The sequence below is a fragment of the Photobacterium proteolyticum genome (genome assembly GCF_001939735.1).
Classification (GTDB): domain Bacteria; phylum Pseudomonadota; class Gammaproteobacteria; order Enterobacterales; family Vibrionaceae; genus Photobacterium; species Photobacterium proteolyticum.
Map to the genome: position 1 here is coordinate 1 of NZ_MJIL01000051.1, position 57,671 is coordinate 57,671.

Sequence of the window (57,671 nt, forward strand, 5' to 3'; positions counted from 1 at the left end):
GGAATCGGTGATCGGTTTAAACCGGAATGAGCGATCGGATAATCCCGGAATCAGGGGTCGCAATACTCCGGAATATGCACTTGATGTGTTGGATTCTGCGGTCTGTCGGTTTGTCGATGTTTTCTCCGGTTACTGCCCCTTTCACATTGTATTCACATTTTATGGAATAGACTTCTTGCTATAAAAATATCATTAATGTACACAAATGTAACAAGAGGCAGAAAATGACATTAAAAAACAGTGCATTACTTTTAGGTGCACTTGTTAGCATCTCTCTACTTGGTACGACTTATATCGTCAATAGCAATAAGGCCAGTTATAGCCCATCGACGAACAAGCTTATGATCCCAGAGTTGATTGACACGAAACAGAATCGAGCCACTGAACTGGTTATACAAGAAGGTCGTCATGAGTTTTTTTCTGGAGTACCTAGTGAGACTAAGGGGGTGAATGGTGACTATTTAGGTCCGACAATCAAACTTTACCAAGGAAAGTCAACGCAAGTCACTTTTACCAATGACCTGAATGAAGCTACAACCATTCATGGGCATGGTTTGCATGTTGATGGACGATGGGATGGTGGTCCTCAGAATGTTATTATGCCTGGAAAATCAATAACATATAGTTACGAAATTATTCAGCAAGCAGGTACTAGTTGGTATCACCCCCATCTAATGGGTAAAACAGCAGAACAAGTACATGCTGGAGTCGCAGGTTTTATTATTATCGAAGATGACAACTCTGATTCGCTTGATGTTCCTTCCAGATATGGTGTTGATGATATTCCTATCGTTGTCCAAGACCGAAGTTTTGTTAATGGTGTTATGCGAAATTATTCTGTCTCTATGGAGCAGATTATGGAAGGTTTGAAAGAAGAAACATTAGTCGTTAACGGTCAGATTTCTCCATATTATGATGTGCCATCTGGTTGGATACGATTAAGGCTCTTAAATGGTTCTAATGCGAGGTATCACAGTTACACTTTAGAAAATGGTGATTCATTTTGGAAAATTGCAACAGATGGTGGTTTTCTAGAGTCGCCAGTAGAAATGACAAGTCTTGTGATGGCACCCGGAGAAAGAAATGAAATTTTGGTCAATATGGTTAATACTGCGAGCAATAGGGTGTTGGTTGAGTTTTTAGAAGACGAACAGAGCTTACTCTCATTTTTTAAAAACGATCATCAGGTAGCCCTTGAGCTACGTGTTGACGATTCGATTGAACCGCACCTTACTGTAGCGGATGTACTAAACGTTATTGAAGACATCGACCGAAATCAAGTATCCGTGGAGCGAAATTTCGTTCTTGAAATGGGTGAGGTGGAGGTAGAAGGCCTTGTATCGAGTCATAATCACCACTCCATGTTTTCTATCAATGGGCGGTCAATGGACATGAATACCATTAACCATTCTAGTAAGAAAGGGCAATACGAGCTGTGGCGAATTTCTGGGCAAGAGATGCGTCACCCATTCCACATGCATGGCACCTCATTTTTAATTGTATCTCAAAATGGTGCACCTCCTAATGAAGCAGACCGTGGTTGGAAAGACACGGTTGACGTTAATGAGGGGATCACCGAAGTGGTATTAAAATTCGATGTGACCGCATCTAAAGAGTATCCCTTTATGTACCATTGCCACATTCTGGAGCATGAAGATGCCGGAATGATGGGACAGTTTACCGTTGAATAACTTTATGTATGAACAGGTGATTCGTTGGATATCACGTTAGGAAAAATATGAAAACATCAAGACTAGAAGCGTTTAGCGATGGGGTTCTTGCCATCATCATTACCATTATGGTCCTAGAGCTTAAGGGACCTGAAGAATATACATGGTCAGCATTACTAGAAATATTACCAGTATTCGTAAGCTATATGGTGAGTTTTATATATGTAGGTTGTTATTGGAATCACCACCATCATTTGTTTCAATTACTTGAACGAGTGAACGGAAAAACGTTATGGGCAAATTTACATTTTTTATTTTGGCTGTCACTGATTCCTGTTGCGACCTCTTGGGTGGGGGAGAGCCATGAATCAGCTATTCCAATGGCGTTTTATGGAATGGTATTGTTAATGTCAAGTGTCGCTTTTCTTTGGCTAAACAGGGTTAGTATTGAGCATAATCATTGCCCTTCGTCTGGCTTAGGGTTATCCCATGTAGTTGACTATCTGGGAAAAAAGGCGTTGTTATCGATGACGATTTACGTAATCGGTATTGTTGCTGCTTTTCATTATTGGCCAATCAGTGTTATAGCTTACTTTATTGTTGTTTTCATGTGGCTAATACCGAGTAGAAAGATTGAAGAAAAATTGGCGTGATAGAGGGAGAACTCATCCTATTGTGTTTTAGGTTGTGGTGTTTATCTCGTTATCCTAAACGAATTTGATTACTAAATCGAGTATAGAAGAGCCAACGCAATGCTGGCTCTTAAAAGCTCAACAATCCTACTCTTGTGTAGTGTAACTGTGGCCGTTTTATATAAAAGCTGAGTGTTTTGTGTTTGGCTATTGTATCTTTGTAGTAAAGCAATGCTTAGCTCCCCTCAGCCACCAGAGATATATTTCTTTTCTTTGAGAGCTTGTGCAAAAACTCTAAAAGATAAACATAATTTTTATTCTTACGAAGGCTAGAGGTGATATTTTTATCAATTTTAATTGAGATAACGGTAGGTTATACGTCCCCTATGTCCAGGGCCGGATTTTACTTTGTTAACTCCATTAACTAAATAACAGCGCTGACCTAAAATCGTCGCTTCAGCCAGCCCGCTTCATCAACAGTTAAAAGGAACATGGCGAATTAAAAGGCCGCCAAGAGGCGGTCTTTATTATCATCTTACTTTTGCCGCGTAGATTAAATCTACAATAAGGAGATTTGTTTGATATCAAAGTGAGGGCTTGAGAAAAATTCATTTTCATATTCACCAGTAATTCTCACTTTATCATTATCTGAGAAGGATCCAACACTATCAGCTCTAAAATTGATAGTAGTTTCATCGACACCATCTGTAAACAAGAACTTTTGATCATTGACTTGCTTAATAATATAACGTTCTAACGTAAAGCTCTGGTCTTCAAACCAACTGTCTTTTTCTGACAATTCTGAGATAGTGACCAAATCGATTGGTCCCGTATAGTTAATGCTAGACTGAGTTGCAGTATGATACTCCCCCTTATCATGACCGCCATCAGATGCCAGCGCGGCACCGGAGCCAACCAATAAAGTAGAAAGAATAACAACGGTGGCTAAAGATTTCTTTCTGTCCGCCCGAATATTATTGATTTTTTCTTTTGCTGGTTCGACTAAATTTTGAATGTTCATATACAGCGCTAATTATTGATTTCAATTTTCTTTTAATCTGTACTTTACTGAACGCAGCTTAATGTTTAGTTAACCCATAATTCACATTACGTTCAGGTCTATAAAACAGCGGTAAGGGCGTAACATCACACAGAGGTAATCATACTCTTAAAAACCTGTACCTGTTACGTCAAATCGGCACCGAACAGACGTAATCATGTTACTTCCAAAGACAAGAATGCCTGGTATGGTGTGGGCTGTAAGACGGGCGAACGTCTTGCCCGCTACAACAAAGCCTAGAAGGGCCAGAAACCAACTCCTTTGTATTTAAAAATCATCCACCTCATCTAAAAATTCATCCAGATACTCTTCACCTTCCGGCTCTTCAGCAACACTTTCGCCACCTGTTGCACGGAAATTCTTGTTCTGGATGTAGGCATCCCGAGTGAATATGTATGGATCCGGCGAGTCTCTCAGCACACTTTCTTGAGAAACAAGTGCGGCGCGATCTTCCATGCCTTCAAAGACCCACTTGCCTAGGCTCTGCCAGAATGTCAGCAGGTTCAACGGGAAGTAGAGACCATCAACGGTATCACCAACGCCTTCACGCAGGGTTACTGGGCCATAGAGCGGGAGCATGAAATAAGAGCCATTGTCTACACCGTAATAACCCATTGAGTCACCGAAAGCCCGATTACCAGGTTTAGTGATACCTGCAGATGAGGCTATATCGATTAAGCCGGCTAAACCAAAGGTGGTGTTGATCCAGAAACGGTTAAAATGGGTAACAGCTTGCTCACCATCGAGCATGATAATGCTGTTGACCATATTCGCGGGCTCATCCAAGTTGGACAAAAAGTTGCGAATACCCGTTCTAACTGGGGATGGTATGTAATCCACATAGGCAATAGATACCGGACGCGCTAGATAAGGATCAAGATAATCGTAGTTAAGATCCCACATAGCACGGTTGAACCCTTCAAACGGGTCATAGGTGCCTTTGATATTGTACTGAGCATCTTGCTCGACGTATTCAGTGAGACCTTCTTCGTTTGGCGTTTCTGCACAGCCAGAGAGTCCCAAAACTAACAGAAAAGTTAAAATGGTCAAATTTTTCAATGGTTTATTCTGCATAAACAAAAAGCAGCATTAATAATGCTATATCGTTCATAAATATTAACGACAATTGCGTGAACAAAATGTTTAGAGCAACTTACTACTCGATGGTTAGGAAACTCAATATGAGCTAACCATTAAGGGGATTTGAAGTCCAACGCTACGAAATCGTACGCTAAGACCATTCGTCCAGATCTGATAGCTGCTTTAGCGGCCTGAGTTGTCCATTCATCACCTGCTCTGCCAGGGTGAACGATAGGGTTCTGTTGCAAAAATTTACTCAGGCTCAGAATTTCACTTTTCTGAATAAATAGTTGCCTTGAACTTTGCGCCATAAGCCGAAGACATCGGTACGCGGAAAAATCCCAATCCGGCGGATCTCATAAGGGGCCTGATGGAATAGTAGCGGACCGGAGTTGACAGCGACGGCAAACTGGTACCCGACATCCTGAGTAATAGATTTGGTGTCCTCGTCATGAAGACCAAACGGATAAGCAAAAGATGTCAGCGGCTTGCACAGAAGCTTTTCGAGCAGTTTTTATTATCGATGATTTCCTGATATTGCTCATCACGGCTAAGGTTGTCTAGTTTAGGGTGCGATATTGTGTGGCCACCAATTTCAGCCACGCTGGAGTCAGCCAGTGCCTTAATTTGTTCGTTTGTCATCAGGCTTACCTGAGTCTCGAACAGAAATGTGATTATGTAAATCAGGCAGAGCTATGGGAAAGAGTGACATCTTACCCCGGGAGATCTTATCAGTTGTCTTTTAGACTAGGTTAGCAGTGATGTTGAACGAAGATTGATAAGAAGTCAGCAGAGGGCATAGTACCGACAAGAGTAGGGAAGGCCTGAACCGAGATTTTAGATATACGATTGATTATATCTCAACACGATCGGAGTCTCAGACAAAGAGTCGAGAATCTACAGCTCCGTTGGCAATAATGGTGAAGTCGGAAATGGAACTATGGTCAACGAAGAGAGGCAAGTCGTAATGGCGTTGGATTTAAATGAAGAATATCTAAGCTAATCGCATGATTAGTTTCTCGGAACCGGCGTATGCGACCCACGCTTGTACGGTGGTGTGAGAAGACGGAGGCCGTGAGGCCATCTCCTACTCGATTCTGCAACTGACTCGTACACTTATAAATGATAAGGGTAACGTAAACATAAGCACCTCATGTTATTGATAACAATTATCATTGGTGATAAGTATTCCACTAACTAATAGGATGCTATCTTTAATACTCTCTGCTGTTATGACGTACCGATAGTTATTAAGCGGCATAAACGACTCATTTCTCCAGCGTTGTACACCAGCGTTTTGATATAAACCTTGTTTATTAAACATGGCTGTTGTTGTTGACAATATCCCCTAGTAAAACCTCATATGAATTAAAATGCGTATTTTGCTGAAAAGGTTAGGGGTTATGTTAAGAGCTAAACTGAGTCTGGCCATTTGTATGGCTATTGGTCTAACGTCTTGCGGGGGGGGATCGGGTGGAGGGGACGGCAAAACAACGCCAGCAGAGCCATCTGTACCTCAGGTTGAGACCAAACCTGATTTTTCCGTACTGGCTATCGACGGTTACCTGCATAAGGCGTTGGTATGTGAGGATATCAATCTTGACTTACAGTGTAGCGATGAAGAACTACTGGGCCGTACAGATGAAAACGGTAGGCTTAAGGGCAAAAGGCTGAATGAAAATGCCCCGTTATTGGTTACTGCAGTGCCGGGGATGACGATCGACAGTGATCGACCGAACCAAACAGTCGATCATGCCTTTGCTATGTATGGCTTGCCTGGCCAGGTTGCTGTTACCCCTTATACCCATCTAGCCTATTCTTTGGCAAAAGAATCTGCGGCTGGCGCTGAAATTACGCAAAGTATGTTTGCCACAGCGCAGGCTGACGTTGAGGCGATGATGAAGCGCACCTTGCTGCTTGATCAACATGCTGAGATGACCCAGGTTTGGGGGGATTATATATCGGCCAGGGGTTCCAGTTCTGGGCAAGAACTCCTTGCTCAAATTCACTTTGTTGCGAAGCTCATGGCAAAACTTCAGTCTCAGAAAGAGGTGGTAACAGATGTGTCAGATTATCTGACGGCTATTCCTGGTTATCAGTCAGATATAAACAGCATTGACTGGAGCAAACCTGTCCCGGAAGTGGCTTTAGATAAAGATGGTCAGTTGAATATCAACTATTCGCCAACAGTAAATCTGGATCTTAAGGCTGAGCTTGAAATGGAACTTGAGCAGGCAGGTTTCATTCAAGGCGAAGAGTACGGTGCTTATCTACAACTCGTTGAGCCCTATGGCCCTTCGTTGTTCAATGACGACAAACCTATTTCATTTTCCGCTATTACCTTGGATACAATGTTAGTCAACGGCCTGACATTGACATTAACCTCAAGTGAGAACTACGTTCAGCTTGCGGTTAAGGGGGTTGCTGAGGTAGCCGGGGCGGTCAGTATTCCGCTTACTTATACCGACAGTGATGGCGTTAAAGCGAAATTGACACTCGATTTCGAGGTGAAGCCAAGTGAGAAAAATCTCCCGCCTGTTGTGAATCAAAATGTAAAAGCTCAGATTGATAGTGATATTGCGAATCAGACCTGGCAGCAAAAACAGCCTGTCAGCATCAACACGAATGCATTGTTTAGCGATCCTGAAGGTAAGGAACTGATTATTACTGCCAACCTGCCTGCTGGTTTGAGCTATAACCCCGATACAGGGCTGATCCAGGGTGAACCAACGATAGCCGGGGCTGGGCAAATTATCTCTCTCATTGCGCAAGAAGCCACTAACCGTCAGTTTGTCGATGTTCAATTCTCTGTACCTGAGATATTACCGGCGAAAGGTGCATCCAATGACTTGATTGCAAAACTTGAGTCACAGCCGTACTACCTTGTCGAACGTCACTCCGTTGCATCAGATTTCTTGCACAGCCTCGCTTGCAAGCAGGTAACATTTGCCAATGGCAAGATACATGTAGTGGCGGGTAGCAGCGATTGTGAGGTTGCAAACGCAGAGAGTACCTTGTTAGGTGAGTATCAGGTACAAGATGGCAAAGTATTTGTGACCTATCAAGATGATGGTCGACGTGTCAGCTTCAGTGAATATCCGCAACCAGATATGGTTTGGGGAGCCTTCTTCATTCTTGAACAGGCCGAGGAAGAAAGCAACGAAGGGTTCAAGAAAGAGAGAGTTCTGCGATTTTACGACAATACGGTTGCAGCAGAGCAGGCCGGTAAACGTTCAAAAGGGCAATTCTTGTTCAATGGTAAGTTAGAGTCGGTTGAAGCCAGGGCCTATCGCTATTGGGATAATGATACAACAGTGTTCGTTTCAGCAGAGATCAGCTTTAAGGACCGCGATTGCTACCCATTATTCTGGCCACAGTCACTCTGGGATAAGGACCAATATTACCTTACGGATATCGTGAAAGCGTCTTTTGCTATAGAGGGATATGCACAGGGAACCGTAACTACATCAGTGGCGCATGATAACGGTTTTGACTGCATTATAAAGGCCAGTTTTGCTGCTGATGCTGCAACGGATAATCCGTTAGCCCAGTTAATGCCGCTTAACTCTGCTCATTTTGAGCTCAAGCCCGATTGGGTTGGAGAGATGGAAGCGATAGTGCTGTCGACGCCAATTGGTCAGCCAACGTGGGACAATACGGATTTACACTCTTTGGATCTTGATACTTACTACATCGTAGCGACCAGAAAACAAAATGAGACCTCAGGTGGATCACCGGATACTCAGCGCAATGAACTTTACAAAGTGACAAGCCAAGGTGACGGCAGTTGGCATTTTGAACAGTGGCAGGACAGTCAATGGGCACTTGAAGACCAAATCAAGGCTGTGAGCTATCACTATGACAAGTCGAAGACAAATGCACGTGGCATCCTTGTTTTTGGGCCTAGCGATAGTTGGATACATGATTTGAGTAAGGCTCAGCAGGAGCTGTATACCAAGCAGGATCCGTCAGCAAAAGAAGGGGCGATTCTGGGAGCCCCAGACTATAATCTTGGGCGTATTTACTCTGATTTTAACAATGCCTTAATGGATTATGAGCAGGATGCCGTGGCATCGCAGTAAAGGGCTGCCTATGTATTATTTGGGGCAGAACAGGTTTATATGACCTACCTCATCTAGTGTTGCCTTTAGCAAACAAGCCAGCATTTCTGCTGGCTTGTTTATTAGGGCTAATAGTTTGCCAGGGCTAGCCTAGTCGATGAGAGTAAATTCCAGTTGATAAGCATCCGGAGTATCTGTGTAGATGCTTTCTCCCTGTTTCCACATCAGGAGCTCTGCTTTGAACATCCCGTCGGTATTGAGTTGGTCGGTCATGCGTAACAAGTACTGACTAGGAATACTGTTGTTGTTACCAAACTCATTATCAACCCAGTTACCTTCGCAGTAGGCAGTCACTACGATATCACCACCGGTATTATGGGTTAAATCCATCGCGACACTGTTAAGATCTTTATCCCAGCAGAAAGATGAATTAAGTGCAGTATAGTCAGTAGTCGTACTTTCTGAGAACGTAAAGTTATTACCATTGTTAAACAGTAAACTCATCAATTCCGAAGGTAAGTTGTCGCTCGTAACTGTCCATTTTACTGTTTCATTGAAATAGCTTTGTGAAAATGCAGGCATGTTATTTAAATGAGCCTGCTCATCAACCAACACAGTTTGCTCTGCAGTATCAAGACCCTGTACTTTCCCTGAATATTGAACAGATGTATCCACAGATACCGTTGTCTTTGGTCCTAAATCTGCGGTCAAAGCATGATTTGTATCTGGTGTAATCGGGAAGAACTTAGTATCTGCTGTCATGACTTTACGCGATTCATCCCAAGCTTGCTTCACTGTTACTACAGGTACCGGCTGGTTGTTCTCATCCAGGAACGGTAAGTTCAGTGTCACATTATCCTGACGGTTATTATCCCACTGTTGCGAGTGATCGGTCGGGGAAATAACAATGTCATACGTTTCCGATGAGCTGCTATTGTCAAACTTTTCGGAAGCGAATCCCGGAGCATATTTCCCCCAACTAACTGGGTTCCATTGACCAAGTAACTTAATTGTTGAGGTATTCTCATCTGTTTTCTGAGAAGGTCCAGGCCAGAATGGGTCACTAACTAGACGATGAAGGTAGCCTTCTGCATCGACATAGTTTTCACTTAGAGAATTAAATGGGCTTCTGTCTAGTTTAAATGATGACTTACTCTTGGCATCCCAGTCTTTATAAATATTGGTTCCTTGCCCGCCATCTAAAGTCCAGTAAAACTCTCGATTCTCAAAATAGGCAATGTAGTCAGTGTTAATAGGCTGGGTTATATCATCATTCGGCTTTTTATACTCTGACATGGCATCTGTGGAGACAAAGCCTTTTACTTTATCTTTATGGTTGCCAAACTCGCGTATCTGGACCATATCAACACAGGTGTCGAGATCCTCTCCATTCTTGTATTTGGCTAATTCAGCAGAGAGATCTAAGTTATTACAATATTCACGTTTCTGGATCGCACCACCCTCTGCAGACGGGTCACCTTCGTTGTAAAGCTCTAGCTGAGAAATCGATAATTCACCTTGCTTATTGACCTTATAATTACCGCTGGTAAGCTTTTCGCCTTTCAAGTCAAAACTGCCGTCCTGGTTGTAATCAAATTCCCAAGTGGTATGTATTTCTAACGTATTATCTGTCCAAATTTTATCTTCTTGGTAAGTTTGCAGCTTGGATGACAAATCCTGTTGACCTGAACCATCTAATAGCCATTGCTGTCCTTCATATCGCTCGATGGTTTTTCCATTTACGAGCTTAGATAAATATACATATTCTTCATAACGTTCAATATACTCATTGGTATGATAAGCATATTGGTACACATTCCATACAATAGGTTTAATTGTTTGCCACTCAGAATAGGCAGGATCGCTTTTTAGTGTTTTCCTTATTTCCGCAGCACGTTGACGCCACTGCTTACTTTTTTCAGCTTTTGAAACGATCGCAGTTACAATGTTGTTTTGCGTTCCCAGATAATTGCCGAACAAGATTTTGTCTGATACAGCAGACATTTTGTTCATTTCTTTTACTTCGGGGATCACCTGAGCAACAACGGCTTCAATATCCTGACCTTGTCTTGCACCTTTCAAAATAACTTTATCGGTTACCTGAGTCGTAAAAGGTGAGATATATACAGATTGTCGGTCTGACGAGAGAGCTAGAAGTGTCTGGTAGCTTGGTGTCGTTGTGCTTTCCGATGACTTTTCAGACTTTGTTGGTGCCGAGCTTGGCTCGATTTCAACAGTTACAACTGCACGAGATAATTGGTTAAGATACGACTCTGGCACGTCGAATTTAAAATTACCATTTGTATCTGTTTTTGTCGTGAAGCCACTTTCGCAAGACTGCAGGATATTAAAGTCTAAGCAAACGGCTGCGTTGCTAATATAATCAGAATCAAACGCTGAACCTGATACTTTAAATGTACTCGCATCCGGCTGCGTCTTTGGTGACTGACTATCACCTCCACCACATCCTGTGAGTAATGCAGAAGCCACTGATAAAGCTAATATGGTTTTATTATTCATAATTATTCTTTGTTGATAGGCAAAAAGATTCACCAAAATAATGCCCGCAAGGTTTTATATCTTCAAATTGCATATCCTTAAATATTGCTGCGATCACTTTATGTATGGGTGAAAAATAAATGCAACAGAGAAATGTAATTTATAAAATAATTGCATACAGTTTAAATTAATTGTGTAGACGACAAAGTGTGATCGTATGCAATATATGTTGGCTTTGGGTGATTGTTATTACTTTGCTGAAGTGTTCGATAGTTATTAAAGACTACTTGATCTTATATCTTCTCTCCAACACTCGGCTATATAATCGATGAATTGGCGAACAACAGGGAGCTGATAGCTTCTCGATAAGTAGACAGCCCAAAGTGAATGGTTTGGAATGGTGTAGTCAGTCAGCAAAGGGATGAGCTGGCCACTGCTTTTCCGTGAGTGGCTATGCTGTTGCTATGATTGACGAGCTAGAGGCCGGCAATTACCCAAATCAGCGTATTGGTGTGGCTTACTAGAGTGTACATATTCGCTGCCATGTTTAGCCGCTACATACAAAAACGCCTCCCGGAAGGGAGGCGTCGATGGTTAATTGCAGGCAGGATTAGCCAAATAGGTAGGTATACAGGTAACCAGCTCCGATAGCCATACCGAGGATAACGGTAAGGAATGCGGCTATCATTTGGTTTTTGAAGATAGACTTCAGCAGAATAACTTCGGTTAAGCTTGCCCCCGCGCTGCCGATGATCAGTGCCATTACCGAGCCAAGAGCCATCCCTTTCTGTACCAACGCAGCACTTAGCGGAATAACAGCTTCTGCGCGAATGTATAGAGGAATACCAATTACCGCGGCAACAGGAATCGCATACCAGTTAGCGGCACCCGCATATTTCGCAATCATGTCCGTCGGGATGAAGCCGTAAATGAACGAGCCAAGCAAGATACCTGCAAGCAAGTAAGGAAATACTTGTTTAAAGTCCTTCCATGTTGCACGCCATACACGCATCCAACGACTCTCTTCTTTGACGGTTAAAACCGCTTCGCCACACGCATTGACCTCGACTGAGGCGCTTGAATCACAGCGTGATGTTGTTGCCGGCGCTGACTTTGTAGCACAACTTGATACTGCAGGCTTGGCATCACCACAAGAAGATGCAGGAGCTGTCTCACCGCAAGATGTACCACAGCTAGAGCCGCTATCTGCTGTCTCGTAAGCTTCTTTACGTACATATCGCTCGAAGCCCAGTTTTTCCAGTACAAAACCTGCTGTTACCGATACCACCATTGCAACAAGGAAATAGAAAACAGCGACTTTGACACCGAAGGTCACGACGAACAGACCGATAATGACAGGGTTTAATAATGGGCTACCAAACAGGAATACCATCATCGGACCAAAACCTGCACGGGCTCGAAGCAGACCTTTCAGGAAAGGGATCGTCGAGCAAGAGCAAAATGGTGTAATCGCACCAAGTAGCGCTGCAATCACATACCCTTTGCCTTTGCGAGAGCTTAGGATTGACTGGATTTTCTCGGGAGTTAGGAACTCCTGCAGAATACCAACCAGATAGCTGACGACAAGAAAGAGAATGGTTAGCTCTGCGGCTAGGAACACAAACATGTCTGCCGCTTCTTTTAACATCGTAATAATTTCAGGACTCATAACCGTTGCCTAGTAAGAAGTAATGTTTCGACATGTGTGGAAATATAGGGGGAAGGTTGATAACTGTCAATACGTTATTTCTAGATTTATCGAATTAGTGGCAGTGTTAGATTTAAGGTATTGATAAGTAAACTTTAATCTCTTTGAGCTTCTTGCCGTCGACTAAAGGTTAGCGTGTTAAAGCTTAACGGATGATTATCTTTCATGTTTCCATAGGTAGTTGGAAGGTAAGTCTTACAGTGTTTATTCATTTGTTTTTCACGGCTTGTGGAGCAATATCTATTTATGTGGTGAATGAATTCAATACAAATTGATGAATTTGTGATACCGATTCTTTTTCTCTGTTACTAAATGATTACAATTGCACAGCATTTAAGTGATTATCGAGGCTAATGTGGCAACGCTAAAGGACACCGTTAGGCAACTTCACAGAAAATTGTTGGATTCTGGCTTAGCAGAACTAAGCCGGATCTCGATTGCTTTGCTTGATGAGGAGCATATTCGTACATATGTCGACTCGACGGTGGGAAGTGTTGCTCTCAGTCATCATAGCAAAAGGCTCAACACCTCGTTGTCATTGAGTCAATTAGTGCAGACTAGAAAACCCAGGGTGGTCGATGACTACTCTTGTTACCTTGAATACAAAAAGGGCGGGGCAAATGCATGGCTGATGAGGAACAAATTGTTTTCATCTTATACTGTTCCAGTTTTCTTCAGTGGTGACTTTCTTGGCTTTATATTCTTTAATTCAAAGAGAAAATCATACTTTGACGAACAAATGTTGGCGTTGTTGAGGGATGCTGTTGAGGAGATACAAACAGGCATCTATCAAGAAAGGATTATGTTTGACAAGATTGTTTCTTTGAGCAAGTTTGCTGATAAAGCTTCTGAGATCAGGGACAAGGGGACTGCGCTGCATTGTATTCGCTTGATGGAGTTAACACGTATAATATCTTCCTATGTCGCCAACACTGTCGAGATTACAGATCGGGAAATGTATTACCTCATCAAGTTTTCTCCGTTGCACGATATCGGCAAGATCGGCATTCCCGATAACATACTGTTAAAAGCAGGACCTTTAACGACCGATGAATATGCTGTCATGAAGCGGCATGTTGAGTATGGCCTGGAAATGGTCAATGCTGTTTGTGATGATAAGGTCAGGCAGCATGATGCATATCAAATGATCCGGCATATTATAGGAGTCCATCATGAGATGCTTGACGGTTCAGGATATCCGAATGGATTAGCAGCGGATGAAATTAATATTTTTTCACGAATTGTTACCGTTGCAGATATATTTGATGCTCTGACCAGTGAGCGCCCCTATAAAAAAGCTTGGTCAGTTGAAGAAGCGCTTTATGAGCTAAATAAAATGGTTCAAAGGAATAAACTTGATCCGCTTTGTGTGGAGGCGTTGGTGCTTTATTTTAATAATGTAAGTGAAAAGGGTTCAGCTGCATCTATTGATAATAGATGTGTTATTTCTGCCTGATAATAGATGTTTACGCGCTAAATCAAAAGATGATAGCTTACATATCAGGGGGGATGATATGCCATTTATTAGTGCATAGCGTACATTTTAGTAAAGTTTATAAACTTGGAACGAACTTTAACGTAGTAATTGTTGATGGTTTATAGGTAGAAATTCCATTTTTTGCTTCGGTCCAGATAGGGCGGCAGTGGGCTGGATGTTGAGAAAACCCATTGATTGTGCTCCCATTTGGCGACAAATTTCGCTAACTCGTCAACATTTCTTCCTGTCCCGCGCAGTACTTTCCCACCGCAATCCGGACACGGCTTTAAGTCTGACTGGGCAGATGCCATAGCCGTTCGGTTACACTTAGAACAAACGGTTACCGCCTTGTGTTGACCAATATGAATGTATGCATTTGGTTTTATTTGCTTTACTGGGTCTTTAGAGTGAATGCAGCGAACAGTGGCTAAGTCGCTTTTTCTCACTTTATTTGAAGAGGCAACGTTGTCCTGTTTATTCTTCTTATTTGTGCGACCAAATAGCTTTGATAGCATATTGCATCCCTTGCATAGTCTGTCAGTTAATACTTTATATCTGCCCAAGATTTTGTATTTTAAGTAAAAATGCTTATTTAGCTTATCTCTGGTTAGGCTAAATAAGCATATGGTAGCGTTTAAACCTGTCGTCAATTTAATGCTGGGCTCTCTTTATCTGCTTAAAATAGTATCAACAATTCACGTTATGGTGCAATGATAAATTACTCATTTCATTGAAAAATAGATTTGTGACGAAAAAGTATTTATTTCATGCATTATTAATAATGATGTTTAGTGATGTTATTCTAAATATATAAAAAATAATAAGAAATATAGGTTAATGCCATATAGGCCTATAATGTGTAGAGTAGTTGCTGGGCGTCATCACGCAACGAGGCGAATACTATGCCTGTGCTTACTGTTTATCCTCCGACTGAACAACAGCTCCATCCGGTAAAAGTGTGGACCACTGATATTGATGTGCAGACTGGCGAGCAGCTTAAAAGAACCGCTTCTTTGCCGTTCATTTATCATCATGTTGCCGGAATGCCTGATGTCCACCTGGGTAAAGGGGCGACGATTGGCAGTGTTATTTCGACGGTGAAAGCTATCATACCCGCCGCTGTCGGTGTCGATATTGGTTGCGGTATCAATGCTGCTCGTCTGTCGCTGACAGCTTCGGACCTGCCCGATAATCTCAAAGAACTTCGCTACGCAATTGAGTCGGTTATTCCGGTTGGACCTGGCCATGAGCACCAGACTGCCAAGATCAGGGGAGACTCTGAGTTGGCCAAGGGGCTGGACAAGATCGTGCAGGAAAATCCGGAGTTACGAAAAATGATTAAACCGGGGCGCTGGGCATATCAAGCAGGCACGTTGGGAGGAGGAAACCACTTTTTCGAACTCTGCCTCGATGAGTCGGATAACTTATGGGTCATGCTGCACTCTGGAAGCCGGGGGATAGGCAATGCGATTGGTCGCTATTTTATTGCCCAGGCCAAACGGGATATGGAGCGGCATCATATTCACTTGCCTGATGCAGATTTGGCTTATATCCAGGAAGGTGCTCGTTATTATCACGGTTACATCGAGGCGGTGAGCTGGGCACAGGAATATGCTCGTATAAACCGTGAACTGATGATGAAGGCTGCGCTTCGGATCCTCGCTCGTTACCTGCCAGACTTTTCAGTAACCCAAGAAGCGATTAACTGCCACCATAACTATATTGAACGTGAAGTGCATTTTGGCCGAGAAGTATGGGTAACCCGTAAAGGAGCGATTCGGGCTGCGATGGGGGATTTGGGGGTGATCCCCGGCAGTATGGGCACCTGTTCTTACGTTGTGCGCGGAAAAGGCAATCCGGAGTCATTTTTCAGCTGTAGCCATGGCGCTGGTCGAAGGCTGTCTCGCACTCAGGCGAAAAAGCAATACACGGTGCAAGATCTGAGAGAGCAGACAGCCGGTGTTGAGTGCCGTAAAGACAAAGGTGTGATAGATGAGATCCCACAAGCATACAAGGATATAGATACGGTAATGAAAAACCAGAGTGACTTGGTTGAGGTGGTCCATGCCCTGCGACAGATAGTCAATATCAAGGGTTAATTATACTTATAACAAAGGCTGGTTACTCGACCGTCAAGTGATAGCGGATCTGGTTATGGTATTACCGCAGCAGCAACTTTCATATACGCAAGGCGTGGATCATCTATTTCAAACATTATTAAAGCAGCATGAGCGAGTTCTGTTGTTCGGTCCGACAGGTGCCGGTAAAAGCTATATGGCGGCCGAATTGGCAAGGCGATTGAGTGCTGCTGATCAGTCGTGTGTTTGCCTAAGTGCAGATCCCGGGTCACCAAAGTTCGGTGTGCCGGCGGCGGTTAACATCGGTATCTGGAGAGATGACCTGTGGCGATTAGCTGACTTTGAAGCTTTATGTAGCCTGGATGCAGCACGTTTTCGCTTACCGTTGGCAGAGGCGGTGAGTCGTTTGCTCCTAAGAACCACCATAAAGCACTCCTTGCTTATTGATGCCCCAGGGATGACCAGGGGAGTGGCGGCGGCAGAGTTGCTAACCACTTTAATAAACCTGACGGCTGCAACGGTACTGGTTGTATTGGATGACAATCAGGACGGTTCAATTGACCTGGCCCCCGAGATTGGCAGCATCAACCTCCCAGTTATATGGATTTCAAGTTCAGAAGATGCCCGTGCTCCCGGCCGATTTCAGCGTTTAACATGGCGTACACAACTGTGGGATTCCTATATGGACGGTGCAGAGGAAACCATTTTGCCGATTGATAGCGTCGCTGTGCTGGGTACGCCTCCTCCGATTAAAGAACCGGAAAAATGGTGTGGCCGATTGATCAGCCTGAGTGATGAAGACGGATTGATCAGCATGGGGGAAGTGCTGGAGTTGGAGCAGGGTAATATTAGGTTACGGTGTCATGAGTTGGGACGATTGCCCTCTCAATTGTTACTGCGTGACGCATGGCACTTACCGGGGCAAAAACTGGTGACGGTCAATCACTGGAAGAAGGCCGAATCAGATACAACTGCATTTAAAGGCTCTTCGTTAGTGTATCCGTCAGACCATCGAGAGTCAGTTAGCTGCACTCAGATCCGCCGCAGGGATATCACAGCGGAACTGGTAAATAGTCTGTTCGAAGATCCACTGTTATTGCTCAAAACCAACTGGAGTCGGCGCTGCCTGCTGTTTGATCTTGGCAATACCTCACGGCTCCCCATGCGCCACACTCATAATGTCAGCCATATCTTCATTACGCATGCCCACTTTGATCACATTGGTGGCTTCATGGGGTTGCTTCGGGTTCGGCTGGGCGCACCCGCCTCTTGCACCCTGTATGGCCCACCGGGCTTGGCACGACATATTGCCGGTATGCTTAGCGGTATCTTGTGGGATCGTATTGGTGATAACGGTCCAGAATTTAACATTGCAGAGCTGCATGGAGAGGTATTACGTTGTTTTTGCCTTAGGGCCGGGGCGGAAGAGATTATCGTGATGCCTGACAGGCGAGTGAAGAGCGGTATCATTCATCAGGAGGAGCGTTTTTTGGTACGCGCCGTGGAGCTGGATCATGGTACGCCTGTGCTGGCTTATGCTTACGAGCCTGTGTCTGCTGTTGTTGTCAGTGAAGATGCTCTCTCTGAGCTTGAGTTACAGCCAGGCCCCTGGTTGGGTAAACTCAAATACGCCTATATGGCGGGGGAGCATGGCCTCACGGTTACATTACCTAACGGAGAAAATCGGTTGGTAGGGGATTTGGCGGGCCAGCTGCTCTGTACACAGGCAGGTAAAAAGCTCGTCTATGCCACAGATCTTGCCGATACGATTCAAAATAGGGATAAGCTGATAGCTTTGGCACGCCATGCCGGCACACTGATTTGTGAAGCCTCATTTTCCCGGGATGACCAGTTTCGGGCAGTCAATAACGGTCATTTGACGACTACTGCCTGCGGTGAAATTGCCGCTGCCGCCGATGTTGAGCAGCTAATGCCGTTCCACTTTTCACGTCGTTATGAAGGTGATCCTGAAAAAATGTATCGCGAAATAGAAGATGTCTTTTCGCGTGTTATCAGAATTGCCTGACCGCCTTTGTTACAGAGTTATCAGGCCGTGAACTGAGTGATGCTCAACGGCCTGAAATGCGTTGTAGCGCTACTTGTCAGTTGTGCCAATAATCAGTTGTATCGGTCAGTTACCGAGCTGAATCCTGGCAAAATGGCTATTGGATTGGCTGATATTGATAGCGCTTAATTCAATGCTGGAGCGTAATAAGCCCTCAGAGATATCAATACCAAACTCAGCCAGCACACTGCCCGAAAGCCTAGGAGTGATGGGAGCGTAGCTTAGCACCACCTGACGAAGAATGTTGCCTACCACAAAGCAGGTGTTCCTCACATGTTGGCTATCTCGTCCTTTGCTGATAAGCCAAGGTGTACGCTGGTGGAAAAAGGTATTCAGCTGATCAAGGATTTGCTTGAGAATTAAAGTGGCCTGATATAAATCATATTCCTTATAAGAGTGAATGACTCTTTCAAGCTCATTCTGACAGGAGGCCAGCAACTGCTCACAGTCATCATCGAGGGTATGTTTGATGGTTTCTTCTAATTGCCCATCAAAGTACTTCAATATCAGGGTGTTATTTCGCTTCACCAAATTGGCAAGGTTATTGGCAAGATCGGCATTAACTACCTCGGTCAGTTCTTCGATGGCGACATTGCCATCGCGGAAAAGAGGTTTCTGTCTTACCAGCGCATAACGAAGGCCATCAGAGCTAAGCTGGTGGCTGAAGGTATTGGGGTTAACCGTTGTTTCAGGATTGGATTTGGATATTTTTTGCCCGTTTATTGTCCACCAACCATGAACCACTAGTTTTTCAGGTAAAGGCAGCTCAAGAGCGAGTAAGAAGGCTGGCCAATATAACGCGTGAAACTTAAGAATGTCTTTTCCCAAGACATGGACTGTCTGAGATATTGATTGGTTAGCGTTACCTGTTTGCTGGATAGCGGTGATATAACTGAATAGGGCATCAATCCAGACATACACCGTGTGCTCGTTATTGTTAGGGACTTTGATCCCCCATGCGTTGTTAATTCTGGATACCGAGAGATCTTCCAGCGGGCCTTCTTGAAGCAATGAAACAATAGAATCTTGAAAATGTTTAGGGGTAATGAGCTCAGGGTGTGTCAGATAGTATTCCAGCAATCGCTGGCGGTATTTTTCCAACCGGAACAGATACGTCTCTTCTTCAACCGTTTCAACTTCCCTTCTATGCACTGGGCAAAGGTTACCTTCCAATTCTCGAGGAGAGTAAAATTGCTCACAGGCAACACAGTATTGTCCTGAGTATTTTCCCAGATAGATATCGTTATTCTCGAATAATTGTTGCCACACAGCGCTGATATGATCTTTATGCTCTTGCTGGGTGGTTCGAATGAAAATATCGGGGTGAATATCCAGTTCCGGCCATAATCCCGAGAAAACAGCGGCTTTAGTATCAACAAACTTTGTGACATCTGTTCCTGCTGATTGTGCCGTAGAAGCGATCTTCAGCCCGTGCTCATCTGTACCGGTAATGAATACATTTTTCTGCCCTGTTAACTGTCTGAAGCGATGGAATATATCGGCAATGATCCCACTATAGGCGTGGCCGAGATGCGGATCGCCATTGGCGTAGAAAATAGGGGTGGTTACAAAAGATGTCATCAGTGTGTCTCCTTGGGTTAACTTTCAAAACCGGAAGGGAACAGACACCTATTTTGCCAACGAACCATTCCAGTTTGTGATAATTGGAATGGTGTTGCTTTTATGGTTTGTTAGAACAAGCAGCCCATCCCTCGCAGCATTCGCTGTGAAGGCATGTGCATCATTGAAGTTTGGCGCAAAATTTTCTCGTTCATGTTCTTTACGCTACCAGAGGCTTAAATGTCATACAACCATTATGTTACTGATTTCTTATTAATTTGATGAAGTTGCACTAATGTAAAGAAACAAAGTATGAGGTAGAAGTAAGCCTTTCATTTTATTTGTTTTTAAATTTCATTGTGTGATTTTTCACCACTTAGTGGCGATTAATCCGCATGGATTATTTATTATTGATAAGTTTAACATTATATTAACCTTCTATTGGTTGAACACGGATGTAGTACCTATGAAATTTTCTATCGCCAGAAAGCTGAGGATTAGCTTTTTGTTGATTACCGCACTGTTTTTATGTGCAGCGGTTATCCTTTACCAACAAATCAAGCAAGTCGAAGACAATGCTCATTACCTGCTCAATGAAGATTTGCCGACGGTGGATGCCAGCCGCTCGCTTCAGCAGTCTGCGCAGTCATCCTTATTGGTGCTGCGGGCCTATATGTTGCAGGGCGGGGATGAAGCATCCGGTCAGGCGCTTAAGCAGCGACTCACAGACACCTTCGCTCTTGTTGAACGCCAGTTAGCCGAGCTGAAGAGCCATTTGACCGATGAACAGTATGACAAGGTGGGGCAGAGCTGGCAGGCACTGATGGAAAGTGAGCAGGCTATCGTTGATATTAGCCATACGCCAGACAACCTCCCGGCTCATGCCCTGATGCTCAACGAGGCCGCCCCTATTGCTGAAGTAGCGCTTGATCAGCTGCAAGGGCTGATTAACGAAGAAGAGAATAATGCATTCGGTGGTGAGCGGAAAAGGCTCATGAAGCTTTATGCTGATAGCTATACCTCGCTATCGAACGCGCTGGGCGCACTGCGTGATTATCTGTTTGACGGTAACCAGGATCACCTTGATAAGTACAAAGAGCTGATGACGAAGCATGCCAAGTCGGTTGCCGAAGTCAATAATCATCGGGTATTGCTCAGCGATAGCGATTTAAGCCTGTGGCAGATCTTTAAGGAGATGCAGAAAATGTATCTGCCGCTAGCCGAGCAGGTGATTACCTTGCGTCAGTCCCCGGAGTGGAACAAAGCCAACTATATGATGGCGCAGCAGACCGGACCAGCTGCGGCCCAGTTCACCAAGCTTCTCGATGCAATCGTTGTTGCCCAGCAGAACAATGCCCAGCAGGGCGGTATGGCTATCAGCGACAGTGTGTCACGGGTGATCACCACCTTGATCGCGGTGGCGATTATTGCTTGTGTCTGTTCGTTGCTTATTGCTACCTGGCTGGGGCGTAGCATCGGTTCGAGACTCACCCTGGTCGGCCAGAGGGCCGAAGAGATTTCTCACGGCAACTTCTCAGGGAAAGCACTTGAAAACAAAGGCGATGATGAAATTGCTTCGTTGGTGGGTGCAGTAAATCGTATGACAGCATCGTTATCGGCGTTGGTAACCGGAGTTACGAACAAGGCCAAAGACGTTGATTCAAGTATGAACCGATTGCTGGACAACAATAGCAGTACCGCGAACGAGGCGACCAATCAGGCCGAGAAAATTCGCTCAATGGCTACGGCGATTGAGGAAATGTCGGTAACAGCCAGTGAAACGGCGCAGCATACTCAGGCTGCATCGGATGATTTGAAGCAATCTTCTGTATTGCTTGGTAGCGGTGAAAAAGCCTTAGAGCAAAACCAACAGACAGTGGATGAGCTTAACGCTCTTATCGGCCGGGCAAGCGAAATGGTTCAGCATCTGAGTAACGAGAGTGATCGCATCGAGCGTGTTACGGAAGTGATTGAAAGCGTTGCCGAACAAACTAACTTGCTGGCGCTTAATGCTGCGATAGAGGCTGCGAGGGCCGGAGAGCAAGGCCGGGGATTTGCTGTGGTTGCCGATGAAGTTCGACTGCTGGCACAACGTACCACGGAATCTACGACTGAAATTAACGCGATTGTTGATGCAATTCAAACTTCGACCGGGCAAGTGGTCAAGGTCATCAGTGAGAGTCAGTCGCTGGTCAAGGCGGGCACTGAGCACACCGCGCAGGCCAATACCATGCTGCAAGACACTATTCGCTATATGGACGATGTGGCCAATAAAGTCAGTGATATGACGACCGCGACCGAGCAGCAGTCCGATGTATCTCAATCACTGGCAGATTTAGTGCATCAGTTGTCTGATTCGGCTGCCGATGTGTCGGGCAATTGCGATAGCGCCAATCAGACTTCGCAGGCTATCAAGGCGCAAGTGGATGATCTCAATCAGGAGATGCGAAAGTTTTCGGTTTAGGCGGTGTGCTGGTTAGTGGCAATAGCGCCTTCCTTGTGGGGCGCTACTACTAAATAACGCTATGTTGCTCAAGGTTTAATCATATAAACGGAGTTTTTGAAAATCTGCTTTACAAGCATCAGCTAGCCTCGTATTATGCGCCGCACTTACGGAGAGATGGCTGAGTGGTTGAAAGCACCGGTCTTGAAAACCGGCATACGTTTGTAGCGTATCTAGGGTTCAAATCCCTATCTCTCCGCCACACTCAAAAAAAGCCAGCTTAATTGCTGGCTTTTTTACATCTGTTGCTTGGCAAAGAATGAGATAGGGTGAAGAAGCCTGGATGAGGGTTCACCTGAGCGAAGCGAAAGCACATCGGCTCTGCCGATAGCCCGAAGGGCGCGAGCTTGCGAGCAGTAAATCCCTATCTCTCCGCCACATTCAAAAAAAACGCTGATAATTCAGCGGTTTTTTTACGCCTATAATCTAGATTCCTACAGCTTAAACTTACCTGTAATTTCAGATAGGCTTTTCACGACACTCGATAATTGCTTTGTTGAGTGCTCTGTACTTTCCGCATTCTCGTTGGTTGCTTTCGCAAGGCCATTTACTTCGATGACCGATTGATTGATCTCTTGGGCTACTGCATTTTGTTCTTCTGCTGCCGTTGCTATCTGAGTGTTCATATCTTGTATTTGTCCAACAGAGGTCAAAATAGCATTCAATGATTCTCTGGCTTTTGATGCCATTGAGATAGCATCTTTCGTATTACTCTGGCTGTGCTCCATTGAGTCTAAGGCTGAAGTTGCAACTCTTTGTAACTTATCAATCGTTAGATTAATTTCTTCGATACTATCTTGGGTACGGCTTGCCAGAGAACGAACTTCATCGGCTACAACGGCAAAGCCTCGACCTTGCTCTCCAGCACGAGCGGCTTCTATTGCGGCATTCAGTGCAAGTAGGTTGGTTTGGTCGGCAATATCTCTAATGACTCCCAGTACATCTCCTACATTCTCTGTCTCCACCCTCAGTTCATCAATTGTTTGAGATACAGAGCTAATATCTTGGCCCAACGAATCTATAACTTGAGATGTTTTCTTCGTGATATTGGCACCACTTCTCGCTTGCTCGAAGGCATTGGTTGCAGAGCTTGAAGCCTGTTGCGCATTTCTTGAGATTTCTTCTACTGTAGAAACCATCTCGTTCATCGCCGTTGCGGTCATCTCCATATGGGAGATTTGTTGATCTGAGCTTTGCCTTGTTTCTTCCGCCAACGACGTCAATTCACTCGAAGTATGCTCAACCTGAGTTGATTGGTTGCTGATACTACCAACTACTATCTTGAGCTTTTCGACCATGGTAACTGTCGCTGCATAAACCCCTGTGTCATTTCCTCTGGATACAGCATTAACGGTCAGGTCGCCTTCTGCAACTCGTTCTATAATGGCTTGTATTTCTTTAGGTTCACCACCAATAGGGACGTAAATTAACTTAACAATAATCGTGTATATGGCCACTAGAGTGATGGCTATAAACACGGCTGCAGACAGCAATGATACGCTCAACATATCTTCACTAGGCGCTAAGATCACATCTAATTTTTCGAAGGTGTAAACGTTCAATCCGTAGTTCGTTGGACCGTTTTTAGTCGCTACGAACTCTTTTCCATCATCTGTTTGATATTGCAAATGGGAATCCGGAAAGTTGCGATACATTGGTCGAAATTCAAAAAAGTCTTTTCCAAGGAGTTCGGGGTAAGGTGCGTACAAGACTTTGTTTTCGGTATCGGTAAGAAATATTTGCCCATCAGGTACATTTTCTGAGACGAGCTTTTTCCATACATCGGATGATATATCAACACCAATGACACCGATAAATAGTCCCTCTTGAGTCAGAGGCACAACAAGTGAAGATAGAAGCTTTCCTGTTACCTGATCAATCGATGGCTCGGTAAGAACGAATGGCAATCCAGATTTTGCTCCGGTATACCAATGCTTATTAAGTTGTATATCTGTGTATTGTTCTCCAGAATGCTCTAAAGATGTACCATCCTTAAATACAATATAAGTTGCAGTACCGTTTGCTGAGTTGTTTAGTTTGGCTAACAAGTTCACCACCGCAACTTTGTTAGTAACTACTCCTTCTTTATATTGGATCGCTTCACTGATCATGCCTAGCTGCTGTTCAACACCAGAAATGTATTGATCGACTTGAATGGAGACCGACAAACCTTGTTGCTTTCTAAAGTGGAGCGCTTCTCTGTAATTAAAGTCTTGGAAGGTTGTAAAATTGATTAATGATAAACTCAGAACTATAACAGACAGCATGGTTCCGATGATTGATGTAAGCAACTGCTTTAAGCTGAGATTTCTAAACGCCATATATTCAAACCAAATTTTATGATTATTAGTAACAAATAGAAAATTATTTACCAAGCGCACCTTATCAAGGCTACTTAGCGCCCCCAGATTTCATAAGGTCGATATAGTTAAACGACCTCTTATATTGTTGAGTTGAATGCCTGTATTTTAGTGAGTTAATGCTAGCTAATAAGTCTCCTCAGTATATTGCTGTCGTTATACTGCTTAGGGAGGGCATTATGAATCGACTCTTTGACAAATCTTGGGGATGTATATTTGAAGGTATGACTCGGTAAGACGTACCGCTTCTTGAGCTAACTCTGGTGTGATATAACCAAATTTCCGGTAGGAAAGAGAATAGATTTTATCGGCAACTTGTAGCGAAATGGCAAAAATATTAATAGGTTGCGACAGTTGAGGGATATCGAAAAAACGTCTATAAATCATTTCAACCTGATGACCTAATTCAAGATCATGTTCGGTATCGGCATGGCCTAATTCAGAGAATGTATGGCGTCCTAATATTAGCTTTTTTGCGATAGGATTATTGTTGTAATAGTTCACATAGGCAGTTTCTATCATCTTGTTAATATCAGTCCAATGTGAGACTTTTTCTTCATCTATACATCGTTCCAATAATAGGTCGAATTCTTTGAAAACTTCGTTTAATAATGTATGAAACAAGTCTTCTATGTTTGGGTAGTGATGGTACAACGTTGATGTTGCCATGCCGCATTCCTTGGCGACATCATACATAGAGATATCCGTTGCTTCGCGCCTCTCCATCAACTGGACAACAGCTTCGTGAATTCTCCGTAATTTTTCTTCTGTCTTAACTTTTCGCATATGCTTGCCATATATCAAGTATATTATTAATTAGAAAGATAAAGGAGCGCTTACCAAAAATCCATTCATTGAATGAGATATTTAGTTTGCTCTCCTTTTTACTGCTGATCAAACAATAACGGTTCTACTGATGGATATGAGTACCGGATTTTCCTTCAATGATCTCTAACGCACAAGCCAGGTCACCGATATGCCCTTTTTGTCCTGTTTCTTTGACAAACTGACAGCAAGCATCCACTTTAGGCCCCATGGAACCCGCAGGGAAGTTGTACTGTTTCATTTGCTCAACGGAGACATTTTCCAGTTTCTCTTCGTCTGGTGTTCCCCAGTTCAAACATACATGCGTGCCGTCTGTCAGGATCAGCAGGTGTTCTGCACCAATTTGCTGAGCAACCAATGCCGCAGTCATGTCTTTATCGATAACGGCTTCAAAGCCTACATAGGCGCCGTCTTTTTCGACCACGGGTGCACCACCACCGCCACCGCAGATAATTAGATGTTCTTTCTCTAATAGGTCTTTAATGGCTTTGATCTCTAATACTTCCTGTGGCATTGGAGAAGGCACAACACGACGCCAATGCGCTCCATCTGGTTTTACAACCCAGTTATTTTGCTCGGCAAGCTGTTTGGCTTGCTCTTCGCTATATACAGGGCCAATAAACTTAGAAGGATCTGCGACTGCTGGATCATTTTCGTCGACGACAATACGCGTCAGAATGGTGGTAGTATAACGGTCTTCAATGGCGGCATTCAGCCCTTGCTGAATAAGGTAGCCAATCATTCCTTGTGTTTCAGCACCCAGGACATCAAACGGGTAGGGTGGACAATCTTTGTAAGCATTATTTTGCAATGAAAGTAAGCCCACTTGAGGGCCATTGCCATGAACAATAACCAAACGATAATCTTTGCTGAGCTCTGCTAATGAGCTTGCTGTCTGTGCGATGCTTTTCTGTTGATTCTCACAACTCATGATTTCACCGCGTTGTAGCAAAGCATTTCCGCCTACAGCGACAACAATAATAGGCTTAGACATATCGATTTCTCCAAATAAGTGAAGTCAAAAAGACTTATCACACTGTATTGAAATATATCTATATGATTGTGGATAAAAATCACAAATCGGTTTTTGTCCAAAAGCTGGATTATCAAACCTTGCCTAAATCACATAAATATCATTAATCGTCTTTCCAAATTGGATATGTGATCTCGTAGACATTTTAATTATCTATCCTTTTGTCGATATCCAAAAAGTTAAATATTGATCAAAATCAATTGTCCGGTTTATTGGGTATATTTTCTCTGTTTATGTTGAAGCCATTTTATTTTTAATTCTAATTAAACAATCCAAAACCGATATTCAGTTTTCATCAAAGTTCTTGTCGGAAATTTCCCCTTTAATAATTAGCGAGTTGGAATTAAGGAGAGAAGAGCGATGAGTAACGAAACTCAAGGTAAAATGGGAGTCACGGCTATTGCACTATTTACTTTATGTGCAGTATTAGTCGTCGACACATTAACCGCCTCTGCCAGTATCGGTGTTAGTGCCATTGGCTGGTGGGTGTTGATGTTAATCTTTTTTGTCATCCCTTATGGGTTGATCACATCCGAATTAAGCACAACCTACCCAGGCGATGGGGGGATCTACGATTGGGTAAAACAAGCGTTTAATTTCAAATGGGCAGTCCGCACCACATGGTTCTATTGGATCAATGTTGGCTTATGGATGCCTGCTGTTTACATCATGTTTGCCGGAATGTTTGCCGAGTTATTTATGCCTGATCTCTCCCTATGGGGGCAGATCGCCATCTGTATCTTGCTAACCTGGCTAACCGTTTGGATTTGTAATGTGTCTGCCGATATTGGCGTCTGGGTAACGAACGTCGGTGCAGTGTTGAAAATCATAGTGATCGGAACACTCGGAGTGGGCGGCTTTGTCTATGCGATGAACAATGGTGTCGCTAATGAATTTAGCTTCTCAGCCATGATTCCAAATATGGATTCGGCTGTTTCCTTCTTACCTGCGATTGTCTTTAACCTAATGGGCTTCGAGCTGGTTGCGACCATGACCAAAGAGATGAAAGATGTTCGCGACATGCCTAAAGCGGTCTTCCTTTCTATTGGCATCACGGCCTTCCTCTACATCTTCGGTACCGTTGGTATTTTGATGGCTCTGCCTGTTGAAAGCATTGGCCTGGTCGCCGGCCTAATCGACACCTTCAAAACCTTATTTGGTGACGGCGTATTCGGTACTGCCATGGTGTACTTGTTCGGCACACTCGCCCTGCTAACTCTTATCGGCAACATGGTGAGCTGGACAATGGGTGCAAGCCGAGCAGCTGCAGAAGCGGCACAAGAAGGTGAGTTGCCAGCCCCAGTGGCAAAAGTGTCAGAAAAAGGCTCACCAATCGGTGCAAACAACATTACTGGTATCGTTTCAACCGTGGTGATTTTGTCTTACGCATTGTTTGCACAGGGCAATGATGACTTATTCTGGTCAATCTTCGCCTTCTCTAGCTGTATTTTCCTATTACCTTACTTGTTCATGTTCCCGGCGTATCTAAAACTGCGCCTCGTTGATGGCGAGCGTGAGCGTCCATTTCAAGTGCCAGGTGGCATGGCTGCCCAATGGGTAATGTCCATTGTGTGCTTCTTTGTCATCTTCCAGGCAGTCGTACTGTTTATCTTCCCGGAAGCACTTGACCTTACGGTCGCAGATTGGAGCTATACCGGCCCCGTATTGGTAGGTGTCATCGCCACAATCTTGATTGGTGAATGGATTCTGCTAGGTGCACTAAAACGCAAAAAAGAACAAGTAGAACAGCAAGAAGCGAAGGCTTAGTTCAGGAGAAAAATCATGAAAAAAGTGTTTACAACGACTCCAAAACAAGATGGTTTCAGAATGCCCGGTGAGCATGAGCCTCATAGTGAAATTTGGATGGCATGGCCAGAGCGTACAGATAACTGGCGCAATGGCGCCAAGCCAGCACAAAGAGTGTTCGCCGATGTTGCAAAGCAAATTAGTAAAACGACTCCAGTGACGATGCTGGTGAGTTCAGAGCAATACGATAACGCGGTTTCTCGCTTGCCAGACGATATTCGGGTACTAGAGATTTCTACGGATGACTCATGGATGCGTGATATTGGCGCGACATACGTCACCAACGACAAAGGTGAACGCCGTGGTGTCGACTGGGAGTTCAATGCATGGGGTGGGTTTGTTGATGGCCTCTATTCACCATGGAATCGTGATGATCAGGTCGCACAAAAAATGTGTGAAGCAATCAGAGACTCACGTTACAGAGCGCCTATCGTTTTGGAAGGTGGTTCAATCCACGTTGATGGTGAAGGCACGCTCTATACCACTGAAGAGTGCCTCCTTCATGAAAGCCGCAACCCAGACTTAAGCAAAGAGGAACTCACTGCTGTTTTGTGCGAACACCTCAATGTTGACAAGGTAATTTGGCTGCCACGAGGGCTGTACAACGATGAAACTAACGGCCACGTCGACAACATTCTTCACGTCGTGAAGCCTGGCGAAGTCGTACTGACCTGGTGTGAGGATGAAAATGACCCTCAGTATGAAATTAGCCGTGAAGCTTACGATTATCTATCCAGCCAAACCGATGCTAAAGGACGAAACATCATAGTGCATAAATTGCCGATGCCAGGCCCACTGTTTATGTCTGCTGAAGAAGCGGCAGGTATTGATATTGCAGAGGGAATGGAGCGAGAGGCAGGCGAACGTTTGGCGGCTTCTTATGCCAACTACCTTATCACCAATAAGCAGATAGTACTGCCTCTGCTTGATGAGCGATATGACAACGACGTCAAAGCGATATTAGAGGACATCTATCCGGGCTACGAGGTTAACGGTATACCTGCCCGTGAAATTTTACTTGGCGGCGGAAACATCCACTGTATTACCCAGCAAGTACCAAAAATTTGATTTAAATCTACTCCAACAACTTTCAATGAAACAAAAGGGGATGTTCGACAAGAAGATCCCCCGGATAAAACAAGGAACATTATCATGAAACTACCTTCTTCAAGCGCGACTGAACTAAACAAAGCAAACATGGAACACATGGTGTCAATGAAAGACTTCTCTGTTGAAGAGATGGACAACATGATGGAGCTGATGACATACCTAAAACAAGCGCGCAGAGATAACGCCATCCCTCAGCTTTTCAAAGGCAAGTCTGTAGGGATGATTTTTGAGGCGGGCTCTACGCGTACTCGCGTTTCTTTTGAAGTGGCAGCGACGTTACTTGGCGGACACGCACTGTTCCTGTCTCCTAAAGACATCCACCTGGGCGGTAAGGAGTCTATTGATGATACTTCACGTGTACTATCACGCATGTGTGACATCATCATGGCGCGTACGAACAGTCCAGAAACTCTTGATGGCCTGTTAGAGATGTCAACCGTGCCGGTAATCAACGGTCTGGATACTCGTTTCCACCCGACACAAATGCTTGCAGATCTTTATACCATCAGAGAGCACATTACAGATGGCCGCAGACTGTCAGACCTGACTCTTGCCTTTATGGGCGATGCGACAGACGTATGCCGCTCACTGATGCTGACATGTGCAAAATACGGTATGGGCTTTAAGCAAATTGGTCCTAAGAAATACCATATGGAACCAGAGTGGGTAGAACTTGCAGAGTCTTTCTGTAAAGAGTCTGGTGGTCATATCGAGATCACGGATGATGTCGATCAGATCAGCGAGTGTGATGTGGTTTACGGCGACAGCTTCTACTGGGTAACACAAATGGATGAAAAAGAAGAGCGTCTTGCTGCCTTCATGCCAGATTATGTGATTACCGAAGAACTGATGGCGAAAGCTCGTCCTGGCGCAATGTTGTTGCACTGTCTACCTGCCAATGACAAAGAAGAGGTAACCCGTGGTGCGCTAGAAAGTGAATATTCTGTCGCATTCGATGAAGCTGAAAACCGTTTAACGGCTCAAATGGCTATCTTGGTATACTTCACCCACAAGCATGCGGTGATTCCAACAGAAGAGACCATTAAGCATCACGAAGAGAAGATCAACGGCTTCTTAAAAACGCTATAATGCATAGCGATTAACCAATATTAAATAACAAAGGCCTCTATTTATTAGGGGTCTTTTTATATTTTATGGCAACTATAGAAAGAAGATAAGAAACAGCTTTATCAAATTATCAGTTACCTCTGTAGTGATAAAAACGCAATATCGGTTTTTCTATGTTATTTCTTTAATGTATTTAAATGAAGCTAACACTTTTTATTCGAAACTAATGCTTAATCCGGAATGTTGACTCTAATAAAATTAAATTGTACGTCACTTTATCTATTATAAAGTTATTAACCATTTGCAGTTTTAGCTATCCGAAATTACTTTTCATTTAAATAATACAAGAGCCAATAAAGAATTAACCTAAGCCAATACGAAGCAAATATTCTCTTACTCTACAACAGGATAAACGCCGACATGACCAGCAAGATCGTAAAACTTTCAAGAAATACTGAGAACGCACCGAAAGACTCAGCGTCAACACAGAGCGTTGCATTTTCTCACTATAATAATATTTCAGCGCAATTACCGATAGACCCTGCCACAGGGCTTATTGTAACTGGTGGGATCAAAGAGCAAACCAAACAGTGCCTGGATAATATCAAAGCCATTGTTGAAAGCATCGGCCACATGATGGACGATGTGGTTAAAGTCAATGTATTCGTTAAAAACATTGCTGATGTTGATGCCGTAAATGATGTCTACTCAAGCTTTTTCAATAGTTACCTTCCGACCCGAACAACTGTTGCGGTGGCTGCGCTGCCAATAAATGATGCATTGGTTCAAATCGATGCCGTTATTTCTAATGGCGAAGGTACCCCATCACAAGAGCCGTGTGACCTCATCAAACTGGTAAGAAATACAGACAATGCGCCACAAAGTGCTGTGTCTACACAAACGGTGGCGTTTTCTCACTACAATAATGTGTCTGCTCAATTACCGATTGATCCCAAAACGGGCCAGATTGTTTCTGGCGGAATCAAAGAGCAAACAGGGCAGTGTCTACAGAACATCAAAGCGATTTTAGAGAGCATTGATGTTCCACTTGATGATATCGTCAAAGTAAACATCTTCCTAAAAGATCTTAACGATATTGAAGCCGTTAACGAGATCTATAGTACCTACTTCCCGGATTCCGCAATTGCGAGAGCTGTTGCCTATGTGCCTGCTCGCTCAGTGGTGGCAGCTTCTGCATTACCCATGGATGCTTTGGTACAGATAGACGCAGTGGTATCACACGGTGACGGTACTCCACCGCAAGAAGTAGAAGATCGTCATGGCATCGTTATCAAAGCCAACAATACAGATAGCGCTCCAATAAGTCCGTATTACACTCAAACGGTCGCGTTTTCTCATTACAACCATATCGCAGTACAGCTACCCCTAGATCCTAAAACAGGCAAAGTTGTCGCTGGTGATGTAAAAGCCCAGACCAAACAATGCCTGGATAACATTAAGGCGATCGTAGAAAGCATTGATCATGTTATGGACGATGTTGTGAAAGTGAATGTTCAACTGACAGATATTGCTGATATTGATGCCGTCAATGACGTTTATGCCACCTACTTCCAGGATGAACTACCAGCAAGAACAACAATTGGCGTTGAGTCTATTCCTATGTCGGCATCAGTTCAGATTGATGCCGTTGTGTCTAATGGTGAAGGGACGCCACCAAAACTATAAAAAGCAGCAAATAGTATAGTACTACGATAGAACACCCATTAATCTGAGGGCAACTCGGTTTAATGGGTGTTCAGTACTTTTGATACCAGCTCTTCGTCGTAACAGGCACGATAAATCCAGAAAAATAATAAGAGTATTAGGTATTGTCTCGCCTGACTTCATATACACTCGCCCCCAATTGTATCTCCATGCTAGTACAGGCATCACAAAATGGCTCTGTAGCGCAATTTTGGTTTATAAAACTTGAGCGCTTTACGTTATTATCCACCGCGTGATTTAATCACGATGATAAATTGCACTGGAAGGGTGGACTCAGAGAGAGTTTCATGTTGCTTTGAGTGTGGTTAACCCGCATAAAATTAGAAGAGATTAGGTTTTGCTAGAGCTAGTTACAGAAGTATTAGGTTGGACGTCAGTGGCGTTCTATATTTCCATCACTGTGTTTAACAGTATGAAGTTCACCCGATTTGCCGCATTTGGCTCTGCTGCGAACGATATCATCTGGTCTATTCTGATGGGCTGGTGGCCAAAATTGATCCTCAACCTGTCTGTAGCGGCAATTAACACTTACCGTTACGTCAATGACTTTACCAAGGCAGCAAAAGTGGTGGTTAACTCATTGGCCGCGATTATGGCTGCTGCAATCATGTACATCGTGTATGTTGCTGTTACGGCGTTTATTGCCGAGCCGACACTGCCTGTTGCCTTGCAGTTCATGGACTTGGGACTGATTGTTGCAGCGCTGTATATGACAACGCTACGTAAGTACCGGGCACTGATGCTGGTGTCAGGTTTCATCGGGATGGCAGCCTACTATGGCAACCCGCAAATGATGGTTATCAAGGCCATGGTCATCGGCATTATGTCTTACAAGCTGATTGCGCCAAGCCAACAGGAGAAAGGCGAGCTTGTTGCCCAAAATTAATCATTGCAGAAATGAATTAAGATAACGCTGATCAGTTAATGCCAAACAGTTAGGTTCATGATTCGTTGAATAAATCCTGGGCTTGGTAAAATACCCTCAAGCATGATGTTTGAGGGTATTTTTTATGTTGGCTCTAAGCGGCCTGGCTAAGGAATAGCTGAGCCAGTTCGGCGTCTGCCAGGACGCCTTTCAGGCTGGTATTGCTTGAGTTCATCAAGTCCTGCATTAAGCCCAGACGCAAATCGTTCGGTAATAGATCCATTTTGAGAAAAGCCTGGATATTGCCCATCTGGGTCTTGTTGACCTTTAGCCTGGACACCTCAAGGTAGTGGTGCAGTCTGGTGCAGAGTGTTGCCAGGATATCAATACGCGGGTTGCTGCTGCCGACAGTTTTGACGATCCGCGGACCAATTTCTTTGTCGAACTTTTTGCTGTCTATAATGGCCTTTGGTGATACCAGCTTGCTGAGGTTTTGCTCAACGAAGGCGATAAATGCCGCGCAGGTCGTTTCGTCGAGGCACGATTGGGCCAGCATGTTTACCAGCGGTAGCTGCTCTTTCAGGTCGTCGATGGGTGCAATGCTCTGGAAAAACTGTACCAGCGAGCGGGGAGTGGTTCTCTCGCCATCGACCAGCTCCGGGTAGGTCAGTACAAAGTCGATACCGCGTGGATCTACGCCACTCCTTTCCGCCCACATTGCCCATGCCTTGGCATTAAACTCTATGGTCACATGCATCATACGGGTTAGCATCGCATCATCCATTGGAGTGACTGAATAGTCACCGCCATCCGGGTTGGCAGTCAGCACTATCTGCCAGCCTTCTGGTAGCGTCCAGCTGATCAGCTCATGGTTTTGCAGTAGTTGCATAATGCCCCGCAGGATACGCTCATCGGCACGGTTAACGTCATCGATGAGCAGAATACCTGGCCCCGGTTCAGTCGGTACCCAATGAGGAGCGGCAAAGCGGGTGACCGTTTTACCGCTTTCCAATGTTTCGGTGATTGGCATTCCCAGCAAGTCTCCCATCTCTTCAAACTGAGCAGGTGCAATCGCGCACCATTGCATCCCTTGCTCTTTGGCGATCTGTTCAACGAGTTGGGTTTTCCCGATCCCGTGGCGACCCCAGATACACACAGGAACGCTGCGTTTGCCATCAACAGGCAGAAGGTGTTCGACAAACTGGCGGACTTCCGGTGCCTGACAGCTCAGGCCGTAGTAAGTGTAATTGTGTTTGTGGCTCATAAGAACTCGCTTAAGGGTCTAATTCAGGATGCAGACATCGGGATCACGCGGCCGCTGCGGCGTAATTCGTTAAACGTATGTCCAGGCTCAGCGCTGTGCAGCAGCCATAACAGCGGTATACGAGGGGAGATTTCTGGTGCCGGAGCGCCTCCGTCAGTGAAGTAAATAAGGGCGTCGAATTTGTGCTGATTGGCGTAGGCGATAGGTGCGTTAAAATCAGTCCCTCCGCGACCATACACATTATCCGGGGTAATGCCCTTATACGGGTATGTCTGCTTTATCTCGGTATCGCACTCTTGTACGGTGATTTCGGCACCTGCCCGCCAGATGTGGCCAATTTCTTCAAAGAAGGTACTAAGTTGTTTGTTTTCGACACTGGCAGACGTGTCCACGGCAACTAACAGGCGCTGATGCGGCTGGATCTTTGTGCCGGGAGTGGTTCCGTATCGCTTGGACGGACGGCGAAGGGTATTTTTAACCGAAGTACGACGGCTGCTGTTACCAGCACTATGCTGATGCCGCTGTTCTTGGTCCTCAAGATGACTTCAGACAACGGCCTTCGTGCTCAGATAAAGGCGCTGCTGGCGGGTCATGGCAGCGAATTGTTCCAACTGGCTGTCAATGATCGTACTTTGTTTAACATGGTGCGTGGTGATAACGGTGAAGGTCTGCTATTGGTGCTTACCCAGAAAGAAGACTCACCTCAACGCCTTGCTATCATTAGCGAATTGATCGAAGGGGAGTGCCTGAACTGGAATAAAGGTTGTGGATTCAATGGTCAGCTAGAAGGTGCCAGCGAACAACGGATGACTGATAGCCATCGTTATCCGGATATTTATATGCAGCATCAGAATATGTTGGGAGAGCCTAAAACCCGCCTGCCGAAGACCTTGCCGGTTTCGTCTAAAATTACCGAGCTAAATCTGAGTAACTGTTACCTTGGTGCTTTGCCATTCGGTTTTGAGCTGTATACCGATGTGACAAAACTGAGTCTTCGGTTTAACCACCTTGAGGGGCTGCCAGCTAAGCTTGCCAAGTTAACCGAACTTGAAGAGCTGGATTTATCATATAACCACTTCGATGAGTTCCCTAAGGTACTGTTCAAGCTCAAGAAGCTGAAACAATTAGATTTCCGCCGTCCGAGCCAGCCAGACTACCGTACCGGTTATGGCAGTGGTTATGAGTCGGTAGCCGTACCACAGGCGTTCCGTGATGCCTTCCCGGATTGTGAAATCCTAGAAGATTAACGTTTAAACCGAGAGGGCTTAATCGCCCTCTTTTTAAATCGGTGAGAGCCTGCTCGCTTGGCCAATAGCAAAGTAACTCTCGCTGAAACGATCATCTTGAAGTAGCTTGGATATAAGAAAGTCAGCTTGTTATCAAATAGAACAGGAGTATTATTTCAGTTTCGTTCTTAATTGCTCTATATCAATAATCCACAGCTTACCTTGAACGTTTTCAAAGCCCAGTTTTTTGGCAAAATTGGCTAAACTGTCATTGGCGCCTTCGATGCCGATATTATTGGTTTGATATTTATTTGATACCTTGACGATGAACTTGAGTAGATCGGTAGCATGTCCAGCACGGGTATGCTTAAACCCTATTTTTGCAATCACGATAGTATCGGATTTCCACATATCTGTAGCCGGCTTGAATCTAAAATAGAGATCAAAGTGTTTCCTGCAGGCATCAATAGTGAACATATTGGATGTCGCTGGACCGGTCTTGTAATTGAACCTTTCCATGAGATAAATATTTAAGTCTTGGCAAAAAAGCTGGATTTCCTTATTTGACATTATAGGCTCCTTTTTCCTGCTGACATCTTACATGCCTTTCATTTTGCTGAAATATCGAATAGCTCATTGTGTTTCAACGAGATGAATAAAAGATGCATTTAACTTACATATAAGCACTCTTGATGTCAATGAGAGTTATTCTCATCTTTGGTTTATGGCACTTATATCTGCATGCGATTACTTCTGCCGACTTGAGCTACCATTTTGTCCTTTGGAAGTGGATTGGAGGCTGAGTGCATTGCCCTTTCTTTCCTTACCTCACACATCAATATTTGGTCATTATGTAATTCCGTGAATCATCGTTTATATAATTGCGAAGTGCCCCGAAAAATTGCTCGTTTACCTATGTCTAAGTTTGATGGTAATTGTGATCTTTGTTGTTTCAGGGGAAACTGTTTTTAAAGTTTAACCATTAAATAATGGCTGGGAATAGATTCATAAAAGGGGAAGTAGTAAATGGTTTATGACCTCTTTTTATCTTCATTTTGAGTGAATAATATAGCGATTCGGTACAAGCTGATTGCTTATATGATTCCGCCATTTTTAATGAAATAGAATATCGAGCAGTTACAATAAGGAATTAAATGAATGAGAAAGTTGGGTATATCGGTTTATCCGGAATTAGCAAGCCTAGAGCGCAATAAGGAATATATAGAAACGGCAGCCAAGTATGGTTTCAGTCGTATTTTTACCTGCTTATTGTCTGTTGACGGTGATAAAGAGCAGATCATTGCCGAATTTAAAGACATGGTATTGTGTGCGAAAGAGCATGGCTTTGAAGTCATTGCGGATGTTGCACCACATATTTTCGACGATCTTGGCATTAGCTACGAGAACTTGAGCTTCTTTAATGAGATGGGCGTGGATGGTATTCGCCTTGATGAAGGCTTTACAGGCAATGAAGAAGCCCTGATGACATTTAACCCATATGGGTTGCAAATCGAGCTCAACGTCAGTGTGGCGAATGGTTATCTGGACAACATTTTGTCTTTCCACCCTGATACCGATTACCTGATTGGCTGTCACAACTTCTATCCTAAGCGCCGCTCTGGTCTAACGCGTGAGCACTTTATCAAGGGCTCAAAAATCTATAAGAAACACGGTTTGCGCGTTGCAGCCTTTGTTGGGTCGGCGGTTGAGGGGGCGAAAGGTCCTTGGCCGCTGGCTGACGGTCTGTGCACTATCGAAGAGCATCGTGACTTGCCGATTGATGTACAGGCGAAAGACTTGTTCTATACCGGTGTGGTTGATGATGTCATTATTGCTAACTGCTTCCCGAGTGAGGAAGAGCTGAAGAAGCTGGGTGAGCTGCACAAAGGGCTGGTAACACTGGATGTCGAGCTGGAAGTCGAGCTTAACGATGATGAGGAAACTATCGCATTTGAAGAACTACACTTCTTCCGTGGAGATTGCGGCGAATACACTATTCGCTCCACCATGCCTCGTCTTAAGTTTAAAGATGCAGTGATCCCGGAGAAAAATGCGCGCCAGATCCGCCGGGGAGATGTGATTCTCGATAATGCCAACTCGCCACGCTACAAAGGTGAGCTGCATGTCGCACTGGTTGATTTCGACAATGACGGCAGCAGCAATGTTATCGGCCGTGTCACTGATACCAACTTACGCTTCCTGGATCAGATCCAGCCTTGGCAGAAGTTCAAGCTGGCCAAAGCGTAATTGCGTTTAATAGGATTGGTATCCTCTTAGCCAGACTAAAAAATTGCCTGACAATGTTAATAAACAAAGCCGAGCAACTGCTCGGCTTTAGCTATTTAAGTCATTTGAAATTGGCTGTTTATTGGTGGTTAACCAAGCCAGGAAAGCCAGTTTTCACGCTCATTCCGTGCAATATTCAGCTTGTCATGAAGAATATCAGCAAGCGCCTTTCTGGCTTTATTGTTGGCACTACCGGCAGCAATCGCTTTCACGCACAAGACACCAAATACGCCGAGTAGTGCATATGGGATCACCAGTAATTCTTGCATGTAGTTGGCAGAGAAGTAGAAGTAGAGCCCACCAGCGGCTGCCAGAAGAAGCAAGTTTACTGCTTTTGTCGCCCCTGTTTTGTCAAGCTGGGTAATACACTCTTTCTGCCACAGATCATCTTTAGTCAGGTTAAAGTAGTACTGTTGGAAGCTGGTCTTGTCCTGATCACCGAAGTTTGCTTCAGCAAAACCAATCATTACATGGTCACCAACATCGGTGCTGCCAAGTTGGGTACTACCTGGATTATACGGATATTCCTTACCATTAAGTGTACGAATGACAAGGTAGCCGTTGATGTTAGAACGACGGTGGTTAACACTGCTCACTACACGTGACTCAGTACGTGTAGTATGGCCGTAGCCATTCTTATAGGTCGTTGTTTCAATCTGCTCTTCAGTCCAGCTGTTAATGTTGGATGTCAGATCCCGGTCGATCACTGTGCCAAATAGCACATGGCCGTTCAGCGTACCAGTCGCTGAGCCAATGGCGTATTTATGCGTATAATCAGTCGCTTCTGAATACAGGGCAGGAGAGACTTTTTCAATCAAGCGTTCTTGGGCTGAAATTGTCGTTTTTTGCTGCACTGTTACTTCAGTACTTTCCTCGCTGCCACAGTTTGCTTCTGCAGTTGGCTCTGGAGCCACATTGCTACTGCTACCACACTTAAAGCAATAGCTTGATGAGGATGGAATGCGGGTATCGCAGTCAGGGCAGATACAGTCGTTTGGCTGGTAGATACGCTTGATGTGCGTTGCCTGGAGCTCGTTGGTCTGGCAGCCAAGCATACGTTTCAGATAATGCTTGATTGTACTGTGGAGCTCGGTTTCTTCCTCGAAGCGCGCCTTGTCTTTACGAATGGATAAGGTTGCCAAAATACCCCAGAGTACAGCGCCGATAACAAGGAAGCTATCCATGGTCATGTAGATACGCTGGCTGTTAATAAACCAGAACAATAATCCCATTAGAATCGCACTACCTAATAAGGTGCTGAAAATACTGCTGGAAATATTGCGTGGTGTCGGATTATAGATAGGATCCAGGCTTGAACGCTGGCCTTTGTCGTTGTGAAGAACGACAGCCGGTGCCCAGTCATCGTTGGTGACAATTTCCTTGGAGTCTTTGCCTAATACTTTGTAGGTTTTCGTTGCCGGGGTTGGGCGGAAAACAGTAATAATGTCGCCTTTGTTCAGGCTGTCGAGGAAGTCATCTTCGGATGAAAGTGTAAGCTGACGTTTGTTTTCACCGTCATCAAGGGTTACCCACCAACAACCGACTTCTTTGTTATTTGATTTATTCCTTAAGATACGCTTATAGCGGTGCGTGTCGGTCATGACACCCGTAAACACCTCGGCGTTTGGCAGCTTTTCGTGAATCTTGGCAATTTCAGAATCAATATCACGACACTGGTTGATGGTCATTTTCGTTTGATGCTGATCACCGCATTGTGGGCAATATGAGTCGGAAAGATAACGTGCAGACTCGCACTTTGAACAAAGCATACAACTCCTTGGTTTTTACTTAATATGCAGTTTGTTATTAAGAAATTGGTCGCGCATAGTATCAGTGAGGCTTTGTCATATCAAATATTTCAATGACTTATGTGTCATGTGTATCATTTTGTAATGGAGCAAGTAATAATCAAGAGTGTCCCAGATAGCAGAATTTATATGCAACCGTTACACAAAGGCGGCTAGGTATTTACCTGCTGTGACCGGACAATTTCTTCGTTTACCCAGTTCAGTAGCTGCTTGATTGCCCGGGACAGTACCTGATTTTGCCTGACAATATAGCCGAGACTGGTGGTCGGGAAATCGGGGAGCGGTGTGACGGTTGTTTGCAAGTTAAGTTTGGGGTGGAGGGAAAATTCCGGCACTATCGCGACTCCGAACCCTGCTTCGGCCCAGTCAATTTGGGCATCGACACTACCGACTTCCATTACACGGTAAGTTGGCAGGTTGAGGGTTGGCAGGGCGGCATCAAGCAGATCACGGGTACGGGTATCGTGGCCGAGCAAGATCAGTGTGGGTTCTTCCTGCTTGTTTGTCTGGATTCCTTGCTGCCAGCTTTGCAATCCATTGCCGAGCGCGCACCACTTAACCTGTTGTAATTCGGTAAAATGCAACGGTTGGCTTTCCTTCTGCGCCATCACGAAGCCCAGATCTGCCTTGGCACTTTTCACCAGCTCGGCGGCCTGTGATGAAGTCGTGTTGAGTAGCGACAAATCAATACCGGGAAACTCCTGCTTAAACGACTGGAAAGGTGAAATCAGCAGCAGCCTTGAAATGATATCACTGGCGGCGATAGTCAGAGTTCCCTGACACAAGTCGTTGATAGCATTAAGATCGGCCTGACAAACCTGTAATTCCATCAGGGTATTTTCTGCACTTTGCAAGAGTCGTTCGCCGGCCTGCGTTAACCGAAACGGGTTACGCTCAATCAGCTTAACGCGGGTGGTCTGTTCGAGCTGTTTGATATGGAGGCTGACATTGGGCTGGGTCATATGCAGTTCAGTGGCAGTTTTGCCGAAGTGTTCTAACTTAGCCAAGGTGACAAAGGTGTTTAGCCAGTGAATATCTAACATGCTGCTCTCTGATAGTGGGCGCCAGAATTGGCTCTATTCTACGCCTGTTAGTGGAAAATCCCATATGGAATTCTTATCAAGCTAATAACGATTATTAATTTTTCTTATTTCAAGCTGGGGAATAGGATAGTGGCATCGCTTTTAAGGAGAGTTAATCATGTCGTCTATTGTTGTTGTTGGTGCGAACTGGGGTGATGAAGGCAAAGGCCGTATCGTTGATTATTTAGCCGATCAGGCCTCAGCGAGTATTCGTTTTCAGGGCGGAAACAATGCTGGCCACACCGTAGTTAACGAGTTTGGCACATTCAAGCTGCACCAGCTTCCAAGCGGCGTATTTAATCCTGATTGTATTGCGGTGCTAGGTCCAGGCATGGTGATCAGTCCGGCGCCATTAACCGAAGAATTGGCTGAGGTAAAAGCTGCTGGCGTTAACGTCAACATGCGTATCTCAGACCGTGCGACGCTTTGTCTTCCACTCCACGCTATTGAAGACACACTTGAAGAAGAGCGCTTGGGTGATGGTGCCTACGGGTCGACACGTCAGGGCATAGCGCCCGCTTATGGCGACCGAGTCATGAAAAAAGGTATCTTGGTTGGTTGGTTGAAACAGCCAGAAGTATTGCGTGAGCGCATTCAGTTTATGATGGATTGGAAACTGCCTCAGCTTAAAGCTTTGTATCCATCCTTTGAATTTGAGCAGACTGCTGAAGAAATGACACAGTGGCTGCTTGAAGTATCAGCACCTTGGCGTGATGCAATCTGCAATGTCACCTTGCCGTTGAAAGAGCTACAGGCAAAAGAGCAAAATCTGTTGTTTGAAGCACAGCTGGGTGCTGGACGAGATTTGGTTTACGGCGAATACCCGTGGACGACATCATCCAACGTGATCTCAACCTACGCTGGTATTGGTAGCGGTTTGCCGGCACTGCGCCCAGAGCGTGTTATTGCGGTTGCCAAGGCATTCAGTTCATCTGTGGGCACCGGTACCCTGATCACGGCGATGGAAGAGCAAGATGCATTCCGTGAGTCAGCCAACGAATATGGTGCAGTTACCGGCCGTCCGCGTGATATGGGCTATTTTGATGCCGTTGCAACGCGTAACGGGGTGGAAATTCAGGCTGCGACCGAGATTGCGCTAACTAAGCTTGATTGCCTGAGCGGCATGGCTGATCTGAAGATCTGTGTTGATTATGACGGCGAACACAGCGAGAACCCAATTTGGCCGCAAACGGCTTCACTTGCGCCAGTATATGAGCAGATGGAAGGTTGGAGCGAAGATATTACCGGATGCCGTACATTCGAAAGTCTGCCAGTTGCCGCGCAGAAGTATGTACTGCGTATCGAAGAACTCATGGGTGTACCGGTCAAAATGATTTCGGTAGGCCCGGAGCGTGAGCAAATGATTAATCGCTAATACAGCGGTTAGGAGTTGTTCACATACCCAGGGAAGCAATCAGGCTGGCCAGCAATGGTCAGCCTGTTTGTCATATTTATTGCAAAAAGACATGATTGAGCACTAAAGGCTTATAAGTGGTGGTACTGGTTTCATGTTGATGACTTGCCGAATTTCGAACAGTTCATTCAGCAGAACTTTTTGCTGCGCATCGAGCGAGTTAGAAGGCATAGTGACTGCGTCTAAAAGTCTATTGCGGCTGAGACCTGCGATATCGACAATATTCATCAGGGCATAGAACTTGTGTACATAATTAATGGTTTCTTGCGGTAAGTGAAGTGAGGGAAAGTGTTGTTTGTCTTGCTGGTTCATTGCTCGCTGCACTCGACCTTCACCTGAATTGTAGGCAGCCAGGGTTAACATCAAGTCTTGGTTAAACTTCCGGTAAAGAAACCGGAGGTAGGCGATAGCTGCCTCGGTGCTGCGGTTAACGTCAAAACGCTCGTCTTGCCGCTCATTCACATTAAGGCCAAATCGCTTGGCGGTTGCTGGCATCAACTGCCATAGACCAGCGGCATTGGCGGGTGATACCACCGTAGGGTTGAATGTCGATTCCAACATAGGGATGAGAACCAGGCTCTTGGGCAGTTGGTGTTTCTCCAGTTGGCCGATGATTTGTTGGACCGTGGGCAGAAAACGCAGAAATTGCTGGTTAATCAATTCCTGGTGGGGGAGGAGCATTTGGTAATGGTGATTGACCTGAGATTGAAAATGCTGTTGGTTTGCAGTGCTTATGGTGCTGTAACTATGATTCGGGTAGGTAAGCACAGCTAACATGAGTACACTCAGGCAGAGCGGGCTGGGTTTACCCGAAAATACGAGGTGCAGCCAAGCTCTGATACGACGGAGCAGATCCCGCATGAGTGGTAAACGGTTTGTCGTAATGCTATCAATCAAGCTTTTATGCATTCTTACCGCTACCCTGTAAGTATGCCTGCGACCGTGTATCCATGATTGAACATAATTGAGTTCCATCAGATCCTAGAGCTGCATAAGATTACCTGATGAGTAGCTTTGCTTATTATTCACCTGCTGCAGCATTTCGCTATAAGATGCTGAGATCTGTCCGTTAAGCTGATTGAGCTGGTGACATGATCGGATACACAGTTCTAAAGTTTGCCAGTACTCGTTCATTGGTTTCTTGAGTTTTTCGGGTAATGCCTGGAGCAGGGTTGCCATGCCTGCTTTGGTTTGGCTTAGCCCCAATAGTGCCATCAGTTCAGAGCGCTTTGCGGCACTTCGACTCAGGTTGGCTATTAATGGCCGCTGTTTGGCAATCAATTCCTGGAGCGCTTCTCCGTCAAATTTCAGATAGCTTTCTTGCTGTTCAACCATCAGTTGATGAAGTTGCTTATATTGGCGAACATCATGCTGAATACCTTTCATAATCAGCATGATAGCCTGTTGTTTATTGATTGGATTCGCCATTGTCGCCTCCCTGATCCCAGATAGGTTGGTATCCATATATGGCTACTTATAGCCAGTTAGTTAAATGTGCTTATTCATGCCCGGTATGGAAACGCATGAGTGCGCTGGACAGGGCTGAAATATCTAGATCAAGCTCACCTCGTGCCAATGCCTGCTTCACGGATTCTACTTTGGCCATATCCACATCCGGCAGCTGATTGAATGAATCTTGTGCCTTTGATAGCAACTGAGTATCGATACTCACTTGGGGCTCGGCTGTTTGTGTCGCCGATGATAGCTGTAAAGTTTTTGACTCTGGTTTACCTAACTGGTTTGGCTGCACGTGTGTGCCAATCACTTTATCGATTTTCATGGCTGGTGGCTCCTATTTCTCTCTACTAACTATTTAGAGCGGCAGTGTGATCCGTTTTATTAAACAATAATCAAAAGATTGTTTGGACTTTTCCCTTCCCGGCTACAGTGGCCCGGATAATTTTGGACGAACGGGAGTTTTTCACACTGATTTGTTCACTTTCAGCCCCATTCTCCATGGCAATGCCCTTCATGCTTGCCTGCATGCCATCCTTAACTGCAACTATCAGTACTTCATCTCCTTTTTCTATAAGCCAACGCCGCTGGAGATAGGAAGGACTTACTAACTGTCCTGAGCGGATACGGCGCTTGGTACGTTTTCCGATGATGGCCTGGAACTGGGTGACGAAATCTTTGTTGCGGTACAATGACAGCGTCTGCATTTTCAGCATGCTGGCATCGATTTTAGTGTCACGATTGATGGTGGTTTTGGCAACGACAACCGGCAGTTTGATGCGGACTTTAACCGTAGTGTTTATTCGCCACTTTTGCTCTGCACTGTCACAGCTAACCTGACGTTTCAGGTTGCCGATCGGCAGGGCTTGCTGATCGCTTGCACTGATGATCATTGGCTCAGGACACACGGGCAGATGATAGATTGATGCAGGAATTGCAATATCAATATCTGTTTCCAGATCTTGCCATTGGTGACGGATGGCGAAGGTCTGAATCTCTTCCGTAATCTGGGTGCGTATCTGCATATGAAGCTGATCGGCTTTCACGGTTGTACTTTCGGGTTCCTGTTGGGCATATACGGACCTTGCAAGCATCAGGAAAGTGAAGGCCAAGCCTTTTCCCCACTTCCCTTTTTTCCGTTTAACTTCCGACTGGCGGAAGTTCCGCTTCCGTGTTTCTTTGTAACTCATTGATAAATAGTACCTAAATTTTTGGCACGCATTTTGACTATAAGATGTGATGCAAGCCAGACCTAAGGAAGAATCAATGGCGATCAGTTTTGAAAATGCGCTAGGTGTTCACCCTGATGCGCTCAACTTCAGAGTTCAACGCACCAAGGTGTTGGCCAGTAACTTAGCAAATGTCGATACGCCTGGGTATCTCGCAAAAGATTTAAGTTTTGAAACAGTGATGAAAAACACAGGCTCAAACAAGGTCGATAAGCCGGTACCACAACTTGATATCTCAGCGCAGTACTCAGTGCCATACCAGAACTCGAAAGACGGTAATACGGTGGAGCTGGGTGTCGAGCAGGCCAAGTTCACCCAGAACAACATGAGTTTTCAGACCAGCCTGACTTTTCTCAATATGAAGTTTAGCGGTCTAGCGAAAGCGATAGAGGGACGTTAATACCATGTCATTTACAGATATTTATTCCATCGCGGGATCGGCGATGACAGCACAGACCGTAAGGTTGAATACTGTCGCCAGTAACCTGGCCAATGCTGATGCCGTGTCGGCTAACCCTGATGATGCCTATCAGGCACTCAAGCCCGTGTTTGCGACGGTATACAGCAACACCCAACTGACGACACGTAATGACAGTTACCCAAATGCGGAAGTACGGATTGTTGATGTGGTTCAAAACAAGGGCGATGCTGAAAAGCGCTTTGAGCCCCATAACCCGCTGGCCAATGATGAGGGGTATGTCTATTACCCGGATATTGATGTCGTATCTGAGATGGCAGACATGATGTCGGCAACCCGAAGCTTCGAGACCAATGTTGAAGTGCTGAGCAATGTGAAAAGTATGCAGCAAGGGCTGTTGCGCTTAGGTGAGGGCAGCCGATGAGCCTTGCACAGTTTACCGCGCTAAGCAGCGATACACCTGCCGTGACCACTTCCGAGAGTCAGGTTCAGGCTAACCCGGCAGATATGAATGATGCGGGTGCGCTGAAGAATGAATTTATTACCCTGATGGTGGCGCAGATCCAGAACCAGGACCCACTTAACCCGCTTGATGGCACCGAATACGTCGGTCAGCTGGCACAGTTCTCCCAGGTTGAAAGTACAGAAAACATGTCGAAAGTGATGCAAAACAGCATGGTATTGCTCGACAACATGCAAGTACTTTCAACAGCGGGCCTGGTCGGACAAACCGTTTATGTCAATACAAGTGAATTCGAGCTTTCCGGGCAGGCCCAACAGGGCAAAATTGAATTAGCACATCCCTCCAACCAGGTGACTTTGCTGATTAAAGATGACTACGGCCAAACAACCAAGATGCCACTTGGAGCGCGAGGCAAGGGCGATGTTGATTTTACTATCGACCCTGATGCCCTCGGTTTGAAGCCGGGTAATTATACCATCTCAGTCGAAGTCGAACAGGGACAGGCACAGCCTGCCTTACTATTGGCCGGTGAGGTTTCTCAGGTGCGTGTTCCAAGCAACGGTGGCGCGGCGCTGGTCAATGTGGCTGGAGTCGGCAGTGTACCTTTTTATCAGATTAGCCAGTTTGGGGCTTAACCCGACATCACTCGAAAAGAGGATCTTATGAGTTTTGATATTGCATTAAGTGGGCTGGGCGCAACCAATGTTCAGCTAAATACCATTAGTAACAACATCGCCAACGTATCAACATCCGGTTTTAAAGAGTCACGTACTGAATTTTCTGCGGTTTACAACGGCATGCAGCCAGGTGGGGTAGAAGTTGCTTCCATTTCGCAGAATTTCGACAAGAACGGCTCAGTAAGTGGCACGGGACGCTCGCTGGATTTGGCGATTAACGGAGGGGGATTTTTTGTTACCAAGGACAACACTGGCCAACTGCTTTATACCCGTTCCGGAGTTTTTGGGACTGATAAAAATAACAACATCGTTAGCAACAATGGCATGAAGCTGCAAGGCTATGGGGTTGACGGTAATAATCGCCTACAAACTGGTGCAGTCAGCGATCTGCGCATCACCACATCATCACTTTCTGCTAAAGCGACGGATCAAATTGACTTTGTTGCCAACTTTGATGCGCGAGTGAATGTGCCAACTACCACACCTTTTGATGCCACTGATACCGATACCTTCAACTCGTCATATACCTCGAAGATTCATGACTCACTGGGCAACCCACATACAGTGACGCAGTACTTTGCAAAAACCGGTGACAACCAATGGGATGTCCATGTTCAGGTTGATGGCGGTTCGGTCGTACATACCGAAGCCGTCACCTTCAATACCGATGGCACACTGGCTACGCCAACCGGAAACTTCAATATTGCCTTTCCTGCTCCCGGCGCTGAGCCAGTGAGCATAGATATCAGCCTTAACGGTACAACTCAGTTTGGCGCCGACTTTGGTGTGAGTACCAACAGTCCGAACGGTTACTCGTCAGGTGAATTGGCTGGTGTACGTGTTGAAGACAACGGCATGGTGTTTGCCACTTATACCAATGGTCAGTCTCAGCTTCAGGGGCAGGTAATTTTGGCTGACTTTGCCAATGCTCAGGGCCTGGTTAAAACGGGTAATACATCTTGGATGCAAAGCTTCAGCTCTGGTGCGCCGATTAACGGTGTACCGGGTAGCGGTACCCTGGGTGGTCTGACTGCAGGTGCACTGGAAGGCTCTAATGTGGACTTGACCAGCGAGTTGGTCAGCCTGATGACAGCCCAGCGAAACTACCAGGCTAACGCAAAAACCATTTCAACTTCCGATCAACTGACCCAGGCGCTGTTTAATGCAGTTTAGCCTGATGACAGATTTTAAGGATTGAGCAATGGATAGTTTGCTATATACCGCCACCACTGGTGCTAGCCGGGTTATGAAAGCCCAGCACGTGCGCTCCAACAATTTGTCAAACGCAGACACCGCGGGTTTTCGTGCAGATATGGAACGGGTACAGAGTATTCAGCTGCAAGGTGCGGGCTTTGATGGTCGCACCATGGTGGTGACGAACTCTGCCGCGACACGGTTTGACTCGGGTGATCTGATTAAGACCGGTCGCAACCTTGATGTGGCAATTAATGGTGAGGGTTTCTTTACCGTGCAAACTCCGGTCGGCAATGAAGCCTATACCCGTGCCGGTAATATTCGTGTCGATCAGCAGGGCAACATGACAGTGAACGGTTTCCCGCTGATGGCAGAAGGGGATCCGATCACTCTGCCTGAATATCAGCATATTGAGATCAGTGATAAAGGCGTTATTTCGGTGATCCCGCCGGGCGGCGGGGCAGAAGTTGAGGTTGGCCAGCTAAAGTTGGTCAAACCGGCTTATACCGAGCTGCAAAAAGAAAGTGACGGCCTGCTTCATGCCCGCGATGGTGGTGAGTTCCCGGCTGATGCAACAGTCGCGGTAGCTGCCGAGCATTTGGAAGGCAGTAACGTTTCAGCCATTGATGAATTGGTGAACGTGATGTCGCTAACGCGCAATTTTGAAATGCAGGTACGGATGATGAAAACAGCCGAAACGCTGGCCCAGGCCGGTAATCGCCTGATGAGCAGCCGTTAAGGTCCCTTTGAGTAGGTGAGCCCGAAACTAGACAGTTAGGAGAGAGCAATGCATTCAGCATTATGGGTAAGTAAAACAGGGATGGCGGCGCAAGATACCAAGATGACAGCCATCTCCAATAACCTCGCGAACGTCAATACGGTGGGCTTCAAGCGCGATCGTGTGGTATTTGAGGATCTGTTCTATAGCATTCAGCGTCAGCCTGGGGCACAGGTCGACCAGATTAATGAACTGCCGAGCGGAGTCCAACTGGGCAGCGGTGTCCGTGTGGTGGGTACTCAGAAGGTATTTACCCAGGGCAACTCGCAAAATACCAGTCAGGAAATGGATCTGGCTGTAATGGGGGCGGGTTTTTTCCAGATCGAAAATTCAGACGGGGAAATCATGTATACCCGCAACGGCCAGTTTCATGTTAACTCCGAGGGGTTGATGGTAAACAGCCAGGGGCTGCCGCTGTCGCCGCAAATCCAAATCCCTGAAAACGCCACAAGCTTGTCTGTCGGTGTTGACGGAATCGTGACCTCAACCGTTGCCGGAGATCCTCAGCCCCAGGAGCTGGGCCAAATTACGCTGGCTAAATTTATTAACCCGGCTGGTTTGGAAGCCGTAGGCGGCAACCTGTTCCGAGAAACTGAAGCGAGCGGCCAGGCCGACGAGCTGATTGCGGGTCTGGATGGTGCCGGTAGCATCAAGCAAGGGGCACTGGAAGGCTCGAATGTACAGGTGGTGGAGGAGATGGTTGACATGATCACGACCCAGCGCGCGTACGAGATGAATGCCAAGGTAGTGTCTGCTGCCGACGATATGCTGAAGTTCGTGGCACAGTCGGTGTAAGGAGGCAGTGATGAAATGGCTTACTTCCCCTGTTGTTGTTTTGCTTGCGGGCTCGCTGCTCGCTGGGTGTAGTGTGCGTCCGGAATTTGTTCCGCCGGAGCCAAACGATGAGGCTTATGCCCCGCCGCCGTTGGATTATTCCCTGCCGGATGCTGCCGACGGGAGCCTGTATCGTCACCAGTATATGATGACGTTGTTCCAGGATCGCCGGGCCTACCGTATCGGGGATGTGCTGACTATTTTGCTTGACGAGGAAACTCAGTCGAGTAAAAAAGCAGATACCAAGTATGACAAGGGATCATCAGTCAATTTTGCCGCTCCGACATTCGGCACTAATGCTATCGATGATCTCGCCGTAGGTATCGATTCCAACCGAGCCTTTGATGGCTCGGCGGCCAGCTCGCAGGGTAATAAGCTGGAAGGGGCCATTACTGTCACTGTGCATGAAGTGTTACCAAACGGGGTGCTTCGAATACGTGGTGAAAAGTGGATTCGTCTTAATCAGGGCGATGAGTTCATCCGTCTGACGGGTATTGTTCGTGTTGATGATATCGACCGTCGCAACCAGGTGTCATCACTGCGTATCGGGGATGCCCGGATCACCTATTCCGGCCGGGGAGCTCTTGCCGACAGCAATGCCGCCGGCTGGCTTACCCAGTTCTTTAACAGCCCATGGATGCCTTACTAATGAACAAACTCAGCACCTTGCTTTTTCTCCTGCTGGTTATGGGTGTGTCAGCCTTCATGACCCAGCCTGCTCGCGCATCAGCACCAATGCCGATTATGGACCTGGTCGATGTTCAGGGAATCAGGAATAACCAGTTGGTGGGTTACGGTCTGGTCGTCGGCCTCGATGGAACCGGTGATCGAAACCAGGTGAAATTCACCAGCCAGTCTATTACCAATATGCTGCGCCAGTTTGGGGTTCAGATCGGCGATAAAACAGATCCCAAGTTAAAAAATGTCGCGTCTGTGAGTGTTACCGCTTATGTCACGCCAATGGCCGGACCGGGGCAGGAGCTGAATATCGTGGTGTCCTCAATTGGTGATGCCAAGAGCCTGCGTGGCGGTACTTTGCTGATGACACCGCTTCGAGGTATTGATGGCGAAGTGTACGCCGTTGCTCAGGGCAATGTTGTTGTCGGCGGTGTGCAGGCAGAAGGGCGGAGTGGGTCGAAAATTACCATTAATACGCCAACTACAGGCCGGATCCCAAACGGTGCGACTCTGGAACGCGAAATACCATCAGACTTCAACGATAAACCAACAATTACTCTTAACTTGCGTAAGCCCAGCTTCACCACGGCTAAGAATATTGCCCGAGTTATCAATGTAACATTCGGTCCTGATGTCGCGACGGCTATTAATAAAGGTCGGGTTGAAATGCGGGCCCCGCGCAATACCCAGCAGCGGGTGACTTTCATGTCGATGCTAGAAGACTTGGCTGTCGTGGAAGGGCGTAAACCAGCCCGTGTCGTTTTTAATTCCAGAACAGGCACCGTTGTGGTGGGTAAAAACGTTCAGGTTAGCGAAGCGGCGGTCAGCCATGGCAGCCTGACGGTTACTATTTCAGAGCGTCAGCAGGTAAGCCAGCCCAATGCTTTTGGCGAGGGTGAAACTACCGTGGTCAATGATTCAACCGTAGACATTAGCCAGGATAAGGCACAAATGTATATTTGGCCGGAAGGGACCGAGCTCAATACGATTGTGAATGCGGTTAATAGCCTTGGTGCGACACCGGATGACTTGATGTCTATTCTGCAAGGCTTGCATGAAGCTGGTGCGCTCAATGCTGAGCTGGTTGTGATTTAAGGAGTCTTGATGAAAGTTGAAGGTAACGGTGAGAGTACCCAATATACAGCCATGCTGTATCACGACAACAGTGCGCTCGCCAATATTAGGCATAGTAGTGACAAGCAACAGGCGCTGGAGTCTGTTGCCGGCCAGTTTGAGGCGCTGTTTTTGCAAATGGTGCTGCGACAGATGCGTAGCAGTAGCGACGTTTTGTCTCCAGAGGACAATCCTTTTTCAAGCAAGGAGCAGGGCGTATATCGCGATTTTTATGATGGCCAACTGGCAATTGAGATGGCTAAAAAACAGAACAGCGGTATTGCCGACATGCTGGTAAAGCAATTAAGCCCGAGCCAGGCGGAGGCGGTGGTAAAAATGGTCGAGCCTGTTAATGAAGCTGGGGGCTCAGAGGTTATGAGGCCAGGAGTAAAGCTGGAAGCGAGCTCTCAAAACCAGCAGGCACAGGCTGCTAAACCTCTTAACGAAGCCGGGCCTAAGGTCGCCTATGAATCACAAGTCGCTTTAAAAGATAGCGATAAAGTGGTGAGGAGCACCGTTGCTTTTCAGCAGCCACTGATTCGTAAGATGGAGCTTTAACAGCAATGAGTTTGATTAATATTGCATTAACCGGATTGAATGCCAATAAGGCCGCGCTTGATGTGACGGCTCAAAATGTGGCAAACGTCAATACACCTGGGTACAGCCGCCAGCAGGCAATGATGAATGCATTGGGCCCCGGTAACAATGATCGTTACAGTGCGGGTGGCGGGGTAGAGGTAACCAGCATTCGCCGAGTGACTGATCAATACCTTGTCAAGCAGACCTGGGCGACGAACAGTCAGGCATCCTATTCATCCCGGTACCTGACCAACATGAGTCAGCTAGAAAATATGCTTGGGGCCGATGGCTTCAATCTCTCCGCTGGTTTAGACACCTTGTTTGCTGCGTTGAATGATGCATCGGTCAAGCCGGAATCCCTCCCGCTTCGCCAGCAAATAATCAACGAGGCGGAAGCCCTGTCTCACCGCTTTAAGACCTTGACAGAATCCCTTCATGCCCAGCATAAAGACATGAATGATCAGCGTGGGGCCGCTATCGAGCATGCTAACAGCCTTATCGATAACATTGCTGATATTAATCGTCAGATTGTTGAAATTTCGGGGACAAATGGCAATCCCGCCCAGCTGTTGGATGCGCGTGATAACCTTATTGGTCAGTTGTCGCAAGTCGTTGATATCAAAACGACCGATCAGCCCGATGGCAGCCTCCAGGTAACATTGGCATCGGGACAGCCGCTGGTACTGGGGGGAGAGGCGGCTCAACTGGCAGCCATGCCGGATCCTTCAGATCCGTATCTGGCGGATTTGAATGTAGAGTTTGCCGGTCAGCGTTTTTCTGTCAGCGGCAAGGTCGGTGGTGAAATCGGTGCCATTACCGCATATCAGGTTGAAGCTATCAAGCCATATCAGGATGCCTTGAACGATATGGCAGCCTCGCTTGCCGATGCATTCAATAACACCTTGTCTACGGGTAAAGATCTTAACAATAACCCGGGAACCCCGTTATTTACCTACGATCCTGCCAACCCATCGGCAAGTCTGGATATTACAGGTCTTACGCCTGAGGAGCTTGCTCTTTCATCCGACGGTAACCCGGGCAATAGCGATGTGCTTAAGGACCTAATCAGTATCAGCAATCAGGCCTTTTCTGTTTCAGGTTTTGGCAATGTCACCCTGAATGATGCTTTTTCGTCGATGGTAGGGGAAACGGCGATCAAGACGCGTCAGGCGACGTCCGATTATAAGGCGACCGAGAGCTTGAACCAGCAGGCTGTTGCTGCACGAGATAATCTGAGTGCTGTTAACAGTGATGAAGAAGCGGCGAACCTGATGGTTTTTGCCAATGCCTACCAGGCCAACATGAAGGTGATCAGTACAGCCAACCAGTTGTTCGATACTGTTTTAAAGTTATTTTAAGGGGATGCAATGAGGATCAGTGATACCCAGTTTAGTCAGATGATGCTGCAGAGTCTGCACACCAACAACGCCGGTTTGGGGGAAGTGTTGCAGCAAATGTCTACAGGTAAGCGAATTACCAAGCTGTCTGATGCACCTATCGATTCGATTAAGTTGCTCAACCTGTCACGAGAAGGCAGTGCAATCAATCAGTATCAAGACAACATTCAAAATGTGAAAACCGCGCTATCAAGCCAGGAAGTGTATCTTGATGCTTCCAATGAAACGGTCAAGAGCATGCGTGAACTGGTGTTGTGGGGGGCTAATGGGAGCATGACCAATGAGGATCGCGCCGGTATCATCAGTGAGCTGGAAAGCTTGAGAGATTCTCTGTTGTCGTCGTTCAACGCCCAAGACGAGGAAGGCCATTACCTCTTCTCGGGGACCCAAACTGACACGCCGTCTGTGTCAGTAACGGGTAACGGCTACGCAATCGATGGTAATGCGGATAAGCGAGTCGTCACGGTTGCTAAGGGAGTGACCATGGAGTCTAATCTGACGGCACAGGAAATACTGGATCTGGGGGGAGACAATGTGATCAACCAGATCGACCGTATGATTACAGAGTTTCAGAATCCCACCGCCAATTTTCAGGCCGAAGTGGATAGTACGCTTGCTGCTATAGATAGCACCCTTGGCAATATACTTGGTGCGATGACCTCGATAGGGGGACGCCACAACAATCTTGATTTGCTTGAAAGCAGTCACGGAGAAAACAAGCTCTTTGTCGATAAGGTGACTGGTGATTTAGAAGCTCTCGATTATGGAGAAGCCTCGGTTCGTTTAACCAACTATATGAGCGCCCTTGAGGCGACTCAGGCCAGTTATGTGAAGATCAATGACTTATCTCTGTTTAATCGATTGTAAGGTCAAAGATACGATATGGTGAGTTCTACGGCAGAAGTCCGGCAGCAAGGTGTCAGGCTAACCGGACAGGGTAAGGCCACTGTTGCACCGTCAATGGTGGCTGATAAGACCAGGGTACCTCATTCGGCACCATCGCAAGAATATGCCCCCTTACCGAAGGGGGCATATTCTGTTTCTAAAACGTTGTTAGTCAAGGGGCAGCAGCAGGTTACGACTGTACAAGTTGCCCATCAGGCGCTGCAACATGTCGGTCGTGAGCTGTTCTCTATGAAAAAGGTGCTGACAAAGGCTTTGAATAGCCATCAGTCTGCCTTGCCTACTACGGTTCAACAGGTTGCTTCTATGCAACAGAGCATCAAGCAACGGCTGGAGAGTGCAACCAGTGATGGCCGTCGGGTGCTGGACTCGCAACTTCGTGTCCAGCTTGAACAAGAAGCGGCAAGAAGCTTCACAGTGCCGGGACTCAATCTTTCCCGTCAGCGTCAGCAGAACGAGCAGATCCGCCTCGATTTCCCCCAAACCGGGACCGTCATAATAAACTTCAATAGCCAGGTGGACGATAAGCAGCTGGTAGGTCAAATTGATCGTAGTCTGATCCCGCTCGGAATGCGGGCAGCGGCCTCCCAAGAGGGAGAGTTAGTTTTCCGCGCCAAAAATACTGACTTTACCAATATGCAGCAGGTTATGGTTACCGGTCAGGGCCACCGTTATCCTGCCGGCCAGCCGAATGTCGTTAAGCTGCAGCCAGAACCTGAAGGGGTGGAAGACTGGGCGGTTAATTTAAGCAACCACGGCGGCATTCGCCAGGCCCTGGGTAAAGTGAACCAGCACTTACGCCAGGTGCAGCAAAGTCTTGATGATATCAAAGCCTATCAGGGCGAGCTTGCCAAGCAAATGGTGCAGGTCCAAGCTCAAAGCAAGCTAGGTGACATAAAGGCGATTGAAGGCAAGCTGGATACAGTGAGCAATATGGCAAACATTAACTTTACGACTACCTATCAAGCCGTCTCTGCACAGGCCAATGTCCACCGCCATACCGTGGTCGCTTTGTTAAGGTAAATAGAGCGGCAAGGCAGGCTGTGCTGCCCTTTGTCGCACTTCTTCTTGCATTAAAGAGGCTGGCTTAGTTGCCAGCCTTTTTTTATGAGAACTGTGCAGGTTGCAAATGGTACCGTGAAGTTAGGCCAGTAAGAAAAAAAAGTATAGAAAGCAGATAAATGCCAGCAGGGTAGCTGACAGAGTTGGATAGATGATGTAAGAGTCATCGCTTCGGTTGGCACGCTGGAAGCAGAAGAATGTCAGGATAGCGTTGTAAAAAACCAGCAAGAGGCTGATAGCGGTGCCGGCTTGCAAGGTCAGTGACGTTAGTTGAAACAAGAACATTGAAAGAAGGCCGTAGTCGATAAGAATGAGCCACAAAAAGACCTTCTGTAGGCTATCAGGCTTTCTTGTTCTTACCTGTTGACGAGACATAATGGGCCTTAAATTACAGCGAAACTAAGGTGATGCTATCTGACGACTATCTAAGATATATCAGCAGGGCAACACCTTCTGGTTTGTTATCGTTCGTATTGTTTGAATAAACTGAGTACGGCTATAGCTGCGAGAGATTAGCCATGTTTTCACTCTGGGGTGAAACGGTATGTTGGGCTAAGTCACGACGTAGCACGGGTTGATTAAAGTCTGCCTTTTGACGGGCTTTGTCGATTTCGTTGCCAGGGCTGCTGCCAAACAGGGCATCGACGACTTGCGCTGCCGGGGTAGTCAGAACAAAGAGTTCAATTCGGCGGTTCTCACTGGCCTCGGGAACATCGACGTTCAGGAGTGCGCGATCGGACATCCCGGCCACTTGCAAAACACGTTGTTCAGGCATTCCGCCAGCGATCAGAGTCTGACGGGCTACATTGGCACGAGAGGCTGACAATTCCCAGTTTGATTGGCTGCTGAAGTGGCTATTGAACTGGGTGGCATCTGTGTGACCACTGATAATGAGCTGATTCTGGATTTTTTTGAACACCGGTGCGATTGCTAGCAGCAAATCCTCAAAGAAAGGAGTAAGTTGCGATCCTCCGCGACTGAACATGTGCTGTTTGTAGTTATCCTGCAAGATGATCCGCAGGCCCTGGGGGGTGACATCGACCATCACGTTGCCCTGTGCGGCTATTTGTTTCACCATTTCCTCAACGACCTTCGCCAAAATAGTGAGCTGCTCCTGGGTTTCGAAGGAGCCTGGAACTAACGCGTCACTCTCTGGACCGTCACCATTACCGTCAAAAAACGAGCTGACGGTCATGGCTGCATTGTGCGAACTGAGATCGCTAGCATCACCACCAAAGTCGATAGGGGATAAGCTGCTGGAGGTATCAAAAGGGTTGCCCGAGCCTTCGTCGAAGATACTCGAGCTATTGAGGTAAGCGACGATGGCTCGTCGCTCTTGTTGATCGACAACTTGCATTAGCCAAAGGACAAGGAATAGTGCCATTAGAGCAATCATAAAGTCTGCAAAAGCAACCTTCCAGGCACCACCATGATGGCTGTCATCATGGCGGCGGACAGAACGTTTAAAGACAACTTGCTCGTTTTTTTGCATTATCCCTCCTGTTCAGCTAACCATTTTTCCATTTCGTTGAATGACGGTTTTATGTCCAGCTGAATGTGTTTTCGGCCAGCGTCTATGGCTAGTAAGGTTGGTTTTTTTGCCACATACGCAACCAGTGTTGCTCGAATACATTCAAAGGCGGACATGTCACGCTTTACTCGTTGTGCCATTGCGTTGCTCGCAGGATCAAGAATGCAGTAACAGCCAAAAATGCCTAAAAATGTGCCTACCAGAGCGGCGGCAACGTGATAGCCAATTAACGCGATAGAGCCATCAATGGCTTGCATAGTGATGATGATACCCATCACCGCAGCCAAGATTCCAAAACCTGGTAGCGCTTCGGCTGTACGTTGCATTGAGCGGGAGGGTAGAAGTAAGTCCTGTTCAATGGCTTCTATTTCCTGCTCGAGTAGCCCCTCTAGTTCATAAGGCGACATTTGTCCCATTGCCATTAAACGTAAATTATCTGTTATGAAAGAAATAAGGTGCGGATCCTGCTTAATAAGAGGGAAACGGCTGAAAATGTCACTGTTGACAGGATCTTCAATGTGTTGGTCAAGAGATTTGAACCCGCCGGTGCGGATGGTCTCTAGCAGCAATTGCATCAATGCCATCAGCTCCATGTAGTATGTCTGTTCGTCATTACGGGCAGACATAATAAGGCGAAATTGACGGCGCATTTCTTTCAGCACATGAGGGGGGTTGCCGATGATCAGTGAGCCAATAGTAGCTCCCACGATGATTAACAGCTCGGCAGGTTGCCAGATAGCCGATAGGTTACCCCCTGCCCACAGGTAGCCTCCAAACACACATAAAATGATAATGATCGCACCAGTAAACTTTTGCATGAATACTCCTAGGAAGACAAATAGTGGTTAAGTTGTTTTAGGGCCTGTTTATGAAGCTGGCATATACGGGGCGGGGTAAGGCTCAGCACCAATGCGATTTCATGCAGGTTCATGTCGTGTTGGTAGAACAGTGTGAGTAGAAGTTGCTCCCGTTTGTTGAGCTTGGCCAGTGCCACTTCCAACGTTCGTCGCATCTGCTCATGACTAATTCCGTCGCTGTGTTCAGATGTCGACAGGTCTGTGCCGGCTTCGATGAGTTGATCCAGGCTTTGCATTT

At 46.0% G+C, this 57,671-nt stretch carries 50 protein-coding genes, 1 tRNA gene and 3 pseudogenes (1 of these 54 running past the window's edge); 30 read left to right on the plus strand and 24 right to left on the minus strand.

Annotated elements, in window-relative coordinates:
• The 3 genes from BIT28_RS29795 to BIT28_RS06095 form a co-directional block, all read left to right on the plus strand.
• Positions 1-184, plus strand: a 184-nt coding sequence (locus BIT28_RS29795; RefSeq protein WP_217696620.1) for a hypothetical protein, incomplete at its 5' end; no start/stop codon positions are given.
• A gap of 40 nt (positions 185-224) precedes the next feature.
• Positions 225-1,691: a multicopper oxidase family protein gene (locus BIT28_RS06090; RefSeq protein ID WP_075762756.1), complete on the plus strand. Its 1,467-nt coding sequence runs from the start codon at positions 225-227 to the stop codon at positions 1,689-1,691.
• Between the two features lie 47 nt (positions 1,692-1,738).
• Positions 1,739-2,323 carry a TMEM175 family protein gene (locus tag BIT28_RS06095; RefSeq protein ID WP_075762757.1) on the plus strand — a complete coding sequence of 195 codons (585 nt, stop codon included), beginning with the start codon at positions 1,739-1,741 and terminating at the stop codon, positions 2,321-2,323.
• Positions 2,324-2,861: 538 nt separating this feature from the next.
• Here the strand turns inward: BIT28_RS06095 and BIT28_RS06100 are convergent.
• From BIT28_RS06100 to BIT28_RS28980, 3 genes and pseudogenes are all read right to left on the minus strand, one after another.
• Complete coding sequence (locus BIT28_RS06100) at positions 2,862-3,323, minus strand: YgiW/YdeI family stress tolerance OB fold protein (protein WP_075762758.1); 462 nt, start codon at positions 3,321-3,323, stop codon at positions 2,862-2,864.
• 306 nt (positions 3,324-3,629) lie between these two features.
• Complete coding sequence (locus BIT28_RS06105; protein ID WP_245823657.1) at positions 3,630-4,421, minus strand: MlaA family lipoprotein; 792 nt, start codon at positions 4,419-4,421, stop codon at positions 3,630-3,632.
• Positions 4,422-4,704: 283 nt separating this feature from the next.
• Positions 4,705-5,102, minus strand: a pseudogene (locus BIT28_RS28980) (polysaccharide deacetylase family protein); the annotation flags it as partial.
• Between the two features lie 743 nt (positions 5,103-5,845).
• Between BIT28_RS28980 and BIT28_RS06120 the strand changes: the two are divergent.
• Positions 5,846-8,524 (plus strand): Ig domain-containing protein, encoded by a 2,679-nt coding sequence (locus BIT28_RS06120; RefSeq protein ID WP_075762761.1) that lies wholly within the window; start codon positions 5,846-5,848, stop codon positions 8,522-8,524.
• Positions 8,525-8,653: 129 nt separating this feature from the next.
• Here the strand turns inward: BIT28_RS06120 and BIT28_RS06125 are convergent, their stop codons facing one another.
• The gene (locus BIT28_RS06125; protein ID WP_075762762.1) at positions 8,654-11,023 is read right to left on the minus strand and encodes a hypothetical protein; all 2,370 of its coding nucleotides are present in this window, start codon (positions 11,021-11,023) and stop codon (positions 8,654-8,656) included.
• A gap of 255 nt (positions 11,024-11,278) precedes the next feature.
• Positions 11,279-11,437 (minus strand): annotated as a pseudogene (locus BIT28_RS29925) (LysR family transcriptional regulator); the annotation flags it as partial.
• A gap of 5 nt (positions 11,438-11,442) precedes the next feature.
• Here BIT28_RS29925 and BIT28_RS29260 point away from each other — a divergent pair.
• Positions 11,443-11,526: pseudogene (locus BIT28_RS29260) on the plus strand (NAD(P)-dependent oxidoreductase); the annotation flags it as partial.
• Positions 11,527-11,612: 86 nt separating this feature from the next.
• On the opposite strand, the gene BIT28_RS06130 reads toward BIT28_RS29260, so the two are convergent.
• Complete coding sequence (locus BIT28_RS06130) at positions 11,613-12,671, minus strand: permease (protein ID WP_075762763.1); 1,059 nt, start codon at positions 12,669-12,671, stop codon at positions 11,613-11,615.
• Positions 12,672-13,065: 394 nt separating this feature from the next.
• Here BIT28_RS06130 and BIT28_RS06135 point away from each other — a divergent pair, with 394 nt between their 5' ends.
• Positions 13,066-14,166: an HD domain-containing phosphohydrolase gene (locus tag BIT28_RS06135; protein WP_175577495.1), complete on the plus strand. Its 1,101-nt coding sequence runs from the start codon at positions 13,066-13,068 to the stop codon at positions 14,164-14,166.
• 140 nt (positions 14,167-14,306) lie between these two features.
• Here BIT28_RS06135 and BIT28_RS06140 read toward each other — a convergent pair whose 3' ends face one another.
• Complete coding sequence (locus tag BIT28_RS06140) at positions 14,307-14,702, minus strand: hypothetical protein (RefSeq protein ID WP_075762765.1); 396 nt, start codon at positions 14,700-14,702, stop codon at positions 14,307-14,309.
• Between the two features lie 387 nt (positions 14,703-15,089).
• Between BIT28_RS06140 and BIT28_RS06145 the strand changes: the two genes are divergently transcribed.
• Positions 15,090-16,286 (plus strand): RtcB family protein, encoded by a 1,197-nt coding sequence (locus tag BIT28_RS06145; protein WP_075762766.1) that lies wholly within the window; start codon positions 15,090-15,092, stop codon positions 16,284-16,286.
• A gap of 55 nt (positions 16,287-16,341) precedes the next feature.
• The gene (locus tag BIT28_RS06150; RefSeq protein ID WP_075762767.1) at positions 16,342-18,291 is read left to right on the plus strand and encodes a Clp1/GlmU family protein; all 1,950 of its coding nucleotides are present in this window, start codon (positions 16,342-16,344) and stop codon (positions 18,289-18,291) included.
• A gap of 105 nt (positions 18,292-18,396) precedes the next feature.
• Here the strand turns inward: BIT28_RS06150 and BIT28_RS06155 are convergent, their stop codons facing one another.
• Positions 18,397-19,911, minus strand: a complete 1,515-nt coding sequence (locus tag BIT28_RS06155; protein WP_075762768.1) for a class I tRNA ligase family protein — start codon at positions 19,909-19,911, stop codon at positions 18,397-18,399.
• 445 nt (positions 19,912-20,356) lie between these two features.
• Here BIT28_RS06155 and BIT28_RS06160 point away from each other — a divergent pair, with 445 nt between their 5' ends.
• Both BIT28_RS06160 and BIT28_RS06165 read left to right on the plus strand, forming a co-directional pair.
• Positions 20,357-22,354 carry a HAMP domain-containing methyl-accepting chemotaxis protein gene (locus BIT28_RS06160; protein WP_075762769.1) on the plus strand — a complete coding sequence of 666 codons (1,998 nt, stop codon included), beginning with the start codon at positions 20,357-20,359 and terminating at the stop codon, positions 22,352-22,354.
• 150 nt (positions 22,355-22,504) lie between these two features.
• A tRNA-Ser gene (locus BIT28_RS06165) sits at positions 22,505-22,595 on the plus strand.
• A 232-nt stretch (positions 22,596-22,827) separates the two neighbouring features.
• Here BIT28_RS06165 and BIT28_RS06170 read toward each other — a convergent pair.
• The 3 genes from BIT28_RS06170 to arcC all read right to left on the minus strand — a co-directional run bounded on the left by BIT28_RS06170 (position 22,828) and on the right by arcC (position 26,572).
• On the minus strand, positions 22,828-24,768 hold the full coding sequence (locus BIT28_RS06170) for a methyl-accepting chemotaxis protein (protein ID WP_139310446.1): 1,941 nt from the start codon (positions 24,766-24,768) through the stop codon (positions 22,828-22,830).
• A gap of 162 nt (positions 24,769-24,930) precedes the next feature.
• A complete protein-coding gene (locus BIT28_RS06175; RefSeq protein WP_075762771.1) occupies positions 24,931-25,539 on the minus strand; it encodes a TetR/AcrR family transcriptional regulator in 609 nt (202 codons plus the stop codon).
• A 124-nt stretch (positions 25,540-25,663) separates the two neighbouring features.
• Positions 25,664-26,572 (minus strand): carbamate kinase, encoded by a 909-nt coding sequence (arcC, locus tag BIT28_RS06180; RefSeq protein WP_075762772.1) that lies wholly within the window; start codon positions 26,570-26,572, stop codon positions 25,664-25,666.
• 399 nt (positions 26,573-26,971) lie between these two features.
• Here arcC and BIT28_RS06185 point away from each other — a divergent pair, with 399 nt between their 5' ends.
• The 5 genes from BIT28_RS06185 to BIT28_RS06205 all read left to right on the plus strand — a co-directional run bounded on the left by BIT28_RS06185 (position 26,972) and on the right by BIT28_RS06205 (position 33,206).
• Positions 26,972-28,378 carry an APC family permease gene (locus tag BIT28_RS06185; RefSeq protein ID WP_075762773.1) on the plus strand — a complete coding sequence of 469 codons (1,407 nt, stop codon included), beginning with the start codon at positions 26,972-26,974 and terminating at the stop codon, positions 28,376-28,378.
• Positions 28,379-28,393: 15 nt separating this feature from the next.
• On the plus strand, positions 28,394-29,485 hold the full coding sequence (aguA, locus tag BIT28_RS06190; protein WP_075762774.1) for an agmatine deiminase: 1,092 nt from the start codon (positions 28,394-28,396) through the stop codon (positions 29,483-29,485).
• Between the two features lie 84 nt (positions 29,486-29,569).
• Positions 29,570-30,616 carry an ornithine carbamoyltransferase gene (argF, locus tag BIT28_RS06195; RefSeq protein WP_075762775.1) on the plus strand — a complete coding sequence of 349 codons (1,047 nt, stop codon included), beginning with the start codon at positions 29,570-29,572 and terminating at the stop codon, positions 30,614-30,616.
• Between the two features lie 399 nt (positions 30,617-31,015).
• Positions 31,016-32,281 (plus strand): RidA family protein, encoded by a 1,266-nt coding sequence (locus tag BIT28_RS06200; protein ID WP_075762776.1) that lies wholly within the window; start codon positions 31,016-31,018, stop codon positions 32,279-32,281.
• 376 nt (positions 32,282-32,657) lie between these two features.
• Positions 32,658-33,206 (plus strand): hypothetical protein, encoded by a 549-nt coding sequence (locus BIT28_RS06205; protein WP_075762777.1) that lies wholly within the window; start codon positions 32,658-32,660, stop codon positions 33,204-33,206.
• A gap of 133 nt (positions 33,207-33,339) precedes the next feature.
• Here BIT28_RS06205 and BIT28_RS06210 read toward each other — a convergent pair whose 3' ends face one another.
• Both BIT28_RS06210 and BIT28_RS06215 read right to left on the minus strand, forming a co-directional pair.
• Entirely contained in the window at positions 33,340-34,449 is a 1,110-nt protein-coding gene (locus tag BIT28_RS06210) for an AAA family ATPase (protein ID WP_075762778.1), read from the minus strand.
• Positions 34,450-34,472: 23 nt separating this feature from the next.
• The gene (locus tag BIT28_RS06215) at positions 34,473-34,841 is read right to left on the minus strand and encodes a VWA-like domain-containing protein (protein ID WP_245823658.1); all 369 of its coding nucleotides are present in this window, start codon (positions 34,839-34,841) and stop codon (positions 34,473-34,475) included.
• A gap of 18 nt (positions 34,842-34,859) precedes the next feature.
• Between BIT28_RS06215 and BIT28_RS06220 the strand changes: the two genes are divergently transcribed.
• The gene (locus tag BIT28_RS06220; RefSeq protein WP_075762779.1) at positions 34,860-35,696 is read left to right on the plus strand and encodes a leucine-rich repeat domain-containing protein; all 837 of its coding nucleotides are present in this window, start codon (positions 34,860-34,862) and stop codon (positions 35,694-35,696) included.
• Positions 35,697-35,846: 150 nt separating this feature from the next.
• On the opposite strand, the gene BIT28_RS06225 is transcribed toward BIT28_RS06220, so the two are convergent.
• Positions 35,847-36,245, minus strand: coding sequence for a hypothetical protein (locus tag BIT28_RS06225; RefSeq protein WP_075762780.1), 399 nt, complete (start codon positions 36,243-36,245; stop codon positions 35,847-35,849).
• A gap of 588 nt (positions 36,246-36,833) precedes the next feature.
• Between BIT28_RS06225 and BIT28_RS06230 the strand changes: the two genes are divergently transcribed.
• Entirely contained in the window at positions 36,834-37,922 is a 1,089-nt protein-coding gene (locus tag BIT28_RS06230) for a DUF871 domain-containing protein (RefSeq protein WP_075762781.1), read from the plus strand.
• Between the two features lie 128 nt (positions 37,923-38,050).
• On the opposite strand, the gene BIT28_RS06235 is transcribed toward BIT28_RS06230, so the two are convergent.
• Both BIT28_RS06235 and BIT28_RS06240 read right to left on the minus strand, forming a co-directional pair.
• A complete protein-coding gene (locus tag BIT28_RS06235) occupies positions 38,051-39,730 on the minus strand; it encodes a zinc ribbon domain-containing protein (RefSeq protein WP_075762782.1) in 1,680 nt (559 codons plus the stop codon).
• 191 nt (positions 39,731-39,921) lie between these two features.
• On the minus strand, positions 39,922-40,812 hold the full coding sequence (locus BIT28_RS06240) for a LysR family transcriptional regulator (protein WP_075762783.1): 891 nt from the start codon (positions 40,810-40,812) through the stop codon (positions 39,922-39,924).
• A 157-nt stretch (positions 40,813-40,969) separates the two neighbouring features.
• Between BIT28_RS06240 and BIT28_RS06245 the strand changes: the two genes are divergently transcribed.
• Positions 40,970-42,226, plus strand: a complete 1,257-nt coding sequence (locus BIT28_RS06245; RefSeq protein WP_075762784.1) for an adenylosuccinate synthase — start codon at positions 40,970-40,972, stop codon at positions 42,224-42,226.
• Positions 42,227-42,328: 102 nt separating this feature from the next.
• Here BIT28_RS06245 and BIT28_RS06250 read toward each other — a convergent pair whose 3' ends face one another.
• From BIT28_RS06250 to flgA, 4 genes are all read right to left on the minus strand, one after another.
• Complete coding sequence (locus BIT28_RS06250) at positions 42,329-43,174, minus strand: lytic transglycosylase domain-containing protein (protein ID WP_245823659.1); 846 nt, start codon at positions 43,172-43,174, stop codon at positions 42,329-42,331.
• A 72-nt stretch (positions 43,175-43,246) separates the two neighbouring features.
• The gene (gene flgN, locus BIT28_RS06255; protein WP_083651748.1) at positions 43,247-43,729 is read right to left on the minus strand and encodes a flagellar protein FlgN; all 483 of its coding nucleotides are present in this window, start codon (positions 43,727-43,729) and stop codon (positions 43,247-43,249) included.
• Positions 43,730-43,763: 34 nt separating this feature from the next.
• Positions 43,764-44,045, minus strand: a complete 282-nt coding sequence (gene flgM, locus BIT28_RS06260; protein ID WP_075762786.1) for a flagellar biosynthesis anti-sigma factor FlgM — start codon at positions 44,043-44,045, stop codon at positions 43,764-43,766.
• A 70-nt stretch (positions 44,046-44,115) separates the two neighbouring features.
• A complete protein-coding gene (flgA, locus tag BIT28_RS06265; RefSeq protein WP_075762787.1) occupies positions 44,116-44,910 on the minus strand; it encodes a flagellar basal body P-ring formation chaperone FlgA in 795 nt (264 codons plus the stop codon).
• 76 nt (positions 44,911-44,986) lie between these two features.
• On the opposite strand from flgA, the gene flgB reads away from it, so the two are divergent.
• Genes flgB through BIT28_RS06325 form a run of 12 tightly spaced genes read left to right on the plus strand, consistent with a single transcriptional unit; the run spans position 44,987 to position 55,006 of the window.
• On the plus strand, positions 44,987-45,349 hold the full coding sequence (gene flgB, locus BIT28_RS06270) for a flagellar basal body rod protein FlgB (protein WP_075762788.1): 363 nt from the start codon (positions 44,987-44,989) through the stop codon (positions 45,347-45,349).
• A 4-nt stretch (positions 45,350-45,353) separates the two neighbouring features.
• Positions 45,354-45,791 carry a flagellar basal body rod protein FlgC gene (flgC, locus tag BIT28_RS06275; RefSeq protein WP_075762789.1) on the plus strand — a complete coding sequence of 146 codons (438 nt, stop codon included), beginning with the start codon at positions 45,354-45,356 and terminating at the stop codon, positions 45,789-45,791.
• On the plus strand, positions 45,788-46,465 hold the full coding sequence (gene flgD / locus BIT28_RS06280) for a flagellar hook assembly protein FlgD (protein ID WP_075762790.1): 678 nt from the start codon (positions 45,788-45,790) through the stop codon (positions 46,463-46,465). The genes flgC and flgD overlap by 4 nt, the downstream gene beginning before the upstream one ends.
• Before the next feature lie 27 nt (positions 46,466-46,492).
• Positions 46,493-47,680 carry a flagellar hook protein FlgE gene (gene flgE, locus BIT28_RS06285; protein WP_075762791.1) on the plus strand — a complete coding sequence of 396 codons (1,188 nt, stop codon included), beginning with the start codon at positions 46,493-46,495 and terminating at the stop codon, positions 47,678-47,680.
• A gap of 28 nt (positions 47,681-47,708) precedes the next feature.
• On the plus strand, positions 47,709-48,440 hold the full coding sequence (gene flgF, locus BIT28_RS06290; RefSeq protein ID WP_075762792.1) for a flagellar basal-body rod protein FlgF: 732 nt from the start codon (positions 47,709-47,711) through the stop codon (positions 48,438-48,440).
• Positions 48,441-48,488: 48 nt separating this feature from the next.
• The gene (gene flgG, locus BIT28_RS06295) at positions 48,489-49,274 is read left to right on the plus strand and encodes a flagellar basal-body rod protein FlgG (RefSeq protein WP_075762793.1); all 786 of its coding nucleotides are present in this window, start codon (positions 48,489-48,491) and stop codon (positions 49,272-49,274) included.
• Between the two features lie 10 nt (positions 49,275-49,284).
• Entirely contained in the window at positions 49,285-49,962 is a 678-nt protein-coding gene (gene flgH, locus BIT28_RS06300; RefSeq protein WP_075762794.1) for a flagellar basal body L-ring protein FlgH, read from the plus strand.
• Between the two features lie 38 nt (positions 49,963-50,000).
• On the plus strand, positions 50,001-51,086 hold the full coding sequence (locus BIT28_RS06305; protein ID WP_281251556.1) for a flagellar basal body P-ring protein FlgI: 1,086 nt from the start codon (positions 50,001-50,003) through the stop codon (positions 51,084-51,086).
• Positions 51,087-51,095: 9 nt separating this feature from the next.
• Positions 51,096-51,662, plus strand: coding sequence for a rod-binding protein (locus BIT28_RS06310; RefSeq protein ID WP_075762796.1), 567 nt, complete (start codon positions 51,096-51,098; stop codon positions 51,660-51,662).
• Between the two features lie 5 nt (positions 51,663-51,667).
• Positions 51,668-53,041 carry a flagellar hook-associated protein FlgK gene (flgK, locus tag BIT28_RS06315; protein WP_075762797.1) on the plus strand — a complete coding sequence of 458 codons (1,374 nt, stop codon included), beginning with the start codon at positions 51,668-51,670 and terminating at the stop codon, positions 53,039-53,041.
• 9 nt (positions 53,042-53,050) lie between these two features.
• On the plus strand, positions 53,051-53,947 hold the full coding sequence (gene flgL, locus BIT28_RS06320) for a flagellar hook-associated protein FlgL (protein WP_075762798.1): 897 nt from the start codon (positions 53,051-53,053) through the stop codon (positions 53,945-53,947).
• A 15-nt stretch (positions 53,948-53,962) separates the two neighbouring features.
• The gene (locus BIT28_RS06325) at positions 53,963-55,006 is read left to right on the plus strand and encodes a hypothetical protein (RefSeq protein WP_075762799.1); all 1,044 of its coding nucleotides are present in this window, start codon (positions 53,963-53,965) and stop codon (positions 55,004-55,006) included.
• A 120-nt stretch (positions 55,007-55,126) separates the two neighbouring features.
• Here BIT28_RS06325 and BIT28_RS06330 read toward each other — a convergent pair whose 3' ends face one another.
• The 4 genes from BIT28_RS06330 to BIT28_RS06345 all read right to left on the minus strand — a co-directional run.
• Positions 55,127-55,420 carry a hypothetical protein gene (locus tag BIT28_RS06330; RefSeq protein ID WP_075762800.1) on the minus strand — a complete coding sequence of 98 codons (294 nt, stop codon included), beginning with the start codon at positions 55,418-55,420 and terminating at the stop codon, positions 55,127-55,129.
• Between the two features lie 121 nt (positions 55,421-55,541).
• A complete protein-coding gene (locus BIT28_RS06335; RefSeq protein WP_075762801.1) occupies positions 55,542-56,537 on the minus strand; it encodes a flagellar motor protein MotB in 996 nt (331 codons plus the stop codon).
• Positions 56,537-57,394, minus strand: coding sequence for a flagellar motor stator protein MotA (motA, locus tag BIT28_RS06340; protein ID WP_075762802.1), 858 nt, complete (start codon positions 57,392-57,394; stop codon positions 56,537-56,539). Before motA ends, BIT28_RS06335 begins: the two co-directional genes overlap by 1 nt.
• Positions 57,395-57,402: 8 nt before the next feature.
• Positions 57,403-57,671, minus strand: the final stretch of a protein-coding gene (locus BIT28_RS06345; protein WP_075762803.1) for a FliA/WhiG family RNA polymerase sigma factor. It continues 460 nt past the right edge of the window; 269 of the gene's 729 nt are visible here — the last part of the coding sequence; its start codon lies beyond the right edge, outside the window; the stop codon is at positions 57,403-57,405.

Bases quoted from the DNA above. Each gene is read 5' to 3' on its own strand.
- BIT28_RS06090 (WP_075762756.1), top strand. From the start codon at position 225: ATGACATTAAAAAACAGTGCATTACTTTTAGGTGCACTTGTTAGCATC.
- BIT28_RS06095 (WP_075762757.1), top strand. From the start codon at position 1,739: ATGAAAACATCAAGACTAGAAGCGTTTAGCGATGGGGTTCTTGCCATC.
- BIT28_RS06100 (WP_075762758.1), bottom strand. From the start codon at position 3,323: ATGAACATTCAAAATTTAGTCGAACCAGCAAAAGAAAAAATCAATAAT.
- BIT28_RS06120 (WP_075762761.1), top strand. From the start codon at position 5,846: ATGTTAAGAGCTAAACTGAGTCTGGCCATTTGTATGGCTATTGGTCTA.
- BIT28_RS06125 (WP_075762762.1), bottom strand. From the start codon at position 11,023: ATGAATAATAAAACCATATTAGCTTTATCAGTGGCTTCTGCATTACTC.
- BIT28_RS06130 (WP_075762763.1), bottom strand. From the start codon at position 12,671: ATGAGTCCTGAAATTATTACGATGTTAAAAGAAGCGGCAGACATGTTT.
- BIT28_RS06140 (WP_075762765.1), bottom strand. From the start codon at position 14,702: ATGCTATCAAAGCTATTTGGTCGCACAAATAAGAAGAATAAACAGGAC.
- BIT28_RS06145 (WP_075762766.1), top strand. From the start codon at position 15,090: ATGCCTGTGCTTACTGTTTATCCTCCGACTGAACAACAGCTCCATCCG.
- BIT28_RS06150 (WP_075762767.1), top strand. From the start codon at position 16,342: ATGGTATTACCGCAGCAGCAACTTTCATATACGCAAGGCGTGGATCAT.
- BIT28_RS06155 (WP_075762768.1), bottom strand. From the start codon at position 19,911: ATGACATCTTTTGTAACCACCCCTATTTTCTACGCCAATGGCGATCCG.
- BIT28_RS06160 (WP_075762769.1), top strand. From the start codon at position 20,357: ATGAAATTTTCTATCGCCAGAAAGCTGAGGATTAGCTTTTTGTTGATT.
- BIT28_RS06175 (WP_075762771.1), bottom strand. From the start codon at position 25,539: ATGCGAAAAGTTAAGACAGAAGAAAAATTACGGAGAATTCACGAAGCT.
- arcC (WP_075762772.1), bottom strand. From the start codon at position 26,572: ATGTCTAAGCCTATTATTGTTGTCGCTGTAGGCGGAAATGCTTTGCTA.
- BIT28_RS06185 (WP_075762773.1), top strand. From the start codon at position 26,972: ATGAGTAACGAAACTCAAGGTAAAATGGGAGTCACGGCTATTGCACTA.
- aguA (WP_075762774.1), top strand. From the start codon at position 28,394: ATGAAAAAAGTGTTTACAACGACTCCAAAACAAGATGGTTTCAGAATG.
- argF (WP_075762775.1), top strand. From the start codon at position 29,570: ATGAAACTACCTTCTTCAAGCGCGACTGAACTAAACAAAGCAAACATG.
- BIT28_RS06200 (WP_075762776.1), top strand. From the start codon at position 31,016: ATGACCAGCAAGATCGTAAAACTTTCAAGAAATACTGAGAACGCACCG.
- BIT28_RS06210 (WP_075762778.1), bottom strand. From the start codon at position 34,449: ATGAGCCACAAACACAATTACACTTACTACGGCCTGAGCTGTCAGGCA.
- BIT28_RS06220 (WP_075762779.1), top strand. From the start codon at position 34,860: ATGCGGCTGGATCTTTGTGCCGGGAGTGGTTCCGTATCGCTTGGACGG.
- BIT28_RS06225 (WP_075762780.1), bottom strand. From the start codon at position 36,245: ATGTCAAATAAGGAAATCCAGCTTTTTTGCCAAGACTTAAATATTTAT.
- BIT28_RS06230 (WP_075762781.1), top strand. From the start codon at position 36,834: ATGAGAAAGTTGGGTATATCGGTTTATCCGGAATTAGCAAGCCTAGAG.
- BIT28_RS06235 (WP_075762782.1), bottom strand. From the start codon at position 39,730: ATGCTTTGTTCAAAGTGCGAGTCTGCACGTTATCTTTCCGACTCATAT.
- BIT28_RS06240 (WP_075762783.1), bottom strand. From the start codon at position 40,812: ATGTTAGATATTCACTGGCTAAACACCTTTGTCACCTTGGCTAAGTTA.
- BIT28_RS06245 (WP_075762784.1), top strand. From the start codon at position 40,970: ATGTCGTCTATTGTTGTTGTTGGTGCGAACTGGGGTGATGAAGGCAAA.
- BIT28_RS06250 (WP_245823659.1), bottom strand. From the start codon at position 43,174: ATGCATAAAAGCTTGATTGATAGCATTACGACAAACCGTTTACCACTC.
- flgN (WP_083651748.1), bottom strand. From the start codon at position 43,729: ATGGATACCAACCTATCTGGGATCAGGGAGGCGACAATGGCGAATCCA.
- flgM (WP_075762786.1), bottom strand. From the start codon at position 44,045: ATGAAAATCGATAAAGTGATTGGCACACACGTGCAGCCAAACCAGTTA.
- flgA (WP_075762787.1), bottom strand. From the start codon at position 44,910: ATGAGTTACAAAGAAACACGGAAGCGGAACTTCCGCCAGTCGGAAGTT.
- flgB (WP_075762788.1), top strand. From the start codon at position 44,987: ATGGCGATCAGTTTTGAAAATGCGCTAGGTGTTCACCCTGATGCGCTC.
- flgC (WP_075762789.1), top strand. From the start codon at position 45,354: ATGTCATTTACAGATATTTATTCCATCGCGGGATCGGCGATGACAGCA.
- flgD (WP_075762790.1), top strand. From the start codon at position 45,788: ATGAGCCTTGCACAGTTTACCGCGCTAAGCAGCGATACACCTGCCGTG.
- flgE (WP_075762791.1), top strand. From the start codon at position 46,493: ATGAGTTTTGATATTGCATTAAGTGGGCTGGGCGCAACCAATGTTCAG.
- flgF (WP_075762792.1), top strand. From the start codon at position 47,709: ATGGATAGTTTGCTATATACCGCCACCACTGGTGCTAGCCGGGTTATG.
- flgG (WP_075762793.1), top strand. From the start codon at position 48,489: ATGCATTCAGCATTATGGGTAAGTAAAACAGGGATGGCGGCGCAAGAT.
- flgH (WP_075762794.1), top strand. From the start codon at position 49,285: ATGAAATGGCTTACTTCCCCTGTTGTTGTTTTGCTTGCGGGCTCGCTG.
- BIT28_RS06305 (WP_281251556.1), top strand. From the start codon at position 50,001: ATGGGTGTGTCAGCCTTCATGACCCAGCCTGCTCGCGCATCAGCACCA.
- BIT28_RS06310 (WP_075762796.1), top strand. From the start codon at position 51,096: ATGAAAGTTGAAGGTAACGGTGAGAGTACCCAATATACAGCCATGCTG.
- flgK (WP_075762797.1), top strand. From the start codon at position 51,668: ATGAGTTTGATTAATATTGCATTAACCGGATTGAATGCCAATAAGGCC.
- flgL (WP_075762798.1), top strand. From the start codon at position 53,051: ATGAGGATCAGTGATACCCAGTTTAGTCAGATGATGCTGCAGAGTCTG.
- BIT28_RS06325 (WP_075762799.1), top strand. From the start codon at position 53,963: ATGGTGAGTTCTACGGCAGAAGTCCGGCAGCAAGGTGTCAGGCTAACC.
- BIT28_RS06330 (WP_075762800.1), bottom strand. From the start codon at position 55,420: ATGTCTCGTCAACAGGTAAGAACAAGAAAGCCTGATAGCCTACAGAAG.
- BIT28_RS06335 (WP_075762801.1), bottom strand. From the start codon at position 56,537: ATGCAAAAAAACGAGCAAGTTGTCTTTAAACGTTCTGTCCGCCGCCAT.
- motA (WP_075762802.1), bottom strand. From the start codon at position 57,394: ATGCAAAAGTTTACTGGTGCGATCATTATCATTTTATGTGTGTTTGGA.